53 protein-coding genes, 1 tRNA gene and 2 pseudogenes (1 of these 56 cut by a window edge) are annotated in these 53,938 nt (G+C 68.9%); 26 read left to right on the top strand and 30 right to left on the bottom strand.

Annotated elements, in window-relative coordinates:
- Nucleotides 1-520, top strand: a pseudogene (locus G528_RS18680) (HNH endonuclease); the annotation flags it as partial.
- 95 nt (nt 521-615) lie between these two features.
- On the opposite strand, the gene G528_RS0115885 reads toward G528_RS18680, so the two are convergent.
- Both G528_RS0115885 and rfbA read right to left on the bottom strand, forming a co-directional pair.
- The gene (locus G528_RS0115885) at nt 616-1,245 is read right to left on the bottom strand and encodes a dTDP-4-dehydrorhamnose 3,5-epimerase family protein (protein WP_026919811.1); all 630 of its coding nucleotides are present in this window, start codon (nt 1,243-1,245) and stop codon (nt 616-618) included.
- A gap of 3 nt (nt 1,246-1,248) precedes the next feature.
- Nucleotides 1,249-2,124 (bottom strand): glucose-1-phosphate thymidylyltransferase RfbA, encoded by an 876-nt coding sequence (gene rfbA / locus G528_RS0115880; protein ID WP_026919810.1) that lies wholly within the window; start codon nt 2,122-2,124, stop codon nt 1,249-1,251.
- 84 nt (nt 2,125-2,208) lie between these two features.
- On the opposite strand from rfbA, the gene rfbB reads away from it, so the two are divergent.
- From rfbB to G528_RS17940, 3 genes are all read left to right on the top strand, one after another.
- Nucleotides 2,209-3,213: a dTDP-glucose 4,6-dehydratase gene (rfbB, locus tag G528_RS0115875; RefSeq protein ID WP_026919809.1), complete on the top strand. Its 1,005-nt coding sequence runs from the start codon at nt 2,209-2,211 to the stop codon at nt 3,211-3,213.
- A 10-nt stretch (nt 3,214-3,223) separates the two neighbouring features.
- The gene (galE, locus tag G528_RS0115870) at nt 3,224-4,240 is read left to right on the top strand and encodes a UDP-glucose 4-epimerase GalE (protein WP_026919808.1); all 1,017 of its coding nucleotides are present in this window, start codon (nt 3,224-3,226) and stop codon (nt 4,238-4,240) included.
- A gap of 88 nt (nt 4,241-4,328) precedes the next feature.
- Entirely contained in the window at nt 4,329-5,228 is a 900-nt protein-coding gene (locus tag G528_RS17940; RefSeq protein ID WP_035720336.1) for a S1 family peptidase, read from the top strand.
- Here G528_RS17940 and G528_RS0115860 read toward each other — a convergent pair.
- Entirely contained in the window at nt 5,213-6,481 is a 1,269-nt protein-coding gene (locus G528_RS0115860) for an MFS transporter (protein WP_026919807.1), read from the bottom strand. The genes G528_RS17940 and G528_RS0115860 overlap by 16 nt on opposite strands.
- A complete protein-coding gene (locus tag G528_RS17935) occupies nt 6,478-7,152 on the bottom strand; it encodes a GntR family transcriptional regulator (protein WP_051198901.1) in 675 nt (224 codons plus the stop codon). Before G528_RS17935 ends, G528_RS0115860 begins: the two co-directional genes overlap by 4 nt.
- A gap of 365 nt (nt 7,153-7,517) precedes the next feature.
- On the opposite strand from G528_RS17935, the gene G528_RS0115850 reads away from it, so the two are divergent.
- The 7 genes from G528_RS0115850 (at nt 7,518) to G528_RS0115820 (ending at nt 14,773) form a co-directional block, all read left to right on the top strand.
- Nucleotides 7,518-8,648: an NAD(P)-dependent malic enzyme gene (locus G528_RS0115850; protein WP_245569809.1), complete on the top strand. Its 1,131-nt coding sequence runs from the start codon at nt 7,518-7,520 to the stop codon at nt 8,646-8,648.
- A 3-nt stretch (nt 8,649-8,651) separates the two neighbouring features.
- Nucleotides 8,652-9,509, top strand: a complete 858-nt coding sequence (locus tag G528_RS0115845; RefSeq protein ID WP_026919805.1) for an arylamine N-acetyltransferase family protein — start codon at nt 8,652-8,654, stop codon at nt 9,507-9,509.
- Nucleotides 9,510-9,576: 67 nt separating this feature from the next.
- Nucleotides 9,577-9,649 (top strand) — tRNA-Thr (locus G528_RS0115840).
- Between the two features lie 569 nt (nt 9,650-10,218).
- Nucleotides 10,219-10,854: an MspA family porin gene (locus G528_RS0115835; RefSeq protein ID WP_026919804.1), complete on the top strand. Its 636-nt coding sequence runs from the start codon at nt 10,219-10,221 to the stop codon at nt 10,852-10,854.
- A 131-nt stretch (nt 10,855-10,985) separates the two neighbouring features.
- A complete protein-coding gene (locus G528_RS0115830) occupies nt 10,986-12,353 on the top strand; it encodes an ABC1 kinase family protein (protein WP_026919803.1) in 1,368 nt (455 codons plus the stop codon).
- Between the two features lie 122 nt (nt 12,354-12,475).
- The gene (locus G528_RS0115825; RefSeq protein WP_026919802.1) at nt 12,476-13,786 is read left to right on the top strand and encodes a TetR/AcrR family transcriptional regulator; all 1,311 of its coding nucleotides are present in this window, start codon (nt 12,476-12,478) and stop codon (nt 13,784-13,786) included.
- A 60-nt stretch (nt 13,787-13,846) separates the two neighbouring features.
- Nucleotides 13,847-14,773: an LLM class F420-dependent oxidoreductase gene (locus tag G528_RS0115820; protein ID WP_026919801.1), complete on the top strand. Its 927-nt coding sequence runs from the start codon at nt 13,847-13,849 to the stop codon at nt 14,771-14,773.
- A gap of 28 nt (nt 14,774-14,801) precedes the next feature.
- Here the strand turns inward: G528_RS0115820 and G528_RS0115815 are convergent, their stop codons facing one another.
- From G528_RS0115815 to G528_RS0115800, 3 genes are all read right to left on the bottom strand, one after another.
- Nucleotides 14,802-15,161, bottom strand: coding sequence for a fluoride efflux transporter FluC (locus tag G528_RS0115815; protein WP_026919800.1), 360 nt, complete (start codon nt 15,159-15,161; stop codon nt 14,802-14,804).
- Nucleotides 15,158-15,577 carry a fluoride efflux transporter FluC gene (locus tag G528_RS17930; protein WP_156890490.1) on the bottom strand — a complete coding sequence of 140 codons (420 nt, stop codon included), beginning with the start codon at nt 15,575-15,577 and terminating at the stop codon, nt 15,158-15,160. Before G528_RS17930 ends, G528_RS0115815 begins: the two co-directional genes overlap by 4 nt.
- A gap of 422 nt (nt 15,578-15,999) precedes the next feature.
- On the bottom strand, nt 16,000-17,283 hold the full coding sequence (locus G528_RS0115800) for a DNA polymerase III subunit delta' (RefSeq protein WP_026919799.1): 1,284 nt from the start codon (nt 17,281-17,283) through the stop codon (nt 16,000-16,002).
- A gap of 84 nt (nt 17,284-17,367) precedes the next feature.
- Here G528_RS0115800 and G528_RS0115795 point away from each other — a divergent pair, with 84 nt between their 5' ends.
- The gene (locus G528_RS0115795; protein ID WP_035720375.1) at nt 17,368-18,933 is read left to right on the top strand and encodes an adenylate/guanylate cyclase domain-containing protein; all 1,566 of its coding nucleotides are present in this window, start codon (nt 17,368-17,370) and stop codon (nt 18,931-18,933) included.
- A 17-nt stretch (nt 18,934-18,950) separates the two neighbouring features.
- On the opposite strand, the gene topA is transcribed toward G528_RS0115795, so the two are convergent.
- Both topA and G528_RS18105 read right to left on the bottom strand, forming a co-directional pair.
- Complete coding sequence (gene topA / locus G528_RS0115790; protein ID WP_026919797.1) at nt 18,951-22,097, bottom strand: type I DNA topoisomerase; 3,147 nt, start codon at nt 22,095-22,097, stop codon at nt 18,951-18,953.
- A 129-nt stretch (nt 22,098-22,226) separates the two neighbouring features.
- On the bottom strand, nt 22,227-22,727 hold the full coding sequence (locus G528_RS18105; protein ID WP_084638277.1) for a helix-turn-helix transcriptional regulator: 501 nt from the start codon (nt 22,725-22,727) through the stop codon (nt 22,227-22,229).
- Between the two features lie 348 nt (nt 22,728-23,075).
- On the opposite strand from G528_RS18105, the gene G528_RS18675 reads away from it, so the two are divergent.
- Genes G528_RS18675 through G528_RS0115760 form a run of 5 tightly spaced genes read left to right on the top strand, consistent with a single transcriptional unit; the run spans nt 23,076 to nt 27,192 of the window.
- Nucleotides 23,076-23,759: a hypothetical protein gene (locus G528_RS18675; RefSeq protein WP_169515304.1), complete on the top strand. Its 684-nt coding sequence runs from the start codon at nt 23,076-23,078 to the stop codon at nt 23,757-23,759.
- Nucleotides 23,756-25,033, top strand: coding sequence for an LppP/LprE family lipoprotein (locus G528_RS18320; RefSeq protein ID WP_169515302.1), 1,278 nt, complete (start codon nt 23,756-23,758; stop codon nt 25,031-25,033). The genes G528_RS18675 and G528_RS18320 overlap by 4 nt, the downstream gene beginning before the upstream one ends.
- A gap of 25 nt (nt 25,034-25,058) precedes the next feature.
- Entirely contained in the window at nt 25,059-25,868 is an 810-nt protein-coding gene (locus G528_RS0115770) for a hypothetical protein (RefSeq protein WP_026919794.1), read from the top strand.
- A 31-nt stretch (nt 25,869-25,899) separates the two neighbouring features.
- Nucleotides 25,900-26,394 carry a hypothetical protein gene (locus tag G528_RS18590; protein ID WP_156890489.1) on the top strand — a complete coding sequence of 165 codons (495 nt, stop codon included), beginning with the start codon at nt 25,900-25,902 and terminating at the stop codon, nt 26,392-26,394.
- Between the two features lie 57 nt (nt 26,395-26,451).
- Complete coding sequence (locus G528_RS0115760; RefSeq protein ID WP_026919792.1) at nt 26,452-27,192, top strand: hypothetical protein; 741 nt, start codon at nt 26,452-26,454, stop codon at nt 27,190-27,192.
- Nucleotides 27,193-27,204: 12 nt separating this feature from the next.
- On the opposite strand, the gene G528_RS0115755 is transcribed toward G528_RS0115760, so the two are convergent.
- Together G528_RS0115755 and G528_RS0115750 are read right to left on the bottom strand one after the other, a co-directional pair.
- Nucleotides 27,205-27,780: a hypothetical protein gene (locus tag G528_RS0115755; protein ID WP_026919791.1), complete on the bottom strand. Its 576-nt coding sequence runs from the start codon at nt 27,778-27,780 to the stop codon at nt 27,205-27,207.
- A gap of 119 nt (nt 27,781-27,899) precedes the next feature.
- Nucleotides 27,900-28,103 (bottom strand): cold-shock protein, encoded by a 204-nt coding sequence (locus G528_RS0115750; protein WP_026919790.1) that lies wholly within the window; start codon nt 28,101-28,103, stop codon nt 27,900-27,902.
- A gap of 349 nt (nt 28,104-28,452) precedes the next feature.
- Here G528_RS0115750 and G528_RS0115745 point away from each other — a divergent pair, with 349 nt between their 5' ends.
- Nucleotides 28,453-30,798, top strand: a complete 2,346-nt coding sequence (locus G528_RS0115745) for a DEAD/DEAH box helicase (RefSeq protein WP_051198898.1) — start codon at nt 28,453-28,455, stop codon at nt 30,796-30,798.
- Nucleotides 30,799-30,813: 15 nt separating this feature from the next.
- Here G528_RS0115745 and G528_RS18850 read toward each other — a convergent pair.
- The 4 genes and pseudogenes from G528_RS18850 to G528_RS18585 form a co-directional block, all read right to left on the bottom strand.
- A pseudogene (locus G528_RS18850) lies at nt 30,814-31,146 on the bottom strand (Rv3654c family TadE-like protein); the annotation flags it as partial.
- Nucleotides 31,147-31,168: 22 nt separating this feature from the next.
- Nucleotides 31,169-31,537, bottom strand: coding sequence for a TadE family type IV pilus minor pilin (locus G528_RS18845; protein WP_026919788.1), 369 nt, complete (start codon nt 31,535-31,537; stop codon nt 31,169-31,171).
- A 6-nt stretch (nt 31,538-31,543) separates the two neighbouring features.
- Nucleotides 31,544-31,765, bottom strand: coding sequence for a DUF4244 domain-containing protein (locus G528_RS0115730; RefSeq protein ID WP_051198906.1), 222 nt, complete (start codon nt 31,763-31,765; stop codon nt 31,544-31,546).
- Between the two features lie 168 nt (nt 31,766-31,933).
- A complete protein-coding gene (locus tag G528_RS18585) occupies nt 31,934-32,821 on the bottom strand; it encodes a hypothetical protein (protein ID WP_156890488.1) in 888 nt (295 codons plus the stop codon).
- Between the two features lie 348 nt (nt 32,822-33,169).
- Here G528_RS18585 and G528_RS0115720 point away from each other — a divergent pair, with 348 nt between their 5' ends.
- Entirely contained in the window at nt 33,170-34,540 is a 1,371-nt protein-coding gene (locus tag G528_RS0115720) for a J domain-containing protein (protein WP_026919786.1), read from the top strand.
- A 91-nt stretch (nt 34,541-34,631) separates the two neighbouring features.
- On the opposite strand, the gene G528_RS0115715 is transcribed toward G528_RS0115720, so the two are convergent.
- The 6 genes from G528_RS0115715 to G528_RS0115690 form a co-directional block, all read right to left on the bottom strand.
- On the bottom strand, nt 34,632-35,276 hold the full coding sequence (locus G528_RS0115715; RefSeq protein ID WP_156890487.1) for a hypothetical protein: 645 nt from the start codon (nt 35,274-35,276) through the stop codon (nt 34,632-34,634).
- Nucleotides 35,277-35,392: 116 nt separating this feature from the next.
- The gene (locus tag G528_RS0115710) at nt 35,393-36,004 is read right to left on the bottom strand and encodes a type II secretion system F family protein (RefSeq protein ID WP_425402248.1); all 612 of its coding nucleotides are present in this window, start codon (nt 36,002-36,004) and stop codon (nt 35,393-35,395) included.
- Nucleotides 36,001-36,795, bottom strand: a complete 795-nt coding sequence (locus G528_RS0115705; RefSeq protein ID WP_026919783.1) for a type II secretion system F family protein — start codon at nt 36,793-36,795, stop codon at nt 36,001-36,003. Before G528_RS0115705 ends, G528_RS0115710 begins: the two co-directional genes overlap by 4 nt.
- Nucleotides 36,792-37,979 carry a TadA family conjugal transfer-associated ATPase gene (locus G528_RS0115700; RefSeq protein ID WP_026919782.1) on the bottom strand — a complete coding sequence of 396 codons (1,188 nt, stop codon included), beginning with the start codon at nt 37,977-37,979 and terminating at the stop codon, nt 36,792-36,794. Before G528_RS0115700 ends, G528_RS0115705 begins: the two co-directional genes overlap by 4 nt.
- The gene (gene ssd, locus G528_RS0115695; protein ID WP_026919781.1) at nt 37,976-39,031 is read right to left on the bottom strand and encodes a septum site-determining protein Ssd; all 1,056 of its coding nucleotides are present in this window, start codon (nt 39,029-39,031) and stop codon (nt 37,976-37,978) included. The genes G528_RS0115700 and ssd overlap by 4 nt, the downstream gene beginning before the upstream one ends.
- A gap of 85 nt (nt 39,032-39,116) precedes the next feature.
- The gene (locus G528_RS0115690; protein WP_245569807.1) at nt 39,117-40,061 is read right to left on the bottom strand and encodes an esterase/lipase family protein; all 945 of its coding nucleotides are present in this window, start codon (nt 40,059-40,061) and stop codon (nt 39,117-39,119) included.
- 442 nt (nt 40,062-40,503) lie between these two features.
- Here G528_RS0115690 and G528_RS0115685 point away from each other — a divergent pair, with 442 nt between their 5' ends.
- Nucleotides 40,504-41,319, top strand: coding sequence for an HAD family hydrolase (locus tag G528_RS0115685; RefSeq protein ID WP_026919779.1), 816 nt, complete (start codon nt 40,504-40,506; stop codon nt 41,317-41,319).
- A gap of 402 nt (nt 41,320-41,721) precedes the next feature.
- Here G528_RS0115685 and G528_RS0115680 read toward each other — a convergent pair whose 3' ends face one another.
- Nucleotides 41,722-42,471, bottom strand: coding sequence for a Fic family protein (locus G528_RS0115680; protein WP_026919778.1), 750 nt, complete (start codon nt 42,469-42,471; stop codon nt 41,722-41,724).
- A 236-nt stretch (nt 42,472-42,707) separates the two neighbouring features.
- Here G528_RS0115680 and acs point away from each other — a divergent pair, with 236 nt between their 5' ends.
- The 3 genes from acs to G528_RS0115660 all read left to right on the top strand — a co-directional run bounded on the left by acs (nt 42,708) and on the right by G528_RS0115660 (nt 46,263).
- Complete coding sequence (gene acs, locus G528_RS0115670) at nt 42,708-44,651, top strand: acetate--CoA ligase (protein WP_026919777.1); 1,944 nt, start codon at nt 42,708-42,710, stop codon at nt 44,649-44,651.
- Between the two features lie 126 nt (nt 44,652-44,777).
- On the top strand, nt 44,778-45,308 hold the full coding sequence (locus G528_RS0115665; RefSeq protein WP_026919776.1) for a phage holin family protein: 531 nt from the start codon (nt 44,778-44,780) through the stop codon (nt 45,306-45,308).
- 16 nt (nt 45,309-45,324) lie between these two features.
- Nucleotides 45,325-46,263, top strand: coding sequence for an alpha/beta fold hydrolase (locus tag G528_RS0115660; protein ID WP_026919775.1), 939 nt, complete (start codon nt 45,325-45,327; stop codon nt 46,261-46,263).
- Nucleotides 46,264-46,331: 68 nt separating this feature from the next.
- Here the strand turns inward: G528_RS0115660 and G528_RS0115655 are convergent, their stop codons facing one another.
- The 4 genes from G528_RS0115655 to nth are packed head-to-tail and all read right to left on the bottom strand — an operon-like array spanning nt 46,332 to nt 49,682.
- Nucleotides 46,332-47,537, bottom strand: a complete 1,206-nt coding sequence (locus G528_RS0115655) for a MarP family serine protease (RefSeq protein WP_026919774.1) — start codon at nt 47,535-47,537, stop codon at nt 46,332-46,334.
- Complete coding sequence (locus tag G528_RS0115650; RefSeq protein ID WP_026919773.1) at nt 47,534-48,319, bottom strand: NUDIX hydrolase; 786 nt, start codon at nt 48,317-48,319, stop codon at nt 47,534-47,536. The genes G528_RS0115655 and G528_RS0115650 overlap by 4 nt, the downstream gene beginning before the upstream one ends.
- Nucleotides 48,319-48,999 carry a TlpA disulfide reductase family protein gene (locus G528_RS0115645; RefSeq protein WP_026919772.1) on the bottom strand — a complete coding sequence of 227 codons (681 nt, stop codon included), beginning with the start codon at nt 48,997-48,999 and terminating at the stop codon, nt 48,319-48,321. The genes G528_RS0115650 and G528_RS0115645 overlap by 1 nt, the downstream gene beginning before the upstream one ends.
- The gene (gene nth, locus G528_RS0115640) at nt 48,996-49,682 is read right to left on the bottom strand and encodes an endonuclease III (RefSeq protein WP_084638283.1); all 687 of its coding nucleotides are present in this window, start codon (nt 49,680-49,682) and stop codon (nt 48,996-48,998) included. The genes G528_RS0115645 and nth overlap by 4 nt, the downstream gene beginning before the upstream one ends.
- Before the next feature lie 173 nt (nt 49,683-49,855).
- Here nth and G528_RS18580 point away from each other — a divergent pair, with 173 nt between their 5' ends.
- Together G528_RS18580 and G528_RS0115630 are read left to right on the top strand one after the other, a co-directional pair.
- The gene (locus tag G528_RS18580) at nt 49,856-50,170 is read left to right on the top strand and encodes a hypothetical protein (protein WP_051198896.1); all 315 of its coding nucleotides are present in this window, start codon (nt 49,856-49,858) and stop codon (nt 50,168-50,170) included.
- 154 nt (nt 50,171-50,324) lie between these two features.
- Complete coding sequence (locus G528_RS0115630; protein WP_026919770.1) at nt 50,325-50,999, top strand: Crp/Fnr family transcriptional regulator; 675 nt, start codon at nt 50,325-50,327, stop codon at nt 50,997-50,999.
- Between the two features lie 68 nt (nt 51,000-51,067).
- On the opposite strand, the gene G528_RS0115625 is transcribed toward G528_RS0115630, so the two are convergent.
- The 4 genes from G528_RS0115625 to sp36 are packed head-to-tail and all read right to left on the bottom strand — an operon-like array spanning nt 51,068 to nt 53,217.
- A complete protein-coding gene (locus G528_RS0115625) occupies nt 51,068-51,913 on the bottom strand; it encodes an MBL fold metallo-hydrolase (protein ID WP_026919769.1) in 846 nt (281 codons plus the stop codon).
- A 48-nt stretch (nt 51,914-51,961) separates the two neighbouring features.
- Entirely contained in the window at nt 51,962-52,567 is a 606-nt protein-coding gene (locus G528_RS0115620) for a TetR/AcrR family transcriptional regulator (protein WP_026919768.1), read from the bottom strand.
- 7 nt (nt 52,568-52,574) lie between these two features.
- On the bottom strand, nt 52,575-53,048 hold the full coding sequence (locus tag G528_RS0115615; RefSeq protein ID WP_026919767.1) for a RidA family protein: 474 nt from the start codon (nt 53,046-53,048) through the stop codon (nt 52,575-52,577).
- 4 nt (nt 53,049-53,052) lie between these two features.
- Nucleotides 53,053-53,217: a Sp36 family protein gene (gene sp36 / locus G528_RS18575; protein WP_156890486.1), complete on the bottom strand. Its 165-nt coding sequence runs from the start codon at nt 53,215-53,217 to the stop codon at nt 53,053-53,055.
- 50 nt (nt 53,218-53,267) lie between these two features.
- Here sp36 and bagA point away from each other — a divergent pair, with 50 nt between their 5' ends.
- Nucleotides 53,268-53,938, top strand: the 5' portion of a protein-coding gene (gene bagA / locus G528_RS0115605) for an ATPase BagA (RefSeq protein WP_026919766.1). It continues 355 nt past the right edge of the window; only the first 671 of its 1,026 coding nucleotides appear in the window; its start codon is at nt 53,268-53,270; its stop codon lies off the right edge, out of view.

The following is a 53,938-nucleotide window of genomic DNA, read 5'->3' as shown; positions in this document are numbered from 1 at the left end:
CGTCCTCGACACGGCGGTGCGGGGCCTGTTCGGCACGTGCTCCTGGGTCGGCTGTGATCGGCCCGCGTGGCGGTGCGATCTGGATCATGTCACCGAATACAACCACACCGACCCCGGTTCGGGTGGGCCGACGTGTGCATGCAACCTCAACCCCAAATGCCGCTTCCACCACGGCCTGAAAACCCACACCCGCGGCTGGCTCGACGACCAGATCACCGACGCCCACGGCACCGTCTGGACCGAGATCACCACCCCCGAAGGCATCACCGTCCGCCGGCAGGCCGCCAACACCTGGCTGCTCCCCGAACTCGGCATGCTCCCCTGCGACCACAACACCCCCACCGGGGCGACACGCCGAACAACCGGACACGCCGAGAACGCACCAAAACGCACACGGACCCGTCTCGAGGCCAAACACCGATACCGAATGCAGCAACGGGCGATCAACCGCCGCCACCGCGAAACCGAAGAAGCACTCGCCGCACTCAACTCCACCGACGACGGCCTGCCGCCCTTCTGAGCCCGCCGCCCTTCTGAGCCCGCCGCCCTTCTGAGCCCGACCGCCCTTCTGACCCGACCGTCCTTCTGACGCCCGCCCCCTCAGCGACACTCCCGTCAGCGACACTCCCGTGAGGGGCGGTCCGCCAGGTACGCGGCGACCGCGTCGTACTGCGGAAGGAGCCCGGACTCCTGCGCCTGCGCCAACGATGGGGCTGCGGTGTCCTTCCCCGACATCACATAGTCGAGAGGTGTCCCGTCACGTCCGACTGTCGGCCAATCGATTCCCAAAGCCGGGTCCATCGGGTTGATCCCGTGCTCCCCCGACGGGTTGTAGCCGGCCGAGCACAGGTACGTCACCGTGGAGCCGTCCGCCAGCGACAACAACGCGTGCCCCAATCCTTCGGCCAGGTACACCGCTCGGCGGTCGACGTCGTCGAGCAGCACGGTGTCGTGGCGACCGAACGTCGGCGACCCGACACGAAGGTCGACGATCACGTCGAGAAACGCCCCCGCCGCAGCCTGCACGTACTTGGCCTGCCCCGGTGGGACGTCTGCGAAGTGGACGCCGCGCAGCACCCCGGCCGCCGAGACCGACGAACTCACCTGCGCCAGATCGAAGCGGTGCCCGATGGTCGCCTCCACCACATCGGCCTTGAAGGCCTCGAGGAAGAGGCCCCGGTCGTCCCCGTGGAGCACCGGTGTGAACTCCCAGGCCCCGTCGATGCACAGGGGTCGAACGTCCATTGTCTACAGCTCCCGTCCACGGTCCAGCAGGTCGAGAAGGTAGTCGCCGTATCCCGACTTCACCAGGCCGCGCGCCGTGGTGCGCAGTTCGTCGTCGTCCAGGTAGCCGAGGCGCCAGGCGATCTCCTCGGGGACCCCGATCTTGAGGCCCTGCCGCTGCTCGACGGTGCGGACGAAGTTGCCCGCCTCGAGCAGTGAGTCGACGGTCCCGGTGTCGAGCCACGCCGTGCCGCGCGGCAGCACCGTCACGTGCAGTGCGCCGCGACGCAGATACTCCCGATTCACGTCCGTGATCTCGTACTCTCCGCGTGCCGAGGGAGTGAGGCCCGACGCGATCTCGACGACGTCGTTGTCGTAGAAGTAGAGGCCAGGCACCGCGTACCGCGACGCCGGTCGCGCCGGCTTTTCCTCCAGCGACACGGCGGTGCCGTTCTCGTTGAACTCGACGACGCCGTACGCCGACGGGTCGGCCACGCGGTAGGCGAAGATCGCCCCGCCGGAGACGTCGCCGAATCCCTGCAGGCGACTCCCGAGCCCCGGCCCGTAGAAGATGTTGTCGCCCAGCACGAGCGCCACGGCATCGTCGCCGATGTGGTCGGCACCGAGGACGAACGCCTGCGCCAATCCGTTCGGCTCCTCCTGAACCGTGTAGCCGATCCGAACACCGAACTGCGATCCGTCACCGAGCAGACGCTCGAATGCGTCGCGGTCGGCCGGTGCGGTGACGACGAGGATGTCGCGGATGCCCGCGAGCATGAGCGTCGAGAGCGGGTAGTAGATCATCGGTTTGTCGTAGACGGGCACCAGCTGTTTGCTCACCCCCAGCGTGATGGGGTGCAGACGCGAGCCGGTGCCGCCCGCGAGGATGATTCCGCGCATGCGACCAGCCTATCGGTACAGTCGTACGGGTCAGGAGCGCCGATCGGCGTTTCGTCGCCCACGGATCGACGAGGAGAACGACGCATGCGGGTGCTGGTGACCGGCGGGGCCGGTTTCATCGGAGCCAACTTCGTTCTGCGGACCCTGGCGACCCGGCCGGATGCCACTCTCACGGTCCTCGACAAGTTCACCTACGCGGCCAACCCGTCGACGCTGGAGTCCGTCGCCGACCGGGTCGACGTGGTGCGCGGCGACATCGCCGACGCAGCGCTCGTCGACCGCCTCGTCGCCGAGACCGACCTGGTGGTGAACTTCGCCGCCGAATCCCACAACGACAACTCGCTCGCCGACCCGTCGGTGTTCGTGCAGACCAACCTCGTCGGCACGTACACCCTGCTCGAAGCGGTCCGTCGGCACGGGGTCCGTCTCCACCACGTCAGCACCGACGAGGTCTACGGCGACCTCGACCTGAACGATCCGGTGCGATTCACCGAGTCCACCGCGTACAACCCGTCGAGCCCCTACAGCGCCACCAAGGCCGGCAGCGACCTGCTGGTGCGCGCGTGGGTGCGCTCCTTCGACGTCGCGGCGACCCTGTCGAACTGCTCGAACAACTACGGGCCCTACCAGCACATCGAGAAGTTCATCCCCCGGCAGATCACCAACGTCCTCACCGGTATCCGCCCCAAGCTGTACGGGGACGGACGGAACGTCCGCGACTGGATTCACGTCGACGACCACAACGACGCCGTGTGGGCGATCATCGACCGCGGCCGGCTCGGCGAGACGTATCTCATCGGGGCCGACGGGGAGGTCGACAACCGGACGGTGGTGCAGCAGATCCTGACCCTTCTCGACCACCCCGCCGACGCCTTCGACTTCGTCACCGACCGTCCCGGGCACGACCGCCGATACGCGATCGACCCGACGCGCCTGCGCACCGAACTCGGTTGGACGCCGACGTACACCGATTTCGCGGCGGGTCTGGCCGCCACCGTCGACTGGTATCGCACTCATCGTGAATGGTGGGCGCCCCACAAGGACGCCGTCGAGTCCGGTTACTCCGCCACCCAGCAGACCCTCGACTGATCGGAAGCCCATGCGTGTACTCATCACCGGCGGCGCCGGCTACATCGGATCCCACACGGTCCTGGAGGTGCTCGCCGCCGGTCACGACGCCGTGATCGCCGATGATTTCAGCAATGCGCGGCCCGCGGTCGTCGACCGTCTCGAGGAGTTGGCCGGCAGGCCGATCGAGGTGCATCGGATCGACGTCACCGACGAGGCCGCCACGGACACGCTGTTCGCCGACGGGCGGTTCGACGCCGTCATCCATTTCGCCGGTTTCAAGGCCGTCGGGGAGTCGGTCGCCGAACCGCTGAACTATTACCGCAACAACCTCGACAGTGCGCTGACCGTGCTGCGGGCGATGGACGCCCACGGTGTGCGTCGCTTCGTGTTCTCCTCGTCGGCCACCGTGTACGGCGAGAACCCCGTCCTGGAGCGCACCGAGGACATGCCGACGTCGGCCACCAACCCGTACGGCTGGACGAAGGTGATGATCGAGCAGATGCTCCGCGACCTCGCGGTCGCCGACGACACGTGGCGGATCGCGGTGCTGCGGTACTTCAACCCGGTCGGCGCGCATCGCAGCGGGCGCATCGGGGAGGATCCCAGCGGTCTGCCGAACAATCTCATGCCGTTCGTCGCGCAGGTGGCCGTCGGCCGACGCGAACGCCTGTCGGTGTTCGGGGACGACTACGACACCGTCGACGGGACGGGCGTGCGCGACTACATCCACGTCGACGATCTGGCGTCCGGACACGTCGCGGCGCTGGAGCGGCTCGGTGAGATCACCGAGCCGTGGTCGGTGTGGAACCTGGGCAGCGGCGAGCCGGTGTCGGTCCTGCAGTTGGTGAACGCCTTCTCCCGCGCCTCGGGGCGACCGATCCCGTACGACGTCGTCGCCCGCCGTCCCGGTGACCTGCCGGCCTACTGGGCCGACCCGTCGAAGGCGAACGCCGAACTCGGCTGGCGGGCGACCCGCACCGTCGACGACATGTGCGCCGACACGTGGCGCTGGCAGTCGCAGAATCCCGACGGCTACCCGGCCTGAGCCTCGCTGGCGCATACATCGTTCGAATGACACCGATTACCTCCTCGGACGGATGTGGACGCATTGTCGGTCGGCAAGACTCGCAGCCATGCGACACTCCGACAGGATTCGACCATCCGTCCGCGCTGCGGCGATCACCCTCCTCGGGACGCTGATCGCCGTGACGTCTTTCACCGGAGCGGGCCCGGTCCGCGCCGTGACCGGCGGAGTGCCGACACCGTCGGGCTCGGCGCCCTGGTTCGCGACCGTCCTGTTCAGCGAATCGTTTACCGCCCGTCTGCCGCCGATGCAGCGCGCGCTGCTGGCGGATCCGGTGAATCGGGCGCACTGCGGCGGCGCCCTGGTGTCACCGACCCGCGTGGTAACGGCGGCACACTGCGTCATCGACGGCCACGGCCGCCCGCTGCGGCGGACCGATCTGCGCGTCCGGCTCGGCGACCCGCCGTTGAGCTCACCACAGCGATCGCTGTCGATCACGCGCATCGAGGCGTCACCGTACTTCCGTCTCATCGACACGGGCAATGGGCCGGATGCGGCGGCCGCGTCGTCAGACGTCGCGGTGATCACGCTCGCGCGGCCGACGGCGGCCACACCGTTGCGGATCGGCGGCACCCCGACGCCGGGCACGCGGGTGCGACTGTACGGTCACGGCTACCGGACCGGACACGGACCGGTATGGCGTCAGCGAACCGATCGGCTCATGCAGGCAGATCTGACCGTACTGACCCCGCAGCGGGCTCGGCGCCACTGGTCCGGTGCCGCCGCGCTCCCCGATCTGGTCTATGTGGGTTCCCCCACCGCCGCCCCGGGATTCGGGGATTCGGGTGGGCCGGTCGTCGCTCTGCGGGGCCGCGCCCCGGTGCTTGTCGGCATCTTCTCGTTCTCGTCGGAGGTCATCGACGGGCGCGCCGCCGACACCCCGGGGTTCGCCGCAGCCACCGGCACCGGTGCGCTGCCGAGCGGGTGGACCGGTCAGCGAGACGCCTGAGCCAGCTCGACTTCCTGCTCGGCGGCGGGCAGGGTGTGCGGCCCGGCGAGCCGGCTCCGGTTGGCTGCCGCCACGACGGCGGCGCCGAGCGCCGTCATCGCTATGCCGAACCCGAACATCTGCCCGTAGCCGATCCTGGGGAAGGTCTCCGTCACCCACGCCATGATCGCCGGCGATGCGAACCCGAGGTAGGTGAGCGTGTAGAAGACGGCGGTGAGGCCAGCGAGATCGTCGGGGCCGGCGATCCGCTGGACTTCGAGGAGCCCCGAGATCAACGCCATGCCGTAACCGAATCCGAGGACGATCGCGGCGACGATCGCGAGCGGCACCGACGGTGCTGCGACCACTCCGATCGCCAGGAGCAGGCCGGCGGCGACGAAGGCGAGCGCCACGAGCATGGTCCGCGATGAGCCGGGGCGGTCGATTCGCTTGCCGAGCGATTGGATGAAGAATCCGGCGGCGAGGCCCGCCACGCAGCACAGTCCGGCGAAGGCGATGGCGACCCCCGGGGTCTGGGCGGTCATGAGCGCCGGGATCACGGCATACGCCACCGCGCACGCACCGAACACCCACGGTGCGACGGGACCGATCAGCAGCCAGAATCGCGGGCGGAGTGCCGACGGGATCGTCAGATCGTCGCGCAACCGGGTGCCGTCGTCGCGGCGTCTCCGCGTCTCCGGTGTCGCGCGGATCAGGATGAGCGACGCGACCGCGAGCGCGATGTTGATCAGGTATGCGAGCTGACCGGGCAGCGGGGCCCACTGCGCCAGGACCGCGGCCACACCCGCGCCGACACCGAAGCCGGCGGTGAGGCTCAGCGCGGCGCGCCGGGCGCCCGCCGTCGGCGAGTCGCCCACCCGGTCGGAGAGCTCCTTGATCCACGACCCGCCGACCGCCATCGCGAGCCCCAGCGCCACACCGCTGCAGACGCGGCCCGCGGCGAGCAGGGGCACGGAGTGTTCACCGGCGGCGAGCAGGGCCGAGCCGGCGGCGGCGATGACCGGCGAGGGGACCATCAGCATGCGGCGGCCGTAGCGGTCCGAGAGGGGGCCGCCGATCAGGAGTGCCGGAACGATGCCGAGCACGTAGAGGAACAGGAGGGTGTCGACGGTGACGGCCGACATGTGGGATGCGGTCCGGTACATCACCAGCAGCGGTGTGAACTGGTTTCCGCCCCACGCCGCGGTGAAGACGGCCAGTGCGACCGCCGGCCATCCGGTGGTCGCCGCGCGGGCGCGTGCCGCCGCGCTCATCGGACAGCCCCGTCGGCTCCGTGCACCCCGTCGTTTCCGTGCACCCCGTCGGTTCCATGTACGCCGGCCAGGTGGGAGCGCAGCAGCCAGGCGAAACGCTCACCGTCCGCAGCACGGAGCACCTCGGCGAGTTCGGCGTGATCGTCGAGGATCCGCCCGGTGACGTCTCCGTCGCGGCGGAGCCGGTCGGCGGTCATGCGGCGGTGACGTTCGCCGAGGGACGTGTAGAAGTCCGCGAGGAGGCCGTTGCGTCCGGCCGCGACGATGAGCTGATGGAATTCGGCGTCCAGCCGCGCGAACTCGGCGGGGTCGGCCGATCCCGCAGCACGGTGTCGGGCGAGGTTGTCGTCGAGTCGTCCCGCGAGGTCGGCGACGGCTGCGGGATCGTCGACCACCGACTCGACGGCGTGACTCTCGACGAGGACGCGGGCGTCGAGCACTTCGCGCGCCTCACGCTCGCCGATCGGCACGATGAGAGCGCCCTTCTTCGGGTAGAGCCGCATCCACCCCTCGGCGGCGAGACGTAGGAACGCCTCCCGCACCGGTGTTCTGCTGACCTCGCATCGGTCGGCGATCTCACCTTCGCTGATCATCTCGCCACCGGGAAGGTCGCAGGTCAAGATGAGCTCCTTGACTTCGTCGTACACCCGATCCGCTGATGAATACGTCATAGACACAAGATGTATGGTACCGCTCCTCGTCGTCGAAGCGCACCGCCGGGTCGCCGGCCGGGGCCGCGCGGAGCACCGCCGGCCGTCGGTGGCAGAATCGACCGACAGATCCGCGCGGCGCATCCCTGACCGACGCGGCCCTGAGCCACTGCCGAGCGGCAGGAGCCGACCGGCTCCCCCCGGTGTGACAGTCCCCGGCACGATGCCGCAGCCGACGCCACGGCGCCATCGTGTCCCGACCACGAACAGCGGCGACCACGGCGATGCGCCGCCGCAAGGAGCAGCACGTGACCAGCACCCAGAACCCGACCACCACGGCCGAGACCGCCATCGGCGAGCACCCCATCACCGACGACGAGATCTTCATGGCGCACACCGGAGGCAAGCTGTCCGTGGAGTTGCGGGCACCCCTCGCCACCGCGCGCGACCTGTCCATCGCATACACGCCGGGCGTCGCTCAGGTGTCGCGGGCGATCGCCGACGACCGCGCCCTGGTGAACGAGTACACCTGGACCGATCGGCTGGTCGCCGTCGTCTCCGACGGCACCGCCGTCCTCGGCCTCGGCGACGTGGGGCCCCGCGCCTCACTCCCGGTCATGGAGGGCAAGGCCGCGTTGTTCCGCAGCTTCGCCGGGCTGAACGCGATCCCGCTCGTCCTCGACACCACCGACCCCGACGAGATCGTCGAGACGCTCGTGCGTCTGCGGCCGAGCTTCGGCGCGGTGAACCTGGAGGACATCTCGGCGCCCCGGTGTTTCGAGATCGAACGCCGAGTCGTCGAGGCGCTGGACTGCCCGGTCATGCACGACGATCAGCACGGCACCGCGATCGTCGTGCTGGCGGCACTCAAGGGCGCGGTGCGCCATCTGGGCCGATCGCTGGCCGGTCTCCGCGTGGTGGTGTCCGGCGCGGGCGCCGCCGGCGTCGCCTGCGCAGAGATCCTCCGGGCGGCCGGTGTCGACGACATCGTGGTCCTCGATTCGCGCGGGATCATCGGCGGCCACCGCACCGATCTCGTCGGCTACAAGACCGACCTCGCGGCGTGGACCAATCCGCGCGGCCTCACCGGCGGTGTCGCGGAGGCCCTCGTCGGCGCCGACGTGTTCGTCGGCGTCTCGGCGGGCACCGTCGACGAACACTGTGTGGCGTCGATGGCCGACGACGCGATCGTGTTCGCCCTGTCGAATCCCGATCCGGAGATCCACCCGGAGGTCGCCCTCCGGCACGCCGCCGTCGTCGCGACCGGTCGCAGCGACTTCCCGAACCAGATCAACAACGTCCTGGCGTTTCCGGGCGTCTTCGCCGGCGCACTCGATGCGGGTGCACGTCGGATCACCGAGGGCATGAAGATCGCCGCCGCCCAGGCGATCTGCGATGTCGTCGGCGACGACCTCGCCGCCGATCGCATCGTCCCGAGCCCGCTGGACGACCGCGTGGCCCCCGCGGTGGCGGCGGCCGTCGCCGCGGCCGCCCGAACCGACGGCGTCGCGGACTGACCTGTGTGGGATCGTGCCGAGTTCGACCTCGACGCCTACCTGCGCAGCATCGGCGTCGCGTCCGTTCCGGCGCCGTCACTCGACGCACTGCGTTCACTTCACCGGGCCCACGTCACCGCGATTCCGTTCGAGAACCTGTCGCTGATCGCCGGCCGGACGGTGTCGACCGACATCGACGACGTGCAGCGCAAGCTCGTCGCCGACCGTCGCGGCGGCTACTGCTTCGAACACGCGACGCTGTTCGCGGCGGCCCTCTCGCGGATCGGGTTTCGATTCAGCGCCGTCCGCGGACGGGTGACGCTCGGCAGTCGCGACATCCGGCCGGCCACGCACGCGCTGCTGCTCGTTGAGTTCGACGACGGCTCGCGCCATCTGTGCGACGTGGGATTCGGTCGCGGCCCGCTCGAACCCCTCCCCCTCGTCGCCGGCGACGTGTCCGTCCAGGAGGGGTGGCGGTTCCGTCTCACCGACGCGACGGACAGCGGTGGGGACGCCGTGCTCCGCCCCGAGCGGTGGACCCTGTGGCACCACGCGGGACGGTGGGTCGATCGCCATGTCTTCACACTCGACCCGGCCTTTCCGGTCGACTTCGCGGTCGGCAACCACTACGTCGCGACGGCCGAGCGTTCGCCGTTCCGCGCACGGACGTTCGTGCAGCGGTTCACCCCCGACGAGCACCACGTGCTCGACGGGACGTCGTGGACGCGTACCACCCCCGACGGCGAGGAGACCGTGCGCCAGGTGGCGCCCGCCGACATTCCCGGCCTCCTGAGCGACGTCTTCGACATCGTGCTCGACCCCGGGGACGGTGCGGCGGTCGTCGCTGCGGAAACCCGCCGCGGGCGGCGCGCCACCGGATGAGTCCCCCGTTTTGCTTGCATGCCGGGCCACTCGGTACGATCGTCAGCGCTGCCCTCACGGGGAGCACGCCGCCTTAGCTCAGTCGGCAGAGCGATTCACTCGTAATGAATAGGTCAGGAGTTCGATTCTCCTAGGCGGCTCACGACAACGCAGGCCAGAACTCGATTCTGGCCTGCGTTTCGCTTTTCCGGCTCCCCGGAATCCTGAACCTCCCTCTCCCGCCCGCCGCCGCCTCCGGTGTTCCACGACTGGACGATCCCCGCGTCGACGGGACGGCGGCGGCGTCCGCCGCAGCGGACGCGCCCGATACCGCGTTGATCTACGTCACACGACCCCCAAACTAACCGGACCACGGTCCACCGCTTCGTCCGAATAGTCGGCAATAGTCCATCAAACGACTGACCAGCAATTTTGTGTCGTTACTGTTCCGTTATCGATCAGGATTCATGGTCACGGGACGCTAACGTGGTTCGACGCCCATCGAACTTGAAGGGTTGTTTTCGCCCCTAAGCATGGGACTTTGGTCCCTAGTCCGGCTTTACAAGCGAGTATGGCGTCCATATAGTCCACCGTGGCTAGCTATGAACGACATAAGATTTCCGTTCAGGGAAGCTGTGTCCCACTGCCATCTCTCACCAGGAGGAAGAAATATGAAGGAAACCTCAGTCGGCCACAAGGTCGCTGCCGGTGCCGGGGGCTGCTCCTCGCGGTGACTGGCACTGTCGCGACAGCGGCGACCGCCGATGCCCGCGTCACGCCCCAGAACCCGAGCGGATACGTCCGCGAGGTCGTCAAGACCCTGAAGACCCCCGAGGGCCTGAAGGCCAAGGTCGGCTTCTCGCGCGGTAAGGCCAAGATCCAGCCGTCGCGGGCGATCACCCCGTTCTCGAACCGCTTCACCGTCTCGGGCAGCGGCTGGGGCCAGGTCACCGACTTCGGCAAGTCCAGCTCGCAGGCCGCCAACGTCGAGACCGGCTACATCGTCGCCTGCCAGGTGGGCGTGGACAGCGCCACCGCCGGTGCCGGCGCGCAGCTCGGAGCCATCGCTCTGGCGGCCTTCGGCGGCGCGCTTCCGGCCGGTGCCGCAGGTCCGTTCGCCACCGTCAGCGGCAACGTCTCGGTCACCGTCTCGCCGGGTACCGCCAAGCGCATCACCTTCGGCAACAAGTCGATCGACGCACCGCGCCTGATGGAGACCTTCGGCGTCCGGTACAACTCGGTCGAGGTCAGCGTCGACAAGTGCGGCGGCAACATCGACGCCGTCGCGTACACCACGCTGTCGACCTCGAACCGCCAGTTCGACGCCAGCAAGACGATCTACGGACAGCTCGTTCGCGTCCGTTGATCTCACCGACGGCCGGTGTGGTCCGCGTCCCGCCGCGGCACACACCGGCCGTCGTCATCTCCGCAGTTCGCGCCCGCGACCGGGTGCGGCAACTAGAATCCCGTGACGAGCACTGCCCGGGGAAGGACACCATGGGATCGAGAGCAGCGTGGACCCGCGTCGAACGGGCATCCCGTCTCGGCGCCGTCGCCGCTGGTCAGGCCGTACGAACGGGCACCAACCACGCACGCGCCAAACTCGCCGGGAATGCAGCGGCCCTCGACCGTGACGCCGAATTCCTCGACTTCATCGAGCGATTCGTCCGCACGGTCGGCAACCTGAAGGGCGCATCCCTCAAACTCGGGCAACTGCTGGCCCTGCACGGCTCGGGTCTGTCATCCCCCGAGGCCCGCGCCGAATTCGACCGCCTCATGGCACCCGTCTTCGACTCGGTGCCCCCGGTGTCCACCGCCGCCATGCGGTCGGCTCTCCGCCGCGAACTGGGGCCGCACGCCGCCGAGGTCGAGATCGACGACGAGCCGATCGCGGCCGCGTCCATCGGCCAGGTGTATCGAGGCACGTACCGCGGCAACGACGTCGCCGTCAAGATCCAGTACCCCGGGATCAGCGCCCGCGTGACCGCCGACCTCAAGAACCTCGCCCTCCTCGGCCGATCGAGCAGACGCGCGTTCCCGGGCGTCGACTTGCCGCCCATCCTCGACGAGGTGAGCCGGCAGATCAGTCAGGAACTCGACTACGTCCGCGAGGCGGAGAACCAGCTCCGCGCGCAGAGTCTCGCCGCCGGCCACCCGGTGTGGCGGATCCCGACGGTGTTCAGCCAGGTCAGCGGGCGACGCGTCCTGATCTCCGAGTATCTGCCCGGTACCCCGTTCGAGGACCTCCGCACGCTCGACGTCGCCGAGCGCGACCGCATCGGCGAAGCCGTCTACCGCTTCTACAGCGGCGGGGTGAACCGCACCGGTGAATTCTGCGCCGACCCCCACCCCGGCAACATCCTCCTCCTCGAGGACGGGCGGCTCGGCTTCCTCGACTTCGGTCTCTACACTCGCATGCCGGCCGACGCCTTCCGCGCGCAGAAGGACCTCCTCATCGCGACGATGGAGCAGCGTACCGACGAGATTCAGCGACTCCTCGTCGCGATGGGCTTCCTCGCCCCCGATGCCGGCCCCCGCCGGGCCGAGCGACTGCTCGACCTGATGACCGATGTCGCCGGTTGGTACCTCACCGAGGATCCGGTCACCGTGACCGATGACCTCGCCCAGCGCGCGACCGCGCGACTCGTCGCCATGCAGCGCGGTGCGTTCGACATCGCGCGCTACGGCACATTGACCCCGGAGCACGTCTTCGCGCGCCGCACCGAGGTCGCCATGTGCAGTCTCCTGAGCAGACTCGAGGCGACCGGCTCGTGGGGCGCCATCGTCCGCGAATGGTGCTACGACCTGCCGCCGACCACCCCGATGGGAGCGGAGATCGCCCGCTGGGAGGCCGCCCGGGCATAAGAAACGTTCGATTGTCACGGAATGTAATCGGTTGACCGACACCCGCAGGGTAATGGGCGACTCGACTGCACGCGCGCATTAGACTCGCGGGGCGCATGTCCCCCCCGTGAAAGGCCGCTTCCGTGAGAACGACCCAGCAGTCGGCTCCCGACGACACTCGTCAGGACCCCGACGCTGATCCTCGCCGTGCTCGAGTCCTCGAGTGCGCGTTCAGCCTGTTCAGCACCCTCGGGTACGGGCAGACCGGGATGTCTCAGATCGCGACCGACTCCCATGTCAGCACCGCGTGGATCTACCGGGAGTTCGGTGGAAAACGCGAACTGTTCGACGCCGTCTTCGACGACAAGGTCGGCGATTTCATCGCCGCCATCAATCCCGGTTCGGAGATCTCGGAGAAAGCGGCCTCCAAATCCGAATTCGTCGGACTTCTCCCGGAACTCGCGACGCGGACGATGTCCGTTCTCGAAACCGATCCGCGCCTGTTCACCGGACTCCTGACGAACGCCGCCAGCACGGACACCGAGATGCGGTACCGGATCCTCGGTCTCGAGGCCCTCCACGCACGTCAGGTGGCCGCGGCTTTCGACCGCGCCCTCGACCACAACTGGCTCCCCGGCGACGACCTGACGTCCACCGTGCTCGGTCACGCCGTTCTGGCCCTCGGGCTCCCCGGCGCCGTCATGTTGATCGACGGCGACATGTCGCAGCGGGACTACCTGCTCGACGCGGGAATCGAACTGAACCGCAACGGCCTGCTCGGCACGTTCTCCGACGACGACGTCACCGCGGTGATGCAGGCGCTGGAGGACTTCCGACCACCGCCGCCGCTCATCGGCGGCTCCGATCGCCGCAGCCAGCTGATGGACGCCGCCCTGTCGTGCTATCTCGAATACGGCTACTTCACGGTGACCCCGACGATCATCGCGCAGGCCGCCGGGGTCGCGTACGGCACCTTCTACACCTACTTCGAGAACCGCCGGGTCTGCCTGTGGGAGGTCGTCGACCGCGAGACGTCGCGGATCCTGGCCGCGACCAGCCTGCACCGGCCGATCCCGGTCTGCCGGTTGGAGCTCATCGCGCGGCTCACCGAACTGGTGGAGACGGCGCGGCGCTTCACCGAGGACAACCCCGACCTCGCGTCGTTCCTCGTGCTCGGGGTGGTCGGCATCGATCGGACGGCCGCCGAACGGATGGCGGAACTGTTCCTGCGGATCTGCGGGCTGGCCGGCGACTACCTGCGTCGGTGCGCGGCCGCCGGGCTGCTGCGGGAGGGCATCGACCCGGACGCCGCGGCCCAGACGCTCGTCGCCGTCGTCTTCGCCGCCATCGCCGCGCAGATCGACATCGCGGCCGCCGCGGAGCCCGCACAGATCGTCCTGCCCCTGGTCGCCATGCTGTGCGGCGGCGCCGAGGGCGTCGACATCACCGCCTGAACGCACCTGCCCGGTCTCGCCCGCCGTGCTCGCACACGCGGGTGATGAGAGGATGGCGGCATGGATCTGCGCATCTTCACCGAACCCCAGCAGGGTGCCACCTACGACGACCTCCTGCGTGTCGCGCGGGCGACCGAGGACCTCGGGTACAGCGCCTTCTTCCGATCGGATCACTACCTGGCGATGAACACCGACGGGCGGCCTGGGCCCACCGATGCCTGGTTGACGCTCGCGGCCCTCGCCGTGCAGACCTCCCGGATCCGCCTGGGCACACTGGTGACGTCGGCGACCTTCCGTCACCCCGGCCAGTTGGCGATCCAGGTGGCGCAGGTCGACCAGATGAGCGGCGGCCGAGTGGATCTCGGTCTCGGTGCCGGCTGGTACGCCGAGGAGCACGCCGCGAACTCCATCCCCTTCCCGCCGCTGGGCGAACGGTTCGACCGACTCGAGGAGAATTTCGAGATCATCACCGGCATGTGGGACACCGCCGAGGGGGAGACGTTCAGCCACGACGGCCGCCACTACTCCGTCGACTCCTCCCCCGGCCTGCCGAAGCCGACCCAGACACCGCGACCGCCCATCATCGTGGGCGGAACGGGTCCCACGCGGACCCCGCGACTGGCCGCCCGGTTCGCCGACGAGTTCAACGTCCCGTTCGCGCCCGCCGACACCGTCGAGACCATGTACGGGCGGGTCCGCGAGGCGTGTGCCGCCGCGGGCCGCGACGGTGACGAGCTGACCTACTCGGCGGCGCTCGTGCTGTGCTGCGGTCGCACCGAAGCCGAGTTCGCGCGGCGAGCCGACGCGATCGGCCGCGAACCCGACGAGCTGCGGGCCAACGGCGCCGCCGGCACCGTCGACGAGGTGGTCGCGGCCGTCGAACGTTACCGGGCCGTCGGCGCCGAACGCATCTACCTGCAGGTGCTCGACCTGTCGGATCTCGACCACCTCGAGTTGGTGGCCGACCGCGTGGCCTCCCAGCTCTGATCCGCCCGGCGGTGCGCTCGGGTCGGGGTCAGATCAACGACCCGAGCCACACGCCGACGGCGCACGCGGCGACCGATCCCACCAGCGTCACCCCGGCATAGGTCACGGCACGTCGGCCGCCGCCGGACCGCACCGTCTCGACAGATGCGGTGGAGAACGTGGTGTATCCGCCGCAGAATCCGGTACCGACGACGGTCTGCCAATCGGCGCCCGCACCCGTGGCAATCACGGCTCCGGCGACCACTCCGATGAGGAGGCAACCGGTCACGTTGATCAGGACCGTCGGACCGGGGAACGCGTCCGGCCACCGTCGGCCGAGCAGATAGTCGACGAGGTATCGGGCGACGGCACCGCAGGCCCCCGCGACCACCGTCAGCGCGAGGATCACGGGGTGGCCTCACGTGGAAGAAGCCGGCGTGCTGCTTGCATCCCCGATAGAGCAAGCAGCACGCCGGCTGTCACCGTCGCGAAGGCGTATCCGGCGGCCAGGACCACATGCTCCCCTGTGCCCAGCAGCCGCAGCTCCAACGCGAACGCACTGTAGGTGGTCAGAGATCCACAGAATCCCGTTCCCACCGCAAGCCTCACACTTCGCCGCCATCCGGCGTCGTCTCCCCGACGCGCTAACCCCTCTAATAGCGCGCCCAGGACGAAGGCCCCGACGAGGTTCACCGCGAACGTTCCCCACGGCCACTGGCCGTCGCGCGCGGGCCAGGCCTCCTCGGCCAGGACTCGCAACGCGGTTCCCGCTGCGCCTCCGACGAACACCCAGGCGATCGTCGTCGGCATCCCTCGTCGTGTCATCGCACCCTTCCCTCAGTGTCTGAGGAAAGCGTACGACCCCCGATCTCGCTCCCGTCCCGATCCGTGTCGCCGTGACACGAGCCACCCCGCGAGGACCGGCAGTGCGATCACTGCCGCGAAGACCGCCGTTCCCATCAGCGGCGCGAGGAACACGTCCGAACCCGAGTAGCCGATCGTCCCGTGATAGAGAACGGCCACCGAATAGAACAGAGCCGATGCCATGCCGAGTCGTGCAGCGACTTGCCGGACACGGCTTCGAGGTCCGTCGTTCGTCGGGATCAGGAGCATGCATCCATTGGAACCGGTGTCGATACGAGGACCCAAGCAAACACGTCGATCTGTCCACATAAGCACAGGTCAGAGGCGTGAAAAACTTTTCCGGTCCGGATAAAACACGGGTCCGGACGGTCGCGGACGAGCCGTCAGACGGGTTCTCGGCGTCCCGACAGCTCCCGTCCGATCCGCACCACCATCGCGTCGACGGCGAACTTCGGCTTCACGTTCATCTCCAACGCCTCACGGCAGTCGAGGACCGCCTCGATGCACCGCAGCAGCCGATCGGGTGACGCGTAGTCGGCCATCCTCGCCGTCAGCTCGTCCGCCTTGTCCGGGTGCATGAGCGCCACGTGCGCCCCCATCGACAGGGCGAGCGCGTCGCGGAACAGGGCCGCGAGATCGACGAGAGCGCGGTCGAGCACATCGCGCATCGTCCGCGTGCGGCGAGATTTCTGGCGCTTCTCGAGTTCCTTGACCGCCCCGGCCGTCCCGCGTGGGGGGCGCGCGGTGCCCTTCCCGGTTCCCCCTGCGCCGAGGGCCGTCATCAGCTCGTCGGTCTCGGCGGCATCGCGTTCGGCACTGATGGCGTCGGCGGCCGCGGTCGCCGATCTCACGAGTTCCTCGGCGGCCGCGTAAGCCGTCGAATCCCGGGTCGCCGCCCGCGCGAGACCGAGGGCGCGGTCGCGCGCAGCACGCGAATCCTCGTCGACCGCCAGTCGCCGGGCTCGGCCCACGTGGCCGCCCGAGACCGAGGCGGCCCACCGCGCGCGATCGGCGTCGATGCCGTCGCGGTCGACGAGGACGCGCGCGATGTCGGCGGGACGCGGGGCCGTCAACCCGACGTGCCGGCACCGCGAGCGCAGCGTGATCGCGATGTCCTCGGGCGCCACCGACGGCGCACACAGCAGGAAGATGGTGCGCTCCGGCGGCTCCTCGACGGCCTTGAGCAAGGCGTTGCCACCCTGCTCGGTGAGACGGTCGGCGTCTTCGACGACCACGATCTGCCACCGACCGGTGGTGGGGCGGCGCGCCGCGAGCGAGACGATGTCGCGGATCTGCGCCACCGAGATCGTGAGTCCCTCGGGGACGATGTGGCGGACGTCCCCGTGCGTTCCGCCGAGCACCGTGGTGCAGGCGCGGCAGTCGCCGCACCCGACCTCGTCCGGCGACTGGCATTGCAGGGCGGCGGCGAAGCAGGTGGCGGCCACCGACCGGCCGCTTCCCGGGGGCCCGGTGAACAGCCACGCGTGGGTCATCGACTCGCGCACCGCCGTCTCGACGGTCGACCCGGGTGCGTCGGCGAACATCGACACGGCGCCGTCGTCCTGCTCGGCGAGCCGCGCCGCCACGGAACGCGCCGAGGTGGCCGCCACCAGCAGTTCCTCGGCCAGGGCGTGCTGTCCGATCATCCGATCAAAGACATTCGTCACAGGTGCCAGCCTAATTCCCTGCTCAGACATGTTGAAACCGGTCAGCTGTTTAACAATTGCAAGCAGGCCGCTACCGTGGATGCCATGGTCAGACGACGGTCCGGATTGTCCAGGGCGGCGCACACCATGCGCTGGCTGGCACACACTCCGTGGCCCGTCCTCGCCCTCGACATGCTCCGCGCCAATCTGGTGGGCGCCCTGTTCACCTTCGCCTTCCTCCGTTTCGGCATGCCGATGGTCGACGCCATCTCACTGGGCCAGTTCAATGCGCAGAACCAGGTCGCGTTCGGCCTCTACCTGGTGGTGGCGATCCTCGTCGGCATCTACCTCACGATCACGCTGAGCCTCCCGGTCCTGATCTGGCATCGACGTCGGACACGCCTCGACGACGAGGTCGCCCGCCGTCGCGCATTGAACCTGCCGTCGCTGCTCACGCTGGTGAACCTGGGCCTGTGGACGGTCGGCGGGGTGATCCTCGCACTGATGAATCTGCGGACGTCGGTCAAGGACTTCGTGCTGGTCGCCATCGCAAGCGGCATCGGCGCGCTCGTCACGGGCGTGCTGAGCTTCATGCAGGCCGAGAAGGTGCTGCGGCCGATCACCGTCGCGGCGATGGCCAACGACCCGGACAACAACACGTACGCCCCCGGCATCAGCACCCGCATCGCGGTGTTCTGGACCGTGACCGTCGCGGTGCCGATGGTGGTGATCGCGGCACTGATCACGCTCGAACGCACCCGCGTCATCGACACCGACGCCGAGGGACTCCAGCGGCCGATCCTGTGGATGGCGACGGCGGCCATCGTCTTCGGCCTCCTGGCCATCACCAGGCTGGTCCGCTCGATCACCGACCCGGTGAAGCAGCTGCGTGTCGCCCTCAACCAGGTGCGCGCCGGGAATCTGAACGTCGCGGTCAAGATCTACGACGGCAACGACCTGGGCCGGCTGCAGGCCGGATTCAACGACATGGTCTCCGACCTCCGCGAACGACAGGAGCTGCGGAACCTGTTCGGCCGCTACGTCGGTGAGGACGTGGCCCGCCGCGCCATCGAGACCGGCACCGAGCTCGGCGGTGAGGAACGCTACGTCGGCGTGCTGTTCGTCGACATCGTCGGCTCCACGCGGTTGGCCGTGAACCGTCCGCCCCGCGAGGTCGTCGGCCTGCTCAACGCCTTCTTCGAGGTGGTCGTCGACGTGGTCGGCCGGCACGGCGGGTTCGTCAACAAGTTCCAGGGCGACGCGGCCCTCGCGATTTTCGGAGCGCCGCTCGATCAGGAGGACTTCGCCGGCTCGGCACTCGCCGCCGCTCGCGACCTCCGCGCCGACCTGGCTGCCCGGCTCGGGGATGTCGACATGGGCATCGGCGTCTCCGCGGGTAAGGCGGTGGCCGGACACATCGGCGCCGAGCAACGCCTCGAGTACACCGTGATCGGCGACCCCGTGAACGAGGCCGCACGCCTCACCGAGCTGGCCAAGGACGAGCCGACCCGGGTGTTGGGTTCGGCGCGCGCGGTGTTCCTCGCCGGCGACGACGAGGCGGACCACTGGGAGATCGGGGAGGGCGTCGAACTCCGTGGTCGCGGCATCGAGACGCTCCTGGCCCGCCCCGACCTCGACGTCGCCGAACCGCCGGTCGCCCCCGGCGCCTGACCGGCGGAGGCCGGATGTCAGCCGTCGGTCTTCTTCGGCGCTGACTTCTTGGCTGCCGTCTTCTTCGCAGTCGTCTTCTTGGCAGTGGTCTTCTTCGCTGCCGTCTTCTTCGCAGTGGTCTTCTTGGCTGCCGTCTTCTTGGCTGCCGTCTTCTTGGCTGCCGTCTTCTTGGCTGCCGTCTTCTTCGCAGTGGTCTTTTTGGCGGTCTTCTTCGCCGATTTCTTGGCCGGCCCGCGCGCTCGCCGGTCCGCGAGGAGTTCCATGGCCCGCTCGGGGGTGATGGTCGTGACCTCGTCGCCCTTGCGCAGGCTCGCGTTGGTCTCACCGTCGGTGACATACGGGCCGAAGCGGCCGTCCTTGACGACCATCGGCTTCTCGCTGACCGAGTCGGGGCCCAGTTCGCGCAGCGGCGGGGCCGCGGCCGCACGCCCCCGGCGCTTCGGCTCGGCGTAGAGCTTGAGCGCCTCCTCGAGCGTCACCGTGAACAGCTGCTCCTCGGTGGCCAGCGAACGCGAGTCGGTGCCCTTCTTCAGGTACGGACCGTAGCGGCCGTTCTGCGCGGTGATCTCCTCCTCGCTCGCCGGGTCCACCCCCACCACGCGCGGCAGCGACAGCAGCTTCAAGGCGTCGTCGAGCGTCACCGTGGACACGTCCATGCTCTTGAGCAGCGACCCGGTCCGCGGCTTGGGTCCGGACTTCTTCCGCGCCGTCTTCTTGGCCGCCGTCTTCTTCGCGGCAGTCTTCTTAGCGGCGGTCTTCGTCGCGGCGGTCTTCTCGGGTGCGGTCACGGTGGTCGCGGCACCGCCCGACCCGCCGCTGCCACCCGAGCCTCCGCTGGGGACGTCGTCGAGCGAGACCACCGTCTCGCCGCCGTCACGCGGTGTGGGACCGGCCGGGATCGTCGGAACCGGCGCCCCGCTGCTCCCGTCGTCGCCGGCGTCGTCGTCATCCTCGGACGGCAGGATCTCGGTCACGTACGGGCCGAACCGCCCCTCCTTGACGACGATCTCATGCCCGGTGGCCGGATCGATGCCCAGGACGCGCCCCTCCTGGGGCGTCTCGAACAGCTTCTCGGCCACGTCCAACGTCAACTCGTCGGGAGTCATGTCGGCAGGCAGGTTGGCACGCTTGAGGTCCGGCTCCGCGTCCGGTCCCGCCACGTTTCGCTCCAGGTACGGACCGTAGCGACCGACCCGGACGAACACCGGGCGTCCCTCGGAGTCGTCGAACAGCTTGATGGAGTTGACCTCGCGGGCGTCGATGCCCTCGAGGTTCACGCCGACGAGCTTCTTGAGACCACCGGCGCGCGCCATCGACCCGGCGGCGTCGTCGTCACCGTCGCGCGGCTCGTCGCCGGCGCCGAAGTAGAACTCGCTGAGCCAGCGCGTCCGGTCGGCGTGACCGGACGCGATCTGGTCGAGATCGTCCTCCAGCGACGCCGTGAAGTCGTAGTCCACGAGGCTGTTGAAGTAGCCCTCCAGCAGCCCGACCACGGCGAAGGCCACCCACGACGGGACGAGCGCACTGCCCTTTTTGACCACGTAGCCGCGGTCCTGGATGGTGCCGATGATCGAGGCGTACGTGGACGGCCGACCGATGCCGAGGTCCTCGAGCACCTTCACCAGCGACGCCTCCGTGTACCGCGCGGGCGGGTTGGTCGAATGCCCGTCGGCCAGCAACGACTGCGCGGTGAGCGACTGCCCCTCGCGGAGGTTCGGCAGCCGGTTCTCGGCGTCGTCCGCCTGCCCGCCGGCCAGCGCGTCGACGGTCTCGACGTACGCCGACAGGAAGCCGGGGAAGGTGATGGTGCGACCCGACGACGCGAACGTCACCCGCTCACCGGTCGACGCCGTGCCACCGATCCGCAGGCTCATCGTGGTCCCGCGGGCATCGGCCATCTGCGAGGCGACGGTCCGCTGCCAGATCAGCTCGTAGAGCCGGAACTCATCGGTGTCGAGCGCGGAGGCCACCTGACCGGGCGTGCGGAAACTGTCGCCGGCCGGGCGGATCGCCTCGTGCGCCTCCTGCGCGTTCTTCACCTTGCGGGTGTACTGGCGCGGCGTCCGATGGACGAACTCCTCCCCGTACAGCTGGCGGGCCTGTGCCCGGGCCGCGTTGATCGCCGACTCGCTGAGCGTCGTCGAGTCGGTACGCATATACGTGATGTAGCCGTTCTCGTAGAGCCGCTGCGCGATGCGCATCGTGCGGTCCGACGAGAATCGGAGCTTGCGGCCGGCCTCCTGCTGAAGCGTCGAGGTCATGAACGGCGCGTAGGGGCGGCGAGTGTACGGTTTCTCCTCCACCGAGGTCACCGCGAGTTCCGCACCCTCGAGCGCCGTCGCCAGCGCGGTGGCACGTGCCTCGTCGAGGACCGTCACCCCGGAGGCCTTCTTGAGGCGACCGTCCGGGCCGAAGTCGCGCCCCGTGGCGACCCGGTCGTCGCCGATGTTCACCAGACGCGAGTTGAACGATCGGGGTCCGCCGGCCTCGGCGCCGGCCCCCACGTCCATCGTCGCGGCGATGTCCCAGTAACTCGCGGAGACGAAGGCCATCCGCTCACGTTCACGTTCGACGATGATGCGTGTGGCCACCGACTGCACCCGGCCGGCGGACAGCTTCGGCATCACCTTCTTCCACAGGACCGGCGACACCTCGTAGCCGTACAGGCGGTCGAGGATGCGGCGGGTCTCCTGCGCGTCGACCATGTCGATGTCCAGATCACGCGGACTCTCGGCGGCGGCACGGATCGCGGACTCGGTGATCTCGTGGAACACCATGCGCTTGACCGGGATCTTCGGCTTCAACGTCTCCAGCAGATGCCAGGCGATGGCCTCACCCTCGCGGTCGCCGTCCGTCGCGAGGTACAGCTCGTCGACGTCCTTCATCAGGGAACGGAGTTCGGAGACCGTCGACTTCTTGTCGGCGGAGACCACATACAGCGGTTCGAAGCCGTCGTCGACGTTGACACCCAGACGCGCCCACGGCTGCCCCTTGTACTTGGCGGGGACGTCGGCGGCACCGCGCGGCAGATCGCGGATGTGTCCTCGCGACGACTCGACAACATAGTTTCCGCCGAGGTAGCCCGCGATCTTGCGGGCCTTGGTCGGCGACTCCACGATGACGAGACGCCGGAGCCCGGATGATGAGTTGTCGGTGGCGGCCACGGGTGCCCTTCGTTTCAGAGAGAATCGCTACTCGATGCCGTTGTACCTTATATAACGTGTGCTCTGCACGTCACCCCAGATAGACGGGACGTTAGCCTTGCGGGGCGACGGCGTACCTCGCCGGTCGCATCAGGAATCTTCCTTCATCGACGACTGGATCTGCCGTCTCAACTCGGCAGGGATCCGGTCCATGTCGAGAACCATGACTCGACCGGATCCGTCGTCGCGTGCGAGTTCGACCACCGCTTTGTCCGGATCATCGTGCGCGTCGACCCGTGTGCCGATGACGTCACCGATGGCGTTCACCATCTCGTTGAAGTTCAGGTCTGCACTGCTCTGGAGAAGAGCTTCGGGCGCACTGTCGGGAGACGGACCGGGATCGTCGGGCACGAGGCGGTCGAGGTCCACGAGCACGTCTTCAACAGACCGGTCCAGCGGAACCAGGTACTCCTGCAGTTCGACGAGATCCAGTCGTCGCTCTCGCGATTCGACCTTCGACACCAGAGACTGGACGACCCCCAGCCGCGCGGCCAGTCCTGACTGCGTCAAGCCCGCGAGCACGCGATAAGACTTGAGGATCCGAGACACAGCTTCACTGCGCTGCACGTAACGGACTCCCCTCAAGGACATTCATCGATCATCCCCCGCGTCGAAATGGCAACCCAATTTCACGTTTCATATCCTGAATTCGGTTTGCATCGCTGCGACCTTCGGACGATTGCGAAGCCCAGCGCCATCCCCCGCCCGAGCAGCTGACCCAGCACCGTGAACCTGACGTCGGGACTCAGAGCTCGACTCCTTCAGGCCATTCCAGAGCATCTGAACTCCACGTCGCCGAGCCACGCGATGCCGATCTGCGGCCGATCCCGACCATCTGTCACAACATCCTGATACAGATTAAGGTATCGTTTTTTCGGATACTTGACCCCTCGGCTCACACCACGCACAGCAGCCGGGGAAATCGACTCTTGGGGAGGAATGAAGTTGACGAATCCTAATGATCCGCAGTACAACCCGGGCCACCGGGTTCCGGACGAGCCTCAGACCAATGCGGACGGTCGGGGACAGCCGGGGGCCACCGGTCCCATCCAGTTCGGCGCTCCACACCAACAGGGCCAGACGCCGCAGCAATGGAATGCCGGTGGACCGACCGAGAATCCCTGGAACACCGCCACACCGCCGAACCCCGGCCCACCGAGCGGCGCCTACGGTTCGCCCACGAATGGCGCCCAAGGCCCTACCCTCGCGCAGTTCGGGACCACGCTCAAAAGCCGCTGGCGAACGATCCCCATGCCGGCACGGATCGCGGGGATCCTTCAGATCCTGATCGCTCTCTACTGGTTGATCGCCCTCGGCAATACCAGCTCTACGGCCGACGAGGTCGGGCACGACGCCGTCAACAGCCTCGTCGATTACCTGACGGCGGCGATCTTCCTCGCCGCCATCGCCGCCCTCATCTCCGGGATCATCCTCTCACTGACCTTGACCCGCGGATCGCGCGTCGTCGCTTCCGCTCTCACACTCGCACCGCTCCCCGCCTTCGCCGCGCTGCCATTCGGCGCAGGGATCGGGCTTTCAACGGTCGCGGTGTTTCTTGTCATTCCCACCTGGATCCTCGTCTGGGCGCCCAGGTCTGTCGACAAATACCTGGGTCAGGAATGAAGCGTCGATTCGCGGCGATCACGACCGCCCTCGCCTCGTCGGCTGTCCTGGCCGCCTGCCAGTCGACCGCCGACGACACCGAGCAGGCCACGCCACAGAGCATGTCCTCGGCATCGCAATCTACGTCGTCGGCGCACGCCACGTCGTCCGCCGACACGCAGGCACCGTCTACCCGAACATGTGAAACCGAACCCGACGCGCCTGCGATCGCCCAAGCAGCCGAATCCTTGAGCTTTCGGGGATGGTCCTGGGTGCCGACAGGCGTCGGCAACTACAACGAGTGCGACGAACTCACCTGGGCCGGAGCCGAGCCCGACGGAATGACCACTGGCTCGAGCCCGCGGATCACGCTGCTTTTCCACGAAGGCAAGTACGTCGGCAACGCCACTGACTGCCCGCTCCCCGTAGATCCGAAATCCGCCGACGGGCGTTCCGTGGTCGTCGCGTATCCGATATCGCCTGATCACGCAGGAAAATCGGACGTGCCCGCCATGGCAGTACCTGTGACGTACACCTACCAATCCGGACGTGTCACCAGCGAAGGCGACATCCCTCAACCGCTGCTGTCAGCAGCCGGTTGCTGGCAGCGAAAGAACGATCAGATGACATCACTGGGAACCCCGCAGGCAAACCACGTAAGGAATGCAGATCTCGCCGCGCCACGCAGTAGAGCGAAGTCCGGTACGCGCCTCTGGATCACCGCGGGAATCTGTGCTGCCGCCCTGCTGACCGGATGCTCTTCGGAGGACCCGAAGCCCCGGAACTTCACGATTCCCGATGGTCCTGACATCTCCTTCACGGTGCCCGAAGGCTGGGCGGCGGAAGAGCTCGAAGCGACGGACAGTGTGATTCTCGTTCCGAGCGGTACGGATTATTCCGGTTCTGAGCTGGTAGAGGTGGTGAACAGTTTCGACATTTCATCCGACTCAGACGTGGATGACATTCTCGACGCGATCGACGAAGTCGGGGGACCGATTAAAGCGATCCACATCGGGGCACTGGACTGCGATGACATAGACAGCGAGAACATACGAAAGATCTCCGGAAAGCGGGAGACGATCAACGGCTGGCGAACAGTTGAGAGCCGCATGTCCGGCACCACGACAGAGGGCGACCTCGCGATGTCGGAATTCAAAGCCTTCCCCCGTGCGACATGCACCGGAACGGGCCTGGTGGTTGCAGCAACCGAGGTAACAACCAGCGACACCGCGCCGACACACACGACGGAATCGGCGAAGTCAATCCTCAACGACCTACGCATCGTGGAGGAGTGAGCCCATGATCCCTCCCGCTCGGCCCATGACCGTACGCCTCGATCCATCCGGGTTCCTTCAGGTCGTTCCGGGACCCCCACCGCCGACACCTCCGCCGCGCCAACCCGGCGACATCATCCTTCCCGAAGCGTCGAGACTCGAGCAGGAGATCGTCTGGGTGTTTCCACACCTGGCCACTGCCCCCATCACGCCCGCGGCGCTGCGCCGGACGGCGCATGCATCCTGGGATTGGGCCGTCGGCGCGGCATGCCACCGGGCGATCATCGATCACGTACCGCTGGCATCGAACTGGAACAGCCACGCCACCAAGGCACGGACGTCGATCAACAAGGACCTGGTTGAGCTGACCGTCAATCAACCTCACCCGCCGGTCAGCCGGCTCGCGGCACAGCTCGAACAACGGATCGACATCTTCGGGCCTTCCGATCTCGCCCACTTCCAGGCCATCAACTGGATACTCTTCACCGAGTTCCAGCTCGCTCAGTCCAAGAACACACTGTCGACAACGACCGATACGCATGAGCGAGCCAGATACGAATCGCTGGAATCGCTGATCGCACTGGATCAGCCCTACCTTTCGCACCGCGCGAAGGATATGGCCGACTTTTACTTCTCGCATGCCTTCGACATCAAAGCGACCTGGCTCGGCGAACCGACGCTACAGCAGCGCGACAGGTCTCGGCAGATCCAAGAACGCACAGCGAAGGTCAAACGGATGTACCGGACGTACCGCTCAAACAGGAACGAGGCGGCACTCAACAGCGAGAAGGCACGGCAGCTACGCATCGACAACGATTACAAGCAAGCCAAGACGCGCTGGAATAACACCCGGTAGCCCGCTGACCACCGAAAGGAGAAGTCGATCGATGAGCTCGCCATTCGATGCACCGCCACCTGATCCGGATTCAGATCCACACCCAGAGTTGTCGACCGGTCAGCCGTTCAGTGGTCGGGAGGCTCCGCCGCCTTCGAACCGCGCCCGGGCAGAAGTGCCTCAGGACCTCCGTCCCCGCACATCGGCGACAGCCCAAGACATCGGCTATCGATCGCGCCCCGTCATGCCTCTGCCGATCATCGTGGTGACGGCATTGTCGATTCTTTTCGTCATGGCCGGCGCACCCCTGACCGACTACCTTTACGGCTGGGCATTACTGTCTGACATCCAGGTACTCGGCGCCGCCTGCGGGATTGCGTTCTTCATCTATCCCGGAGCACGGACACGGATTGCCATGACGGTGTCCGCCGTACTGACCATGATCACGTTGGTCGGCATTCCGCTCGGAGGCGCCATCCTCTACTTCTTTTGGATCAGCAGTGCCGGTCAGCAGTATTTCGTCGACTGGTCGAAGCAGGGCCGATAGATGCAAACCCGTGCCACGTCGTCACCATGGCTGCGTCGAGGGAGGGGACTGATCGCGATGACGTCGCTCCTGCTGCCGCTGGCATCTTGCTCGTCAGACGCCGGCACAGAAGCCAGTGATTCGCGTCCCTCGACAACCTCGGACTCTGCGTCGTCGTCCCGTCCGAAGATCACCTGCTCCAGATCCTTTGCCGACACGTCCGACTGCACTCGCATTGCTCGAGTCGACATCGACGGTTCCGGCGATGAGGCAGAGGTCGGCCTGGTCTTCGACAAGCCGTCCAAGGTTCGCGTCACCCTGCCGGGTGATCGAACCGACGAGATCGAGATCGCAAGCAACGAGGTGGGCGGAGCCAAGGCTGTCGCCGGATCAGCCAGAAAGATGCAGTTCTACGAGCTCGACGGCCAGCCGGGAACCGAAATCATCGTCCCGATCGAAACGGAGAAGTCCGGAACGTACTTCCAGGTCTTCTCATGGAGGGACGGCGAACTCGTTCGGCTGCCGCCACCGGGCTTCCTCCACGATCCGGAGGTCGGCGAAGACCACTGGACATTCTCCTTGGCCATCAGCATGGATCGCAGAGTTCTGTGCCGAGACGGCGGCATCAGTCTCGAATCGAACCAATACACCAGTCTGGACGGCGCGGACGTCACTGATTACGCCTTCAGCGACGACGGTTCCGATGGGTCGTGGGCGCAGGTTGGTAAGACACGGTCAGGCGAGTCCCCGTCTCCCCGAACGTCCGGCACCCCGTATTTCTACTGCGAGGATCTTCGTACCCGAGCGCTGTTTCGCTGACCGGCTCACCCGTCAACCGACAGGCCACACTCCCGCCGGTGCTCCCACCGGTGCGATGCCTACCGTCTCGGCCAGGCGCCGGATGCGTTTGCGGCTCGACACCCGCAAGCCCAGCATACCGCTGCGGGTTCCGATCAGGGTCGGTGCGATCCCCGTCCGCATGAGCGCGGTCGCCAGGGGCGCGTGCGTGTCGGGCGCCTTCGGGTCGAGGCCCAGCAGGTAGTGGGAACCGTCGGCGCGTCCCGCGGCCAGCACCCACAGCCGCAGGGCGTGCGGGGTCGGCGTCCACCCCTCGGGAACGGCTTTGATCGCACCCGACGACCACGCGCGGTGCAGGGCGGTGATCCGCGGGTTGGCCTCGGTGCGCGCCAGCGGATGCCCCTCCTCGGAGGTGATGATCTCGGCGGACAGACCCGCCCCGCGAATCTCCTCGCAGATCGCGTCGGCCCGCCAGCTGTCGGGCACCACCACCGACACTCGGGCACCCCAACTGGTGTGCACCGACTGTCCCTGCGCCGCGAGGAGTCCCGCGAGATCGGCGATCGCGGGATCTTCGATCTCGGCCGAGAACAGCGACATCTGACTCACAGGTACATGATACGGACCACAGATGACGGATCGGTATCGCCGCACCGCGGTGCCCCGAAGCACTGAACTCCCGGTTCGCATGCTGCGACCCGGGAGTTCAGTGGAAGTCTGTGGTGAGACTAGACGGCGCGGACGCCGGTGGCCTGCGGCCCCTTGGTGCCCTGACCGACCTCGAACTCCACGCGCTGGTTCTCCTCCAGGGTGCGGAACCCGTTGCCCTGGATCTCGGAGTAGTGGACGAACACGTCGGCGTCGCCCTCATCGGGTGCGATGAAGCCGAAGCCCTTCTCCGCGTTGAACCACTTCACAGTGCCCTGTGCCATTTACTGCATTCCTTTGCCTTGCATTACAGACCCGCTGCGACGGAGCCGCAGCGGTGGTCGAGTCCGACCGCCGTACTTCCACGGCGTGCCCCGCCGGACGAGGCGGAAGAACTGACTGCAAGTACACCGGCCGCACCCCACCCCGCAATGCTGCGGAGCGTGCGACCGAGACAAGTCAATCATGTTCTGCCCCAGCGCGACAGCATCCCGCGCGACGTGGACCCGTCGCGGAGAGATTCGGGCCGAAAGTCCCTCTGCGCGCCCGACTCTCACCGTTCCGAGGCGGCCTGGCGTCGGGTGGCCGAGAGCCGCGACGGGGCTGCGTAGCATGTGACTCCGGAGGATTCACATGGCGCACGACGGCAGCACCCGGGCGAACCGCAGCACCCAGGCCGACTACGGTCGCGAACTGCTGCATCGCACGCTCGCCGGCGTCGCCGACGAGGACTCGCCGCTCACCCACCTGTCGGTGATCGATGCGCGCGCCGCCGACACAGTCGACTGGCCCGACTGGGTGCATCCCGCCGTCCGGGACGCCTTCGTCGAGCACGGGGTGCACCGGCCGTGGCGCCACCAGGCCGATGCCGCGACCCTCGCACATGGGGGGCGTCACGTCTGCGTGTGCACGGGCACCGCATCGGGAAAGTCGCTGGCATACCAGTTGCCGGTTCTCACGGCGTTCGCGTCGGAGCCGGCCGCGACGGCCCTGTACCTGTCTCCTACCAAGGCGCTGGGCACCGATCAGCTCCGTTCGATGGCACAGCTGATCGCCGGTCGGCCCGAGTTCGCGCACCTGCAGCCGTCGAGTTACGACGGCGACACCGACGCCGAACTCCGCCGGTGGGCGCGCATGCACTCCCGGTGGATCTTCACCAACCCCGACATGCTGCAGATCGGCATCACCTCCACGCATGCCCGCTGGCGGGTGTTCTTCTCGCGGCTGCGGTACATCGTCGTCGACGAGTGCCACCACTACCGCGGCGTCTTCGGTTCGCACACGGCGCTGGTCCTGCAGCGCACCCTCCGCATCGCACGGCGGTACGGCGCCGACCCGGTGGTCGTCGGGGCATCGGCGACGGTGTCGAATCCGGCGGAGGCGCTTTCGCGGCTGATCGGCGAGGACGTCGTCGCGGTCACCGAGGACGCGTCGCCGCACGGCGCGCGGACGGTCGCGATGTGGGAGCCGGGCTTCCTCGATCAGGTGCGCGGCGAGAACGGCGCCCCGGTACGGCGGTCTGCGGGGTCGGAGGCGGCCCGCCTCCTGGCGGACTTCGTCGTCGAGGGCGCCCGCACCCTGTGCTTCGTCCGTAGTCGCCGGGGCGTGGAGGGCGCCGCGGTCCGGGCCCGCGAACTGCTCGCCGATGCCGCACCCGAGCTGGTGGAGCGGGTCGCGGCGTACCGGGCCGGGTATCTGGCCGATGACAGGCGGCGGCTGGAGCGGGCGATCTCCGACGGCGAGCTCCTCGGCGTCGCGACCACCAACGCCCTCGAGTTGGGAGTCGACATCTCGGGACTCGACGCCGTGATCGTCGCCGGCTATCCGGGGACGGTCGCCTCGTTCTGGCAGCAGGCCGGGCGGGCGGGGCGGCGCGGCGAGGGGTCGATCGTGGTGATGGTGGCGCGTGACGATCCGCTCGACACCTATCTGGTGCATCATCCGGAGGCGTTGTTGGCGCGGCCGGTGGAGGCGACGATCACGGACCCGACGAATCCGTACGTGCTGGCGCCGCACATCCTGTGTGCGGCCACCGAGTTCCCGCTCACCGACGGTGACGTGGCGGCGTTGCACGCCGAGCGGGTCGTCGCGGAGCTGACCGAGCAGGGGCGGCTCAAGCGACGCAAGGCCGGGTGGTATCCGGCGCCGGGGCTCGATCCGCACGCCGACGTCGACATCCGCGGCGGTATCGGCGGTCAGGTGCTGATCGTCGACACCACCACGTCGCGACTGCTGGGGACCGTCGACACGGCTCGCGCGATGACCTCGGTCTATCCCGGTGCCGTCTATCTGCATCAGGGCGAGAGTTTCGTGGTCGACGACCTCGCCCTCGACGACGGGCTGGCGGCGGCGCACCCGGAGTCGCCGGATTGGACGACGTCGCCGCGCGAGGTCAGTGAGATCCGTGTTCTCGAGACGCTCGACTCGCGCTCGCGCGGGCCGCTGACCGTGTCGTTGGCGCGGGTCGAGGTGACGGGCCAAGTGGTGGGTTTTCTGCGGACGTCGCTCACCGGTGAGGTCCTCGACTCGGTGGCGCTCGATCTGCCCGAGCACACGTTGGAGACCCGCGCCGTCATGTACACGCTCACGCCCGAGTCGTTGATCGCCGGCGGCGTCGGCGCCGACGCCTTCCCCGGCGCACTGCACGCGGCCGAGCACGCAGCGATCGGCATGCTGGGTCTGGTCGCGACGTGCGATCGCTGGGACATCGGCGGGCTCTCGACCGCGCTGCATCCGGAGACGGGTTTGCCGACGGTGTTCGTCTACGACGGTCATCCGGGCGGCGCCGGTTTCGCGGACCGCGGGTACGAGGCGTTCGATGCGTGGATCGCGGCGACGACGACGGCGGTCGCCTCGTGTTCGTGTCCCTCCGGCTGCCCGTCGTGCGTGCAGTCCCCCAAGTGCGGAAACGGCAATGAGCCGCTCGACAAGGAGAACGCCGTGACGCTGCTCCGACTCCTGTCTCGTCTGCACGGTTGACGGGTCGTGCGGGCGTCACGTCGGTTCGACGGGGCCCGCCCGGGCCACGGCTCGTGCCGCGCGGACACCCCACAGTCCGAGGCGCACATGCACCTGAACTTCGAGCTGCACGTCGTCGCCGGAGACTTCGCACGACGACACGGTCGGGCGGCCGTCCTGTTGGCGCGCCAGCGTTCTGGCCACCGTGCAGCCGTCGCCCCGACCGGTCAGTTGGGCCGACGCGGCGGCCAGGGCCGCCAGGTCGGCCGCCGACTGCGCTCGGTGCCGGGCGACCACCGCCGCGCCGACGAACAGGATCGCCACGAGCAGCGCGGCGAGCGCTGCGATCACCGCCGCGCCGGTCACCGTCGAGAAGCCGTCCTGCCCGCGGTCATCCCGATCCTGCTTCGGGTTCGCGTACTGCGACGGCGCGGGCCGAGATCGTGACCATCGGGAGGAGCGGGACCGTCGTCGACACCGTGACCACCACCCGGTCGCCTTCGGATCCGATCGCGATGTCGGCGCCGGTCGGCGCCACCTGTCGGCCCGCCGACCGCGCCGATTCATCGCCCGCGGCCGTCAGTCGCGCGACCTCCCGGGCCGCGTCGGTGCATCGGATCTGCGCCGACACTCCCGCCACCGCACCGATCCCGATCACGAGGAACACCGCAATGGCGCCCAGCGCATATGCGGCCTCCACGGTGACCATGCCGCGCTCGTCTCGCGCCAATCGGCCGATCGAGCACGTGGGCGGGTGCATCGCCGGTCATCCGACCGACGTGTTCAACGCCTTCGAGATGATCCCCGTCAGCGCCGTCACGATCGAATCCCCGGTCACCACCGTGTAAAGGATGGCCCCGAACGCCGCGGCCGCGATCGTGCCGATCGCGTACTCGGCCGTACTCATCCCCTCCTCGTCGGCTGCGAGGCGTACCGCGAGATCACCGATCTCCTTGCACCGCTGCACAATTGCTGCTCCACCCACCATGACGTCCCCCGAAGTCTCGATCCTCACCCCGACCGGGTGCTTGCACTTCTTTAGACGCAGCGACCGGGCGTTCGGCTCCATCGGTCGGCGGCCGGGCGTGTCGCGTAGACTCGATCGCTATCGTGCCGCAGCCAGATCGATGCGGTCGGCTCGTGGGTAAATCATGGCTCACCTGCCCAGCGCCAGCCACGCTCCGAATCGGAGATCGCCCTCCGGGTCGATGGACGCGGTCTCCGCACCACCGTCGGGGTCGATCGCAGAGAATTCTCCGTTGTCGTCGACCATGAATGGAAGGAGATCGGATCCGGGATCGGCGAACACGGGGTCAACGTCGACGGCCACGCCTCTCAGATAATCCGCAAATTTTTGGTAAGAATTCCCGGCCGCGCCGGGAGGCAACCACAAGACCTGTGGCCAATCGGACCGTCCACAGGTTTTCAGCGCTGTCCAGAAATCCCGCCAGTCGTGAACTCGCGGTGCGTAGCCACCGGCCCACCTTGTCGATTTCCTTTTTCTATCGCCAACTTCGTATTCGACCAGCTTCTTCTTAATTCCACGGGTGAACGCCCCATTCTTCGCCTTGACTGTGGCGGTCCGATGTGCGGCTATCTCGGCGCTCATGGCCTTGCCTACCTCAGCGGTCGTCAACACTCTCATCCACGCGGCGAACCACCAGTCGTCTTCGCCGCTTCGTTTGAAGGCATGCTCGGTGACACTCGGGCCATTGACTCTCTGTGCAAATTCCTCGAGCACGCCCGGCCAGTCTGGACTGGGAATCGCATAAACTGGCTGAAGATAGCTCGGACGACGCAGATAATCGCATAATTGGCCGATGTCGACGAACACGTCCTGATAGTTTCGCCCACCCGCCGTGCGCCCGGTGCACGTCTTCACCTCGATCTGAATACTCTTCCCGATTCGGTTATTCGGGAACCGGCGGATCTCTATGTCCTCCCCGGCCACCGGCCACCAGAGGGATGCATGCGCCAAAAACCGATAGTTAATGTACTGCGAAGCCCAGTGCTCAAGAGTCTTCTCCGGAACCGATACTGGCACGAACTCGTCCTCTCACTACCCACGACACGCCATGGGATCTTCCGGCGCCTACGCTCGTTAGACGCACATCCGGCGATTTCGGTTCCATAAGGCTCCACTCGGGCGTGTCGCACCGACTCTCCGTTCACAATCCACAGAGCCTCCCCGGGCATCCGACTGATCAGTCGGATCACGAACGATGAGGTCAGCGAGGACCGCGACTCTGTTACCTTTCCCGTCATTCAGTGAGCCGAGGACGGACCGCGGCGGATGTGACCGGTCGACGCTCGATGGGGGATGATCTGGGCAGTCGTACGCGACCTCTCTCACCAGGAGTCTCCGCCGGAGACCGTGACCTCGGGGGCATCAATGGCTCATATCGACCTGTACCGGGCGTTCGGCCTCGACCGACACGCGTCGTCCGACCGGCTCGGGCAGATACTGGCCGAGCAGGCAGCGGCGGCCGACCCGACGGTTCGCCACCAGTTCGAGACGGCTCGCGCCATCCTCGCCGATCCGGCACGTCGCGCGGCCTACGACGCCCGCCTCGCGGACCCGGCCGCACCCGAACTGACTCCCGCCGCCCTCGACGAGATCGCCTCGGCTCCGCCGACATCCGCACCGGCCCCGTCGACATCCGCACCCGTCATGCCGCACACGCGGCGTGGGCGCGGCGTCTCGGTCCCGGTGTTGACGGCGATCGCGGCCGTCCTGGTGATCGCCGTCGCGGCGGTCGGCGTCTTCCTCATCAGCACCGACTCCGACGACCGTTCGACCACCGACACGCAGGCGGACACGAGTCGGCAGGCCGACGCCCCCGACGAGTCCGCGGCCCCCGACCACTCCGACGCTCCGGCGGCGCCCGAGCCCACGGCCCCCGTCCCGGGCGCATACGCCGCCGCGGGCGGCCCCCGCCCGGCCACGGCACAACCGCTCCCCACCTATGTCAGCCGCTACGGCAAACTGAAGTCCGCCCACCTGCTGACGCCGACCGGCGGCATCGGATGCGACTTCCAGACCGCCGACAGCGACGGGAAGCAGGGGCAGTGCGGCGTGCGGAGCATGAACACCACCTCCAGCCCGCTGGGCACCGAACGCATAGGCGGAAGCATCAAGGGCAAGTGGCTCTTCGGGTTCGCCGGCAATCGCGTCGAGGCGCCCCACGGCAGCACCGGGACCACCGGTTGGATGAACCAGCCCGCGAACGACGGCTACCAGGTCCCCCGCGCCGAGTACGGCAAGCAGTACTACTTCGACGACTGGGTGTGCGCCTCGGAGTACAACGGCCTGACCTGCTGGAACACCACCACCGGCAGCGGGGTGTTCCTCTCCAATGAGAGGGCCGAGACCTTCGACGGTCCCGGCGCCCCGGCCCCCAGGCCACCCGGCGACACCGCCGAACCGATCGTGCTGGGGTCCCCGCAGTCGAACGGCAGAGGCTACGGGAGCTCGCAGCCCGGAGTCATCGATCTGGGCGGAGCGTCGTCGACGAGCGTGATGACGGGCATCACGTGGACCGACTGGGGATCCGACCGCGCCACCGGAACCGGCGTCGGCACCTACCAGCCGCCGAACAAGTCCGGTGTCCACAAAGAGGCGAACACACCCGGCAACGTCATCGCCTTCGCACCGGGGACCTGCAGCGGCAAACGCGCCTACACGAAGATCGTGTACTTCTTCCCCGACAAGGGGCAGACCTTCGACGAGGCCAACGCCATCGACATCTGCACTCCCCGCTGACCCCGCACTCCGCTGACCCCGCACTCCACTGACCCCGCACGACGCGACGACGGTGTCACCGGGTGGCATCGAACGACGGTCATCGTCGCACTCAGGCCCCGCAGACGACGGACGAGCCGAAACGCGGCGAACACCAGTCGGCGTAGCCGGCCATGTGCAGGACGGTCACGCCGTCGGACGCCGTCTGCAGCACGGCGGGCCAGCTCTGGCCCGAGTAGTGGCCGAGCGGTGCGCCCTCCCTCGAGGTCATGGTGTCGAGCGTGACGACGATGCCGTCGCCCTGTCGGCCCCACGACGCCGACCACGTCTCGGCCTGGCCGACGCCCGCGCCGAGGAACGCTGTGGCGGTCCCGTCGGGGCGCAGCGTCAAACCGCGATCGTGACCCGACCACTTCCCGTAGTACCGCGACAGATCCGTCTCCGGGGTACCGGTCGCCCTGGTCCCCGGCGTCCGTGTCTGCGGAATCCGGGTCGGATCGGCCCGGGGCCGGCCGGTCTGGGGCGGGTCGGCCTGGGGCTCGGTCGGCACGGCCGTCCCCGCGGGCGCGGTGTGCGACCCCGCGACGGCGGACGACGGAACCTGTGACGGCGCGTGTGATGCTGCGGACCGGGTGACCGTGCCGCTCGATGCGGACGACGCCTGCCCGGTGTCGCCGCCGCATCCGGCGACGGCGCCGACGATCGCTGCTGCGGCGGTCGTCGCGGCGGCCGCCCTGATGAGTGTCTGCGTGTTCATGTTCATGTTCTGTGTTTCGGCTGTTCGGGTGACGACGGAACGCCCGCGACGCGCGTTCCACCGACCGAATGACGCACATACGTCCGGGTAGCCGACGAAACCGACACGCCGAGCGCTCACAGGCCGCCGAGGAGGTCTGTCGCCAGCCCGATCACCACCGGCGCGATGCCCAGGCACACGAACGCCGGCAGGAAGCACAGGCCGAGCGGACCGCTGATCTTCACCCCGGCCCGCTCCGCGGCCTCCAGCGCGGCGTTCTCCGCGCGGCGGCGCACCGCGTCGGCGAACCCGGCGACCGCGTCCGCCGGGGCCGCTCCGGCCCGCGATGCGCGGCGGACGAGAGCCGCCAGATCCGCGAAGTCGCCGGGAGCGTCGTCGTCGGTCTCCCACGCCTTCTCCGGGTCCGAACCGAGGGCGAGCAGATCGGCCGCCCGCGCGAACCGTGCTCCCAGGGCGGCCGGTGACACCTGGCCCGCCACCCGCGCCGCCGTCGCCACCGGGAGACCGGACCGCAGGCACACCGCGAACGTGTCGTAGCCGGCAGCCGCGTCGAACGGGTCGACGGGGCCGCCTGGTGCCGCGGTCCGATCCTCCGGTCGCATCCCGGCGGCTCGGCGCAGCGTCCACCCTGGCTGCGGCCAGAGGAGAACCGCGACCGCCAGCACCACCAGCGCTCCCGACAGCAGCGGCCCAGACAGCAGGGTCCCGGACGTCAGCGCCCCCGTCACGGTCGCACCGCACGCTCGGTGATCCGGTACGACCACTCCATCCCCGCCACGACGAGCAGCGTGCCGACGACCAGCAGCGCGTTCCCGATCCCGGTGCCCATCAGCACATGGACCGGGCCGGCGCCCATCCCCTCGCCGAGCAGGATGCCGAGAACGGGCAGACCCGCGAGCACCGCGGCCGTCGCTCGCGGGCCCGCAAGTCCCGCCGCGGTCCGGGCTGCGAACTCTCCTCGCGCCGTGAGGTCCGCCCGCAACGCCGCCAGCGAATCGGCGACGGGCAGCCCGTACTGCAACGACGTCGACCACGCATGCGCGAGCCGTCCGGCGACCCCCTCGTCCGGTCCACCCGGCGCACCGCCGAGTTCGGCCCTCGCCGCCATCCGCGACAGCTCTTCGCCCACCGGACTCGTCGCCCCCGAGCGGTCGAGTTCGTCGGCCGCGGCCCGGCACGCCGTCACCGTCGGCGCGCCCACCGACAGTTCGGCGCACATGACCGCGAGGCCGCGGACCAGATCGGCGACCTCCGCCTCCCGGGCAGCGGCCCGACGTGCGCGACGACGGCGCACCGCGACCAGGGCGGCGACGAGGGCACCGGCCACCGCGGGCCCCGCTCCCGCGAAGACCAGCGCCGTCGCGGGCCCCGCCCAGATCGCCCACCACGGATCGAGTCGACCCGGACCCGACGACGGCGCGGCGGCGGACATCGCGTCGACCCGGCGTTCGACGAGCGACTTCGGCCACAGGACGAGCACCGCGGCCACGGTGATCGCCACCAGGGCCGCCGGGCTCATCGGGCGCCCCGACGTGCGAGGAGGTCGTCGAGGTCGGGCGCGTGCTCGGTGAAGCCGCCGCCTTCGGACCATGCCGTGACCACCCGGACCAGGCCGCCGCGATCGCGGTGCACGAGGCCGACGTCGGTGAGGGCGCGCCGGCCCGTGCGGTCGCGCGAGACCCCGAGGATCACCTGGATGGCCGGCGCGAGCTGACTGTGCAGCGCACGCCGCTCCATCCCGCCGAGCGCGGCGAGTGCTTCCATGCGGGCGGGCACCTCGGTGATCGAATTGGCGTGCAGCGTTCCGGCGCAGCCGTCGTGACCCGTGTTGAGCGCGGTCAGCAGGTCGACGACCTCGGCGCCCCGCACCTCGCCGACCACGATGCGGTCGGGACGCATCCGCAGCGCCTGCCGCACCAGGGTCCGCACCGTCACCTCGCCGGCCCCCTCGATGTTGGCCGACCGCGACACCAGGCGGACGACGTGCGGATGTTGCGGGGCGAGCTCCGGGGCGTCTTCGACGCAGAGGATCCGCTCCCGCTCGTCCACCAGGCCGAGGAGGCTGTTGAGCACCGTCGTCTTGCCCGCCCCGGTACCCCCGACCACCAGGAACGCCACGCGGGCCGCCACCACGGCGCGCACCGTCGGAACGATGGGCGCGGCGAGCGCACCGCCGGCGACGAGCGCGTCGAACCCCTGGGACGCGCCGTGCAGCACCCGCAGCGAGATGCACGTGCCGTCGGCGGCGAGCGGGGGGATCACGGCATGCAGCCGCACCTGCGAACCGCCGCGCCCGACGCCCGAGAGCCGTCCGTCGACCCAGGGCTGCGCATCGTCGAGTCGGCGGCCGGCGCCCAACGCGAGGCGCGCGGCGAGACGTCGCACCCCCGCCTCGTCGTCGAACCGCACGCCGGTCGGTTCGAGGCCGTCGCCGCGATCGGCCCACACACGGTCGGGTCCGACGACGAGGACGTCGGTCACCGACGGATCGGCGAGCAGTCCTTCGAGTCGCCCGACTCCGACCATCTCGGTCTGCAGATATCGCAGTGCGGCGAGCAGGTCGGTGTCGCCGAGGAGGCCGCCCGATTCGGCTCGGATCGCCGCGGCGATCACATCCGGTTCCGGAGCGGTCGCCGCCCCGTGCGAGTCGGCGGCGAGCCGGTGTCGCACCCGGTCGAGGAGTTCGGGGTCGGTGACGCTCATCGCGTCTCCGCCACGGTCGCCGCGGCGACTCGGCCCGCGACCCGCTCGGCGGCGCGGACCAGCGGTCCGAAGCGGCGCAGGACCAGCCCGCGGGATTCGCACCGCGCCGCCATTCCGGGTTCGGGCCGCATCCCGGCCAGCAGGGGGACGCCGACGGCCTCGGCGATCTGTTCGGCGCGCAGACCGCCGGGCGAGGGTCCCCGGACGACGAGCATCGATTCGCGGTGGCCGAGCAGGCGCGCCACCGTCCTCCGCGTCGCGGCGACGGCGGGGACGGTCGCCGCGGTGACGACGACGGCGAGGTCGACCGAGTCGATGACCCCGGTGGTCACCGACCCCGGTTCGCGGCCCACGTCGGCGACGATCACGTCGCCGGCTCCGCGTCCCGCATCGAGGACGGCGAGGACCGTGTCCGGGCGCAGCGGCACCGAGTCGTCCCGGGCACCGGTCAACACCCCGACACCGCGCGTGCGGGGGACGGCCTCGCGCAACGCCGCGCCGCCGATGGCCCCGGTCTCCCCGTTCACGTCGGGCCATCGGAGGCCCGGCTGGGATTCGACGCCGAGGAGCAGATCGGCTCCCGCGCCGGCCGCGTCGACGTCGAGCAGCAGTACGCGTGCGGATCGGGCCGCGACCAAGGCCACGGCGCCGGCGAGAGTGCTCGCTCCCGCGCCTCCGTGCCCGGGAATCACGGCGACGGCGCCGGCCGGGTGCCGGCGTGGCTCCCGCAGGCGGGAGAGGGCCGCGACCAGTGCGGCGTCCTCGTCGGGGAGGACGAAGCCGCCGTCGGCCCCGAGCGTCAGGCCGGTCCGCCACAGGGTGCCGACGTCGTCGGATCCGGCGACCGCGAACAGTCCGGCGCGGCGCGGGAGCCCCGCGGAGGCGACGGTGTCGAGCGCGTGCGCATCGGCCGCGACGGCCGTCGCACGCATCCACTGGTGCCGGCACCGGCGCGGGTCGCCGACGACGATCGCGTACCCGGCGGCGGCGCTGCACCGCGCGAGGTCGTCGTGCAGCTCGGGGGCCGCCATCACCAGCAGAACGTCGCTCATGCATCGAGCGTGCGCCCACGGTGCGCCGTCGGAGAAGCGCGTTGTCCACAGGTTCCGACACGGCGCCCGCGGCTGGGGACCGGCGTCAGCCGGTGAACGGCGGGACGAACTCGCAGGGGACGGTCACCGGGTCGTCGGGTTGCAGCGCGTTGAGGGCCAGGTAGGCGGCCCGGCGCGATCCCGCGATGGCCAGATGATCGCTGTAGTCCTGCGCGCACGTGTTCTGGACGACGATGTTCTCGACCGACTCGCCGCGCCGTCCGGGCACCAGACCGGAGGTGTAGGGCAGCACCAGTTCGTCGTATCGGGTCGCGATGTTGGTGTAGTGCACGCCCTTCACGTACGGGCTGCCGCCGCGCCAGATCTTCTTGTTCATGCTCGACCCGGGCAGCATCCCGCCGCATCCGACGCACACGGGCATCGGGACATCGCCCAGCAGCCGACCGAACTCGTCGGCGACGGGCGTGAGGTCGCCGGTGCCGTGCCACAGCGGCGCGAGGGACACGTAGTTCGTCACCGTGTCCGCGCCGCCGAGGTACTTGAGGTAGTAGGTCGGCATGTAGGTGCCCTGAGAGTGCCCGATGAGGTCGACGGTCTGCGCGCCGGTGGCCTTCGTGACGCGCTCGACGAAGCGTGCGAGTTGGCGGGCGCTGACGTCGATGCGGTCCATGCCGCCGACCGCCGTCATCGGCCACGGGAGTCCGGGCAGTGCACCGTAGGTGAGGGCGAAGACGCAGTATCCGCGGTTCTTCAGCATGGGCACGTAGGCGCCCCAGTTGGTGGTCTTCGCCCCGCCGGTCCCGTGGACGAGGATCACCGGTCGGGGATGTTCGGCGGTCGGTGTGCACGAGAAGTCGTTCGACCCGGGCAGTGATCCGCCCGGGTGCGACAACTCGTAGGGGATGCCGGCGAAGAAGTTGTAGTCCTCGGGCAGGGCCGGGCGGGCGTCGGCGGGGGCGGCCACCGCGGTGAGCGCGCCGAGAACGGCGGCACAGAGGGCGAGAACGATTCGTACCAGCGGATTCTTCACATCTTCTCCCCGGGGAAGGCGCCGTTCACTGCGGTCGCATGGTGCGGATCACCCGAACGTACCGCGCACGACGCCGGCCCACAGGGTCTTTGCGACGAATCTTCCGGGCCGTATCACCTTCGGCGGGTGAAAAGAGTCCCTGGGCACGGTGACAAGTAAATGAAAAAGACCCCCAGACATGAGACGACCCCGGCCAGGGGGGAGGAGGCCGGGGTCATCAGCGTTTCAGCCCCGGGGGGTCGGGCTGAAAGCTACCGGCTTACGCCGGTTGACTATCAAGTTACACGCGCCCACGCGACCTTTGCAATGCCAACTAATCCGATTTCGTGTTCGCTACGTCACACCCTACACGCGGAGGGCCGCAGCGGGCCGGACGCACGGCATCCGACGCGAACGCGCGATCGGGACGCGCGAGCGCCGCCGCCTCCGTACGATCCGAGGTGTGACCCCCGAGTCATCGCCCCGCATCGCGGCGTTCTTCGACCTCGACAAGACCGTCATCGCCCGGTCGAGCGCCCTCGCGTTCACCAGACCCTTCTTCGACGGCGGCCTGCTGACGCGGCGGGCCATGCTCAAGGCCGCCGTCGCCCAGCTCCAGTTCCTCCTCGCCTCCGCCGAGGCCGATCAGGTCGAGAAGCTGCGCAAGCACGTCACCGACATGTGCACCGGATGGGACGCCGCCGCGGTCCGCGACATCGTCTCGGAGACCCTGGACGACATCGTGCGACCGGTCATCTTCGACGAGGCCGCCGAGATCATCTCCCAGCACCGGGAGGCCGGACACGAGATCGTGCTGATCTCGGCGTCCGGCATCGAGATGGTGGAGCCGATCGGCGAACTCCTCGGCGTGGACGTGGTCCGCGCCAGCCGCATGCGGATCGTCGACGGCCGCTACTCGGGGGAACTCGACTTCTACTGCTACGGCGAGAACAAGGCGGTCGCGATGCGCGAGCTGGCCGCCGAACGCGGCTACGACCTGAGCCGCAGTTACGCGTACTCCGACTCCAGCACCGACATTCCGATGCTCGACGCCGTGGGCCACCCGACCGTCGTGAACCCCGACAAGACGCTCCGCGCGCACGCGCTGACCCGCGGCTGGGAGGCCCTCGACTTCGTCTCCCCCACCGCGCCCGGCTGGTCGTCACACCCGGCGGTGACACGAACGGCCCTGTGCGCCACGGGAATCAGCGCCGTCGCCGCAGCCGCGCTGATCTATCGCCATCGGCACGGACGAAGCACCAGGTCAGCGGCTGCATGATTTTTCCGCCAACCCCTTGCTGTGACGCCGATCACTCGGTATAAAGGTGGGTACGGAACCCCGGACGGCAAAGCTTCTCCCGGAGGAGAAGGGCAGAAGCCCCCGGACCGGCAAGTTCCCAGCACGGACGGCAAGCACCCACGCGGAGCGCGCCGCATTGGCACAAGTGTTGTGCGTCTGCGACACCGCAGACATCATTCGTGACTCGCGCAGGTCGAGCACCCGCCTTCGAATCACGACGAGATGTATGCAGTCACTCGCCGAGACGAGCCCCACAACCCACATATGCACGCATTGGTCACTTGAGTCCGTGCTCGCGGGCGGCAACCCGAAACCGAGGAATCGGTGGGGCGGCCGCCCGCACATATGTGTTCAGTCCAGTGACAGTGTTCAGTCCGGCGATCAGCCGCGCGCCGCGTCCGCGATCGCCGTGGCCTCGGCGCCGCCGGCCGTCATCGCCTCGCAGCAGAACACGATCCACTCCCCGACCGGCCCCGCCTCGCCGGTCGCGAACGCGGCCGCCAGCTCGTGATACCGGCCGACCCGCTTGAGCCACGTGACCTCCGGGACCCCCAGCAGATGCGGATCGAGTCCGGTGGACGCCGACACCAGACGCGACGCCGCGCGCGCCACCACGCCGTTCGCCTCGGTGAACGGGGCCAACGTGAGCAGCTCGCCGTGAACCACCGCCGCGAGCACGGGCGCGGGCACCGACGTCCCGCCGACGATGAGCTGACCGAGGAAGTCGAGGCGCTGGGCGATGTGCGGCTCCGACCGCGGCCGACCGAGGAGGTCCGTGTCGTCGACCAGGTCGGCTGCGGCCAGCGTGTGCAATCGGGCCAGGGCCTGGGCGGGAGCGCGGCGGAAGACCGCGACCGCGGAGTCGATCGATTCGCCGTCGAGGGACTGCGCCACGCGCACGGCGCCCGCGGCGACGGGGTCACCCAGGTCGTCGCGACCGATGTCGGTGGTGCCGCCGTCGATCGCCGCCGACGACCGCCCGGCCCGCCACGACGCCTCGCGCGAGGTCTTGTCCCATTGACGCATGTTGATCGGGTGGCGGTGGGCGGCGCTCACCGCGTCGCGGGCGCGCTCGGACGCCTTACGGACACGGGGCAGGTCGAGCAGGGGGGCCAGCGGGTCGTCACTCACGACTGCAACTGTATCGCCGCCGCACACCGTCGACCGACGCCCGTCGACCGTTCGTCGCTCGCAACCCGCATGCAACCGTCCCGCCACCACACTGAGCACGCGACGTGACTACGCTCACAGATGTGGTCCCGCGTGGGACCCGGCCGATCGGCCCCGGCGTCGACCGTCAGAATCGACCGCCCCGGCACCGACCGCCACAGATGAACGGTCAACAGAACGAAGGAAGGCATACGACGATGTCCTCGAGCGCACCCAAGGTCTACCCACCGTCTGCAGAATTCGCCGCGAACGCCAACGCCACCGCGGACATGTACGACCGCGCCGAGGCCGATCCGATGGAGTTCTGGGCCGAGCAGGCACGGCGCCTCGACTGGGAGACGCCCTTCGACCAGGTCCTCGACTGGTCGGACGCGCCGTTCGCGAAGTGGTACCTCGGCGGCAAGCTCAACGTCGCCTACAACTGCGTCGACCGCCACGTGGTGGCGGGCAAGGGCGACCGGGTCGCGATCCACTGGGTCGGCGAGCCGGGCGACTCCCGCGACATCACCTACTCCCAGCTCAAAGACGAGGTGTCGCGCGCCGCGAACTATCTGGCGTCGATCGGCCTGCAGACCGGCGACCGCGTGGCGATCTACATGCCGATGGTGCCCGAGGCGATCGTCTCGATGCTCGCGTGCGCGCGGTTGGGCCTGACGCACTCGGTGGTGTTCGCCGGATTCTCCGCGGCGGCCCTGCGGTCCCGCGTCGACGACGCCGAGGCCAAGGTCGTCATCACCACCGACGGTCAGTTCCGCCGCGGCCAGCCGGCACCCCTCAAGACCGCGGTCGACGAGGCCCTCGGCACCGGCGACGATGCGGCCGCCTCGGTGCAGAAGGTGATCGTGGTGCGACGCACCAACCACGACCCCGACCTCAACTGGGTGCAGGGGCGCGACGTGTGGTGGGACGACACCGTCGGCGAGGCGTCGCCGGATCACGAGCCCGAGGCCTTCGACGCCGAGCATCCCCTGTTCCTGCTCTACACCTCCGGGACCACCGGTAAGCCGAAGGGCATCGTCCACAGCTCGGGCGGGTACCTCACGCAGGCCGCCTACACGTTCCACACGGTCTTCGACCACAAGGAGGGACGCGACGTCTTCTGGTGCGGCGCCGACGTGGGCTGGGTGACCGGCCACACCTACCTCGTGTACGGGCCGCTCTCGAACGGGGCGACCGAGGTGATCTACGAGGGGACGCCGAACTCCCCCGACGAACACCGTCACTTCCAGATCATCGAGCGTTACGGCGTCACGATCTACTACATCGCGCCGACGCTGATCCGGACGTTCATGAAGTGGGGCCGCGCCATCCCCGACGCGCACGATCTGTCGAGCCTGCGTCTGCTGGGGTCGGTCGGCGAGCCGATCAACCCCGAGGCCTGGCGCTGGTACCACGAGGTGATCGGCCACGGGCGCTGCCCGATCGTCGACACCTGGTGGCAGACCGAGACCGGCGGCATCATGATCTCCCCGCTGCCCGGCGTCACCGAGTGCAAGCCGGGGTCGGCGATGCGTCCGCTGCCCGGCATCAGCGCCAAGGTCGTCGACGACAACGGCGCCGACGTCGCCGACGGCGAACAGGGATACCTGGTCCTCGACCGTCCCTGGCCCGGGATGCTCCGCACCATCTGGGGAGACGCCGAACGCTTCAAGGACACCTACTGGTCGCGGTTCGCCGAGCAGGGCTGGTACTTCGCCGGTGACGGCGCCCGCTACGACGACGATCACGCCCTCTGGGTGCTCGGCCGCGTCGACGACGTCATGAACGTCTCCGGCCACCGGATCTCCACGTCGGAGGTGGAGTCGGCGTTGGTCTCGCACAGCGCGATCGCCGAGGCGGCCGTCATCGGCGCGGCCGATGAGACGACCGGTCAGGGCATCGTGGCGTTCGTGATCCTCACCGAGGGAGCCGAGAGCTCCGGCGACGAGCTGATCGCCGAGCTGCGCAACCAGGTGGCCACCGACATCTCGCCGATCGCCAAGCCGCGGGAGATCAACGTGGTGCCCGAACTGCCCAAGACACGGTCGGGCAAGATCATGCGCCGCCTTCTCAAGGACGTCGCCGAGGGCCGCGAGCTCGGCGACACCTCGACGCTCGTCGATCCCGGCGTTTTCGAGGCGATTCGCGCTCAGCGAGCCTGATCCGCCCGGGGCCGGGGTGCACCCCCGCTCACCGACACCGCCGACCTGCCGGGTCGGCGGTGTCGTTTCGCCGATCATCACGGCATGGCAACATGAGACCGACCATCGATCTTCAAGGGAGTATTCGTGAGCGGAAATTCCGACGCCAGGCCCACCGACCCGAGCAGCGCTCCCCGCGTGCCGAACATCCCGATGTCCGACGCGAATCTCGGACCGGGTGGCGAGCCGACGATCGGGAGTCTGGTCAAGGACGCCACCGCGAGCGCCTCGACGCTGTTCCGTTCGGAGATCGCTCTCGCCAAGTCGGAGGTCGTCCGGGAGGCGAAGAAGGCCGGTGCGGGCGGCGCACTGCTCATCGTGGCGGCGGCGCTGCTGCTGTTCTCGAGTTTCTTCTTCTTCGTCTTCGTCGGCTTCGTCCTCGACATCTGGCTGCCGACGTGGGCGGCGTTCGGGATCGTGTTCCTGCTCCTCGTGGTGATCTCGCTGATCCTGATCGTGGCCGGCTATCTGTTCCTCAAGAAGTTGCGGGCCCCGGAGAAGACCATCGAATCGGTGGGCGAGCTCTCGAGCGTGCTGCCCGGCAAGGGCGGCACCGCCTCGACCGGCGGCATGGCGCACCCGCAGATTCCGCCTGCGCACGACCCGTCCCGCGGCTGATCGGCGCACCACGAGAGTGACGACGTCCCCGCCCGATCCGACCCTGGTCCGCTTCGAGGGCCCCTGGCAGCATTTCGACGTCCGAGCCGGCGGACTGCGATTCCACGCCGTGGAGGCCCGGCGGTTCGTCGCCGACCGTCCGCTGGTGCTGCTTCTGCACGGTTTCGGAGAGTTCTGGTGGAGTTGGCGTCACCAGTTCGACGCGCTCACCGACGCCGGGTATCGGGCCGTCGCCGTCGATCTGCGCGGGTACGGCGACTCCGACAAGCCGCCGCGAGGCTACGACGGGTGGACGTTGGCCGGTGACACGCACGCGCTGATCCGGGCGCTGGGTCATTCGTCGGCCCATCTCGTCGGCCACGCCGACGGCGGGCTGGTCTGCTGGGCCACCGCCACACTGCATCCGGGGGCGGTCGATTCGATCACGGTCCTGTCGTCGCCGCATCCGCGCGCGTTGAAGCAGGGCGTGCTGTTCAACGCGGAGGAACGGTCCGCGTTCCTCGCACCGTTCCTGCACAATCAGCTGCCCCGCCTCGGGGAGCGGCGCCTGGTCGGTGACGACGGCGCGTTCGTCGAACGCTATTTCCGGGAGCGGGCCGCCGACGGCTGGCAGCGGACCGAGGACTTCGCCGAGGCCGTCGACCGGAATCGCCTGGCCATTCAGATCCCCGGGGTCGCGCACTGCAGCCTCGAGTATCGGCGGTGGGCCTTCCGCTCCCAGTTCCGCCCCGACGGTCGCCGGTTCATGGAGGTCATGGACAAGCGTCTTCGCATTCCGGTGCTGGGGGTCCGGGGCCGCGAGGACCGCTACATCCTCGACTCGGTGATGAACCACAGTAAACGGTGGGCGCCGCTGATGGACTACCGGATGGTGTCCGGTGCGGGGCACTTCGTGCACGAAGAGGCGCCCGAGGAGTTCGCCGACCTGCTGTTGGGGCAGCTCGCGGCGGGCTGACGCCACCTCACGGCTCGCGGCGGGCGTCACCGCTCGCGGCGGGCGTCACGGCTCGCGGGCGGCGACGGTCAATGGGTGGTCGCGCACCGCTGGGTGTCGACCGGGAGGGCGTTCTGTTCGGAGGCCGCCAGATCGCGTTGCACCTGACGTGCGGTGAGCACGAAACCGGTGTCGTCGCTCAGGTCCTGGGCGACGCCGAAGACGACGCCGAGGACGCTGCCGTCGGGGGCGATCATCGGCCCGCCGGAGTTCCCCGACCGGATGTCGCCGCGGACCGTGTACACCTCGCGCTCCACTTCGCGGGCACTCCGATAGATGTCGTTGCCCCGCAGGTTCACCGCATTGCGGATCCGCAGCGGTGTCACGGTGAACGGTCCGTTCTCCGGGTAACCGAGGGCGATGGCGTCGTCACCGGTGGTCGCCTCCTCGGTGGAGAACGACAGTGCCCGAGCCCGCAGTCCCGGCACGTCGAGCACCGCGATGTCGTTGCGGGGGTTGTACCAGACCACCGTGGCCGCGAGCTCCCGTCCGCCGCGCGTGTGCACGCTGACGGTGTCGGTCCCGGCCACCACGTGGGCGTTCGTCATCACCCGTTCGGGCGAGACGACGAAACCGCTGCCCTCCAGCGCCTGCCCGCAGCTCTGGGCGACGCCGGTGATCTTCAGGACGCTGGGCCGCACGGACGCGACGGCGGGGACGCGGGCGAGCGCAGGGTCGGGGGCGTCGACGTTGGCGACGCGAGTCTGCCCGAAGGGCCCGATGACCTCTTTGAGCCCCGAGCTCTCGATGAGGTCCGTGAAATCGTTCGGCAGGTCGTGGACCCACTGCGGCGCGAGGGCGTCCACCGCCCTGATCACCAGCGAGTCGTCGATCGCGTGGGCGACCCGGATCTGATCGGAGCTGCGCAGCGGAAACGCCAGCAGCCAGGCGGCCAGGATGATCGCCACGGCCTGCAGCACCGAGCCGACCCAACTGTCGACGCGACGCAGCGACGGCGAGTGCATGCCGCTGCGCGCGGCGCGACCGAGGACCATTCCCGCCACCTCGCCGGCCACGACGAGGACCACGATCAACAGGATTCCGACGACGAGACGCAGCCGGGCATCGTCGAACCGGCTGATGATCAGCGGGGCCAGCAGGACGCCGGCGACGGCGCCGAGGACGACGCCGAGGAATGCGAGGGCCGACGCGGCCGCCCCCTGCCGGAAACCGCTGAGGGCGGCCAGGAGCGCGACGCCGACGATGAGGAGGTCGACCCACACCGATCCGCTCATCGGACTCCGTTCTCCGGTGGTTCGAACCCGGAGACCTGTCGGCCTCCGGTCTCGGCGATCATGCGTTCCAGCGGGCGCACGTCACCGGTGTCCCACGGTACGTCCCACCCGGCGGCCTCGCTGATCGCGGCGATCAGGCCGCCGGTGAAGCCCCACACCAGCATGCCGTCGTACAGGAACGCCGGCCCCTTGTAGACCTGCCCGCCCATGATGGTGCGACTCACCTGAAAACGGTTCTCGGGCGCGAGGAGCTCCCTGAGGTTCACCCGATCGACGCGGGCCGTCTCACCGTGGTCGACGGCGTACACCTCGCTCGGGGTCGGCCAGTGCGCGATCACCGGGGTCACCTCGAAACCCGACGGGACCGGGAACACCGGAAGGTTGGCGAGGACCGTCACGCCGTCCTCGCGCAGACCGGTCTCCTCGGCGGCCTCGCGCATCGCGGTACCGACCGGGTAGTCGTCGCCGGGGTCACGCGCTCCGCCCGGGAACGCGATCTGGCCCCCGTGGTTCCGCAGCGTGGACGCCCGTTCGAGGAGCAGGACGTCGGCGTCGGCGGGCAGGCCGCCGGGGTGGTCGGCGTCGGCGTCGAAGGAGCCGCCGAACAGGACCAGGACCGCGGCCGACCGTTTACCGCGCAGGGCGGCGGCCCAGCGGGCGCGACCGCCCCCGCGGTTGAGCACCTTCTCGTTGACGACCGCCGGGTCGTCGGTGACGGCGTGCAGCCACGGCGGGATCTCGTCGCGGGGCACCAGTGGGCCCACCGGGCGGGACCGGCTCATCAGACATCCACTCCGAGATGCTCGCGGACGACGTCGGCGAGTTCGTCGACCGAGGAGAACACCTGCGGCAGGGTCGCGACGACCGTTCCGTCCGCGTCGATGAGCAGTGTCGACGGGAAGATCCGGGGCGCCCGGACGGCTTTGGCGACCGCACCGTGCGGATCGGTGATCACCGGCAGGTGCACGTCGATGCTTCGGAGGAAGTCGAGGACGGCGAACGGCTGGTCGCCGCCCTCGCGGGCGTGGACGGCCAGCACGTTGAGGCGATCGCCCGCCCGCTGCGAGAGCTCGTCGAACACCGGCAGCTCGTGGCGGCACGGCAGACACCAGACGGCCCACATGTTGATCACGAGCGGTTTCCCGGCGGTGGCGCGGCCGACGTCGATCGTCGTGTCGGTGGCCATGCACGGTGCGCTCACCCCGGCGAGGACGGCTCCGTCGGCGGGCGCGACGTCGTCGGCCGGGCAGGGGCGGAGGGCCGCTTCGGCGCGCGTGCGGGCCAGTTCGTCGTCGGACACCGGCTGCTCGGCGGGAGCCGACGCGGCCGTCGACCCCGACGGCGAGGCGGGCGGTTCGGCGGAGTCGTCGCCGCCCCGCGGCCACAGCGCCGCGATCAGTGCGATCACCACGATGACGAAGGCGATGGTCGCCCGCGTCGCCGGTTCCTTCAGAAACGTCATCCGCTCACTCCAGCGAGCCCCAGCAGGTGCTCGGTCTCGGGCCCCTTCACCAGGGCGGCCGCCTCGTTCTTGTCGGTGGGCCCCTCACCGTACGACGGGCAGTCGCGCGCCAGGACGCACACGCCGCACGCCGGACGCCGCGCATGGCAGACGCGTCGGCCGTGAAAGATGATCCGATGCGACAGGTCCGTCCAGTCGCGCTTCTCGAACAGTTCGCCGACGGCCCGTTCCACCTTCACCGGATCGGTCTCCTGGGTCCACCCCCACCGGCGCACGAGCCGACCGAAATGGGTGTCGACGGTGATCCCCGGGACGTCGAAGGCGTTGCCCAGGACGACGTTGGCGGTCTTCCGCCCGAAACCGGGGAGCGTCACCAGTTCGGCGAGCGTTCCGGGCACCTCGCCGTCGAACCGCGCGACGAGCGCCTGGCCGAGGCCGATGATGGAGTTCGCCTTGTTCCGGTAGAAGCCCGTCGATCGGATGAGCTCTTCGAGCTCGGTGCGGTCGGCGTTCGCATACGCCCATGCATCCCGGTAGCGCGCGAACAGCGCCGGTGTCACCTGGTTGACCCGCACGTCGGTGCACTGCGCCGACAGGATCGTGGCGACCGACAGTTCCAACGGGGTGGTGAAATCGAGTTCGCAGTAGACGTGGGGAAACGCCACCTGCAACGATCTGTTCATCCGCCGGGCGCGGCGGACCAGGCCCAGGCGAGTCTCCGGCTTCCGTCCACTCACAACTGACCAGGTTAGCCGTCGACCGCGCCCTCCCGGGGCCGCCGCCCCCGGGTCACAACTCGGTGACGACGCTCATCCGGGTTTCCGGTCGGCGTGAGAACCGGTGTTTACTGAAGCCCATGCAAGGTTTGTCCGTTCTCCTGTTCCCCGCTGCGCTGATGCTGTTCGCGCTCGCCATGGAGCGCGTGCAGGCCGGGTTGGACCGGCTGTCGGTCGGCCGAGCGCATGTCGAGGAGTTCCTCGAGAGTGCGGACGAGACCGATGTCAGCAACCTCGCGAAGGACGGTCTGCCCGCGGCTCTCGACGAACTGCGCAGTCGCCGCACCAAGGACGATGCCGAGTTCGCGCCGGGTGCCCTCGTCGATTCGCCGTCGTCGGGCGACGCCGCACCGTCGGCCGCAGACGGACGATCGTCCGACACTCGGGCGTCGTGACGCGGGGCCGCCCAGGCGGCGAATTCGTGTACGACGCGCGGTAGTTCCCTACTAATGCGTACAGTGACCGATGCAACATCTATGATTTTCCACGTAGTCTTGGTCATTGAGTCTGTGACGCTCGACGCGGCGATGTAATGAGAGAGGTTCGTAGGTGGAAGAAGTACTAGCACGGGCAGGCATTTTCCAGGGCGTCGAGCCCGCTGCCGTGGCTGCGCTCGCAAAGGAACTTCAGCCGGTCGAGTTTCCGCGCGGCCATGTGATCTTCCACGAGGGTGAGCCGGGCGACCGCCTGTTCATCATCCTGTCCGGCAAGGTGAAGCTCGGCCGTCGTTCGCCCGACGGTCGCGAGAACCTCCTCACGATCATGGGTCCGTCCGACATGTTCGGCGAACTGTCGATCTTCGACCCGGGACCCCGCACCTCGTCGGCCACCACCGTCACCGAGGTCCGCGCGGTCACGATGGATCGGGACGCCCTGCGCAAGTGGATCAAGGACCGCCCCGAGATCGCCGAGCAGTTGCTGCGCGTCCTGGCCCGCCGCCTCCGCCGCACCAACAACAACCTCGCCGACCTCATCTTCACGGACGTCCCCGGTCGCGTGGCCAAGCAGCTCCTGCAGCTCGCCCAGCGTTTCGGAACGCAGGAGGGCGGCGCCCTGCGGGTCACCCACGATCTGACGCAGGAGGAGATCGCCCAGCTGGTCGGCGCCTCCCGCGAGACGGTCAACAAGGCCCTGGCCGACTTCGCTCAGCGCGGATGGCTGCGTCTGGAAGGCAAGAGCGTCCTAATCGCGGATTCCGAGCGGCTCGCGCGCCGCGCTCGCTGAGCCCCGTCTCGCGTCGTTTCTGCCCCTCATCGTTTCGGGGCGGCGGGGACTCACAGCCCGCGCAGGACTCACAGACTGCGCAGATAGTGCAGTTGGGTCTTGACCGACATCCGGGCCGCGGGCCACAGCTTCTTGTCGACGTCCGCGTAGACCGCGCGCACCACCTTCATCGGCTTCGCCTCCTTCGGCGTGACGCCGAGCCGGTCGAGCGCGTCCCGGATCTGCTCGAGCCTCTCCTCGCGGTGCTGCTTGTAGTAGCGGGCGATCGGGCCGAGCTCCGCGTGATCGGGGCCGTGGCCGGGCAGCACCACCGCATCGGAGGCGTCGACGATCAGTCGGTTGAGCGAATGGAAGTAGTCGGCGAGGGTGCCGTCGGCGGGATCGAGGACCGTGGTGCCTCGACCGAGGATCGTATCGCCCGTGAGGACGGCCCGCCGCCCCTCCCACTCGACGAGGAAACTCGTCGAATCGGCGGTGTGGCCGGGGGTGTGCATCACCGTGATCCGAAGCCCGGCGGCGTGGATCACCTCCCGGTCTCGCAGGCGGGGCGCCCCCTTGGAGTAGACGTCGGAGTAGGCGCGCTGCGGGGCGCCGGTCAGCTTGCGGAACTTCTTGCTCGCACCGACGTGATCGTGGTGCCGGTGGGTGATGAGGACCAGTTCGACGTCACCTGCGGCCTCCGCCACCGCTCGGCGGTGGGCACCGTGTTTCGCCGGGCCCGGGTCGACGACGACGGCCGTCGGGCTGCCCGGCGCACGCAGGATCCAGGTGTTGGTGCCGTCCAACTCCATGACGCCGGGATTGCGGCACAGCAGGACCGACGCGAAGGGCGTCACCTCGCGGACCGTTCCGTACGCCGGATGGGACGCGCCGGACGGGGTTTCCTCGGTGTCGGAGAGCGGATGTGACGACATGCGTCGAGGATACGTCCCCGCGAACCCGCGGTGGGCGGTCCCGTCGGGTCAGCGGACGACCGGCGCGAGAAAGGTCTCGGCGTACGCGCGGATCGCGGCCTCGTCGGTGATGTCGAGGCCGGGCGTGCGGATCTGGGCGAGCGACAAGGTGATTCGGACGAGGTGTTCGGCGGCCAGGTGCAGTTGATCGTCCGGCATGGCGGCGCCCGCACGGCGCAGGGAGGTCGCCACCGCCGTCGCGCTCGCCACGATGAACCCCGGCGCGGAGGATGCGTTCTGGTTGATCAGCACCTCGCCGACGTACGGGTCGTCGATGAGCAGTCGGTGGACGAGCGGGTCGGTCGCGACGATGCGGGTGCATTCGACGAACGCCTCCACCACCGCGTCCCGGGGCGGTCGACCGCGGACCACCGAATCGAGCCGGCGCAGCACGTCGCGGGCGATCTGCTCACCGAGCTTCCCCAGGAGGACGTCCTTGTTCGGGAATCGCCGGTAGAGCGTGCTCCGCGAGACACCGGCGGCCCGCGCCACGGTGTCCATGTTCGCCCGCCGCACGCCGGTCTCGGTGAACTCGCGGCGCGCGGCCGCCAGGATCAGTCCCTCCTGCTCCTCGACGGGAGTGGAGGTGCGCAGTCGGCGTCGGGCGGAGGGCACTGTCTCCTCACGCCACCTGGACGACGATCTCCACCTCGACCGGCGCGCCGAGCGGGAGTTCGGCGACGCCGACGGCCGACCGCGCGTGCACGCCCGCGTCGCCGAAGACCTCGCCCAACAGGTCGGAGGCGCCGTTGATCACCCCGGGCTGCCCGGTGAAACCGGGTGCCGACGCGACGAAGCCCGTGACCTTGACGACGCGGACCACCGAGTCGATGCCGACCAGGGCGTGCACCGCCGCCAACGCGTTGAGTGCGCACTGGCGGGCCGCCGCGTTGGCCTGTGCGGGCGTCACCACGCCCTCGGCGCCTTCGGAGACCTTGCCCGTCGACGTCAGCTGCCCGTCGACGACCGGCAGCTGACCGGAGGTGTGGACGAGGTCGCCGACTCGCACGGCCGGCGTGTAGCTGGCCACCGGCGGCACCACCGGCGGCAGGGAGATCCCCAGTTCGGCGAGTCGCGTCGTCACGTGCCCGGACACGGCGTCAGTCCTTCGCGCGCTTGAGGTAGGCGACGTGCTGTTCGCCGGTCGGCCCCGGAAGCACGCTGACCAGCTCCCAGCCGTCGGCCCCCCACTGGTCGAGGATCTGTTTCGTCGCGTGCGTGAGCAGCGGAACGGTGACGTATTCCCAAGCGGTGACAGCACTCATACGGTCAACCTTATCGGTTGGCGGCCGGGCGGGTGGAGGTGGTGGATAAGGTGATCGTCGTGGTCAACGAAGATCGAACCGCCGACGAAGAGCGGTGGCCGGCGCAAGCGCGCGACGCCCGCCTGCACTTCGTGTCGGGTAAGGGCGGCACGGGCAAGACGACCGTCGCCGCGGCTCTCGCACTCACTCTGGCGTCGCAGGGCAAGAAGGTGCTCCTCGTCGAATGCGAGGAACGCCAAGCCGTCGCGCAGCTCTTCGACGTGCCCCCGCTGCCACCGACCGACACCCAGCTCGTCGGGATGGACGGCGGCGGCTCGGTGTGGGCGCTCGCCCTCGAGATCGAGCACGCGCTGCTCGAATACCTCGACATGTTCTACAACCTCGGATTCGCGGGGCGCGCCATCAAGCGGGTCGGCGCGATCGACTTCGTGACAACGGTGGCGCCGGGCCTCAAGGACGTCCTGGTGACCGGCAAGATCAAGGAGCGGGTCATCGCGACGGACAAGGGCGGCGGACGGACCTACGACGCCATCGTCGTGGACTCGCCGCCGACCGGACGCATCGGCAGCTTCCTGGACGTGACGTCCGCGATGCGCGACCTCGCCAAGAGCGGGCCCATCCGCAATCAGTCCGAGGGTGTGGTGGCACTGCTGCACTCCCCCGACACGGTGGTGCACCTGTGCACGCTGTTGGAGGCGATGCCGATCCAGGAGACCGTCGA

The organism is Gordonia shandongensis DSM 45094 (genome assembly GCF_000423025.1).
GTDB classification, from domain to species: domain Bacteria; phylum Actinomycetota; class Actinomycetes; order Mycobacteriales; family Mycobacteriaceae; genus Gordonia; species Gordonia shandongensis.
Note: the sequence above shows the minus strand (reverse complement) of the source record. Positions and strands in the feature narration are given on the sequence as shown.

Coding starts and splice junctions, on each gene's coding strand:
- G528_RS0115885 (WP_026919811.1), bottom strand. CDS start 1,245: ATGGACGTTCGACCCCTGTGCATCGACGGGGCCTGGGAGTTCACACCG.
- rfbA (WP_026919810.1), bottom strand. CDS start 2,124: ATGCGCGGAATCATCCTCGCGGGCGGCACCGGCTCGCGTCTGCACCCC.
- rfbB (WP_026919809.1), top strand. CDS start 2,209: ATGCGGGTGCTGGTGACCGGCGGGGCCGGTTTCATCGGAGCCAACTTC.
- galE (WP_026919808.1), top strand. CDS start 3,224: ATGCGTGTACTCATCACCGGCGGCGCCGGCTACATCGGATCCCACACG.
- G528_RS17940 (WP_035720336.1), top strand. CDS start 4,329: ATGCGACACTCCGACAGGATTCGACCATCCGTCCGCGCTGCGGCGATC.
- G528_RS0115860 (WP_026919807.1), bottom strand. CDS start 6,481: ATGAGCGCGGCGGCACGCGCCCGCGCGGCGACCACCGGATGGCCGGCG.
- G528_RS17935 (WP_051198901.1), bottom strand. CDS start 7,152: ATGACGTATTCATCAGCGGATCGGGTGTACGACGAAGTCAAGGAGCTC.
- G528_RS0115850 (WP_245569809.1), top strand. CDS start 7,518: ATGGCGCACACCGGAGGCAAGCTGTCCGTGGAGTTGCGGGCACCCCTC.
- G528_RS0115830 (WP_026919803.1), top strand. CDS start 10,986: ATGGGATCGAGAGCAGCGTGGACCCGCGTCGAACGGGCATCCCGTCTC.
- G528_RS0115820 (WP_026919801.1), top strand. CDS start 13,847: ATGGATCTGCGCATCTTCACCGAACCCCAGCAGGGTGCCACCTACGAC.
- G528_RS17930 (WP_156890490.1), bottom strand. CDS start 15,577: ATGACACGACGAGGGATGCCGACGACGATCGCCTGGGTGTTCGTCGGA.
- G528_RS0115795 (WP_035720375.1), top strand. CDS start 17,368: ATGGTCAGACGACGGTCCGGATTGTCCAGGGCGGCGCACACCATGCGC.
- G528_RS18105 (WP_084638277.1), bottom strand. CDS start 22,727: ATGTCCTTGAGGGGAGTCCGTTACGTGCAGCGCAGTGAAGCTGTGTCT.
- G528_RS18675 (WP_169515304.1), top strand. CDS start 23,076: ATGAAGTTGACGAATCCTAATGATCCGCAGTACAACCCGGGCCACCGG.
- G528_RS18320 (WP_169515302.1), top strand. CDS start 23,756: ATGAAGCGTCGATTCGCGGCGATCACGACCGCCCTCGCCTCGTCGGCT.
- G528_RS0115770 (WP_026919794.1), top strand. CDS start 25,059: ATGACCGTACGCCTCGATCCATCCGGGTTCCTTCAGGTCGTTCCGGGA.
- G528_RS18590 (WP_156890489.1), top strand. CDS start 25,900: ATGAGCTCGCCATTCGATGCACCGCCACCTGATCCGGATTCAGATCCA.
- G528_RS0115760 (WP_026919792.1), top strand. CDS start 26,452: ATGACGTCGCTCCTGCTGCCGCTGGCATCTTGCTCGTCAGACGCCGGC.
- G528_RS0115750 (WP_026919790.1), bottom strand. CDS start 28,103: ATGGCACAGGGCACTGTGAAGTGGTTCAACGCGGAGAAGGGCTTCGGC.
- G528_RS0115745 (WP_051198898.1), top strand. CDS start 28,453: ATGGCGCACGACGGCAGCACCCGGGCGAACCGCAGCACCCAGGCCGAC.
- G528_RS18845 (WP_026919788.1), bottom strand. CDS start 31,537: ATGCACCCGCCCACGTGCTCGATCGGCCGATTGGCGCGAGACGAGCGC.
- G528_RS0115730 (WP_051198906.1), bottom strand. CDS start 31,765: ATGGTGGGTGGAGCAGCAATTGTGCAGCGGTGCAAGGAGATCGGTGAT.
- G528_RS0115720 (WP_026919786.1), top strand. CDS start 33,170: ATGGCTCATATCGACCTGTACCGGGCGTTCGGCCTCGACCGACACGCG.
- G528_RS0115715 (WP_156890487.1), bottom strand. CDS start 35,276: ATGAACACGCAGACACTCATCAGGGCGGCCGCCGCGACGACCGCCGCA.
- G528_RS0115705 (WP_026919783.1), bottom strand. CDS start 36,795: ATGAGCCCGGCGGCCCTGGTGGCGATCACCGTGGCCGCGGTGCTCGTC.
- G528_RS0115700 (WP_026919782.1), bottom strand. CDS start 37,979: ATGAGCGTCACCGACCCCGAACTCCTCGACCGGGTGCGACACCGGCTC.
- ssd (WP_026919781.1), bottom strand. CDS start 39,031: ATGAGCGACGTTCTGCTGGTGATGGCGGCCCCCGAGCTGCACGACGAC.
- acs (WP_026919777.1), top strand. CDS start 42,708: ATGTCCTCGAGCGCACCCAAGGTCTACCCACCGTCTGCAGAATTCGCC.
- G528_RS0115655 (WP_026919774.1), bottom strand. CDS start 47,537: ATGAGCGGATCGGTGTGGGTCGACCTCCTCATCGTCGGCGTCGCGCTC.
- G528_RS0115650 (WP_026919773.1), bottom strand. CDS start 48,319: ATGAGCCGGTCCCGCCCGGTGGGCCCACTGGTGCCCCGCGACGAGATC.
- G528_RS0115645 (WP_026919772.1), bottom strand. CDS start 48,999: ATGACGTTTCTGAAGGAACCGGCGACGCGGGCGACCATCGCCTTCGTC.
- nth (WP_084638283.1), bottom strand. CDS start 49,682: ATGAACAGATCGTTGCAGGTGGCGTTTCCCCACGTCTACTGCGAACTC.
- G528_RS18580 (WP_051198896.1), top strand. CDS start 49,856: ATGCAAGGTTTGTCCGTTCTCCTGTTCCCCGCTGCGCTGATGCTGTTC.
- G528_RS0115625 (WP_026919769.1), bottom strand. CDS start 51,913: ATGTCGTCACATCCGCTCTCCGACACCGAGGAAACCCCGTCCGGCGCG.
- sp36 (WP_156890486.1), bottom strand. CDS start 53,217: ATGAGTGCTGTCACCGCTTGGGAATACGTCACCGTTCCGCTGCTCACG.